The sequence below is a fragment of the Terribacillus sp. 7520-G genome, assembly GCF_002271665.1.
In the GTDB taxonomy this organism is placed as follows: domain Bacteria; phylum Bacillota; class Bacilli; order Bacillales; family Amphibacillaceae; genus Terribacillus.
The window spans coordinates 230685-280535 of sequence record NZ_NQFP01000001.1 but is presented as its reverse complement, the minus strand read 5'-3'; the positions used below and the strand labels follow the sequence as shown (position 1 = coordinate 280535).

General features: G+C 48.4%; 47 protein-coding genes and 1 riboswitch (1 of these 48 cut by a window edge). Of the genes, 28 read left to right on the top strand and 19 right to left on the bottom strand.

The features are described from left to right. On the bottom strand, positions 1-974 hold a 974-nt coding region (gene mtlA, locus CHH53_RS01315), incomplete at its 3' end, for a mannitol-specific PTS transporter subunit IIC (RefSeq protein ID WP_143594446.1). A 317-nt stretch (positions 975-1291) separates the two neighbouring features. On the opposite strand from mtlA, the gene motA reads away from it, so the two are divergent. From motA to CHH53_RS01300, 3 genes are all read left to right on the top strand, one after another. After that, the gene (motA, locus tag CHH53_RS01310; RefSeq protein WP_095214312.1) at positions 1292-2083 is read left to right on the top strand and encodes a flagellar motor stator protein MotA; all 792 of its coding nucleotides are present in this window, start codon (positions 1292-1294) and stop codon (positions 2081-2083) included. Continuing rightward, positions 2080-2883 (top strand): flagellar motor protein MotB, encoded by an 804-nt coding sequence (gene motB / locus CHH53_RS01305; RefSeq protein ID WP_095214311.1) that lies wholly within the window; start codon positions 2080-2082, stop codon positions 2881-2883. The genes motA and motB overlap by 4 nt, the downstream gene beginning before the upstream one ends. A 133-nt stretch (positions 2884-3016) precedes the next feature. Further along, positions 3017-3817 carry a hypothetical protein gene (locus CHH53_RS01300; RefSeq protein ID WP_095214310.1) on the top strand — a complete coding sequence of 267 codons (801 nt, stop codon included), beginning with the start codon at positions 3017-3019 and terminating at the stop codon, positions 3815-3817. Here CHH53_RS01300 and CHH53_RS01295 read toward each other — a convergent pair. After that, the gene (locus CHH53_RS01295) at positions 3814-4638 is read right to left on the bottom strand and encodes a histidinol-phosphatase HisJ family protein (RefSeq protein WP_340081488.1); all 825 of its coding nucleotides are present in this window, start codon (positions 4636-4638) and stop codon (positions 3814-3816) included. The genes CHH53_RS01300 and CHH53_RS01295 overlap by 4 nt on opposite strands. A gap of 91 nt (positions 4639-4729) precedes the next feature. Next, positions 4730-5662: a nucleoside hydrolase gene (locus CHH53_RS01290; protein ID WP_095214308.1), complete on the bottom strand. Its 933-nt coding sequence runs from the start codon at positions 5660-5662 to the stop codon at positions 4730-4732. 97 nt (positions 5663-5759) lie between these two features. Between CHH53_RS01290 and CHH53_RS01285 the strand changes: the two genes are divergently transcribed. Next, positions 5760-6704 carry a fumarylacetoacetate hydrolase family protein gene (locus tag CHH53_RS01285; protein WP_095214307.1) on the top strand — a complete coding sequence of 315 codons (945 nt, stop codon included), beginning with the start codon at positions 5760-5762 and terminating at the stop codon, positions 6702-6704. 44 nt (positions 6705-6748) lie between these two features. Here the strand turns inward: CHH53_RS01285 and CHH53_RS01280 are convergent, their stop codons facing one another. Continuing rightward, positions 6749-7003: an HPr family phosphocarrier protein gene (locus CHH53_RS01280; protein WP_038563758.1), complete on the bottom strand. Its 255-nt coding sequence runs from the start codon at positions 7001-7003 to the stop codon at positions 6749-6751. A 344-nt stretch (positions 7004-7347) separates the two neighbouring features. Between CHH53_RS01280 and argC the strand changes: the two genes are divergently transcribed. The 8 genes from argC to CHH53_RS01240 all read left to right on the top strand — a co-directional run bounded on the left by argC (position 7348) and on the right by CHH53_RS01240 (position 14710). Beyond that, the gene (gene argC / locus CHH53_RS01275) at positions 7348-8385 is read left to right on the top strand and encodes an N-acetyl-gamma-glutamyl-phosphate reductase (protein WP_095214306.1); all 1038 of its coding nucleotides are present in this window, start codon (positions 7348-7350) and stop codon (positions 8383-8385) included. A gap of 14 nt (positions 8386-8399) precedes the next feature. Further along, positions 8400-9623, top strand: a complete 1224-nt coding sequence (gene argJ / locus CHH53_RS01270) for a bifunctional glutamate N-acetyltransferase/amino-acid acetyltransferase ArgJ (protein ID WP_095214305.1) — start codon at positions 8400-8402, stop codon at positions 9621-9623. Between the two features lie 13 nt (positions 9624-9636). Next, on the top strand, positions 9637-10437 hold the full coding sequence (gene argB / locus CHH53_RS01265) for an acetylglutamate kinase (protein ID WP_095214304.1): 801 nt from the start codon (positions 9637-9639) through the stop codon (positions 10435-10437). Beyond that, complete coding sequence (locus CHH53_RS01260; RefSeq protein WP_095214303.1) at positions 10430-11608, top strand: acetylornithine transaminase; 1179 nt, start codon at positions 10430-10432, stop codon at positions 11606-11608. The genes argB and CHH53_RS01260 overlap by 8 nt, the downstream gene beginning before the upstream one ends. A 125-nt stretch (positions 11609-11733) precedes the next feature. After that, complete coding sequence (gene purU, locus CHH53_RS01255; RefSeq protein ID WP_095214302.1) at positions 11734-12633, top strand: formyltetrahydrofolate deformylase; 900 nt, start codon at positions 11734-11736, stop codon at positions 12631-12633. A gap of 14 nt (positions 12634-12647) precedes the next feature. Next, the gene (gene rbsK / locus CHH53_RS01250) at positions 12648-13532 is read left to right on the top strand and encodes a ribokinase (protein ID WP_095214301.1); all 885 of its coding nucleotides are present in this window, start codon (positions 12648-12650) and stop codon (positions 13530-13532) included. Positions 13533-13571: 39 nt separating this feature from the next. After that, entirely contained in the window at positions 13572-14069 is a 498-nt protein-coding gene (queF, locus tag CHH53_RS01245; protein WP_095214300.1) for a preQ(1) synthase, read from the top strand. A 254-nt stretch (positions 14070-14323) separates the two neighbouring features. Further along, positions 14324-14710, top strand: a complete 387-nt coding sequence (locus tag CHH53_RS01240) for a VOC family protein (protein ID WP_095214299.1) — start codon at positions 14324-14326, stop codon at positions 14708-14710. A gap of 41 nt (positions 14711-14751) precedes the next feature. Here CHH53_RS01240 and CHH53_RS01235 read toward each other — a convergent pair whose 3' ends face one another. Next, positions 14752-15759, bottom strand: coding sequence for an NADP-dependent oxidoreductase (locus tag CHH53_RS01235; protein WP_095214298.1), 1008 nt, complete (start codon positions 15757-15759; stop codon positions 14752-14754). Positions 15760-15896: 137 nt separating this feature from the next. On the opposite strand from CHH53_RS01235, the gene CHH53_RS01230 reads away from it, so the two are divergent. From CHH53_RS01230 to CHH53_RS01220, 3 genes are all read left to right on the top strand, one after another. Next, entirely contained in the window at positions 15897-16334 is a 438-nt protein-coding gene (locus CHH53_RS01230) for a DUF2188 domain-containing protein (RefSeq protein WP_095214297.1), read from the top strand. Positions 16335-16493: 159 nt separating this feature from the next. Next, a complete protein-coding gene (locus CHH53_RS01225; protein WP_095214296.1) occupies positions 16494-17405 on the top strand; it encodes a DUF1002 domain-containing protein in 912 nt (303 codons plus the stop codon). 15 nt (positions 17406-17420) lie between these two features. Then, positions 17421-17807 (top strand): RidA family protein, encoded by a 387-nt coding sequence (locus tag CHH53_RS01220; RefSeq protein WP_095214295.1) that lies wholly within the window; start codon positions 17421-17423, stop codon positions 17805-17807. Between the two features lie 33 nt (positions 17808-17840). On the opposite strand, the gene CHH53_RS01215 is transcribed toward CHH53_RS01220, so the two are convergent. Continuing rightward, positions 17841-19064: an MFS transporter gene (locus CHH53_RS01215; RefSeq protein WP_095214294.1), complete on the bottom strand. Its 1224-nt coding sequence runs from the start codon at positions 19062-19064 to the stop codon at positions 17841-17843. 239 nt (positions 19065-19303) lie between these two features. Between CHH53_RS01215 and helD the strand changes: the two genes are divergently transcribed. Further along, positions 19304-21616 (top strand): RNA polymerase recycling motor HelD, encoded by a 2313-nt coding sequence (gene helD / locus CHH53_RS01210; RefSeq protein WP_095214293.1) that lies wholly within the window; start codon positions 19304-19306, stop codon positions 21614-21616. A 33-nt stretch (positions 21617-21649) separates the two neighbouring features. On the opposite strand, the gene CHH53_RS01205 is transcribed toward helD, so the two are convergent. Both CHH53_RS01205 and CHH53_RS01200 read right to left on the bottom strand, forming a co-directional pair. After that, positions 21650-23083 (bottom strand): anion permease, encoded by a 1434-nt coding sequence (locus tag CHH53_RS01205; protein ID WP_095214292.1) that lies wholly within the window; start codon positions 23081-23083, stop codon positions 21650-21652. Between the two features lie 303 nt (positions 23084-23386). Next, on the bottom strand, positions 23387-24247 hold the full coding sequence (locus CHH53_RS01200) for an NAD(P)-dependent oxidoreductase (RefSeq protein WP_095214291.1): 861 nt from the start codon (positions 24245-24247) through the stop codon (positions 23387-23389). Between the two features lie 104 nt (positions 24248-24351). Here CHH53_RS01200 and CHH53_RS01195 point away from each other — a divergent pair, with 104 nt between their 5' ends. The 3 genes from CHH53_RS01195 to CHH53_RS01185 all read left to right on the top strand — a co-directional run bounded on the left by CHH53_RS01195 (position 24352) and on the right by CHH53_RS01185 (position 27304). Beyond that, the gene (locus CHH53_RS01195; RefSeq protein ID WP_095214290.1) at positions 24352-25359 is read left to right on the top strand and encodes an LLM class flavin-dependent oxidoreductase; all 1008 of its coding nucleotides are present in this window, start codon (positions 24352-24354) and stop codon (positions 25357-25359) included. A gap of 47 nt (positions 25360-25406) precedes the next feature. Continuing rightward, positions 25407-25518: riboswitch (SAM riboswitch) on the top strand. Positions 25519-25621: 103 nt separating this feature from the next. Beyond that, on the top strand, positions 25622-26641 hold the full coding sequence (locus tag CHH53_RS01190) for an LLM class flavin-dependent oxidoreductase (RefSeq protein ID WP_095214289.1): 1020 nt from the start codon (positions 25622-25624) through the stop codon (positions 26639-26641). Between the two features lie 72 nt (positions 26642-26713). Further along, a complete protein-coding gene (locus CHH53_RS01185) occupies positions 26714-27304 on the top strand; it encodes an NUDIX hydrolase (protein WP_158221446.1) in 591 nt (196 codons plus the stop codon). A gap of 38 nt (positions 27305-27342) precedes the next feature. On the opposite strand, the gene CHH53_RS01180 is transcribed toward CHH53_RS01185, so the two are convergent. Both CHH53_RS01180 and CHH53_RS01175 read right to left on the bottom strand, forming a co-directional pair. After that, a complete protein-coding gene (locus CHH53_RS01180) occupies positions 27343-28572 on the bottom strand; it encodes an aminopeptidase (protein WP_198946010.1) in 1230 nt (409 codons plus the stop codon). A gap of 52 nt (positions 28573-28624) precedes the next feature. Next, positions 28625-29131, bottom strand: a complete 507-nt coding sequence (locus CHH53_RS01175) for a C40 family peptidase (protein WP_095214286.1) — start codon at positions 29129-29131, stop codon at positions 28625-28627. 108 nt (positions 29132-29239) lie between these two features. Between CHH53_RS01175 and CHH53_RS01170 the strand changes: the two genes are divergently transcribed. Both CHH53_RS01170 and CHH53_RS01165 read left to right on the top strand, forming a co-directional pair. After that, positions 29240-29992, top strand: a complete 753-nt coding sequence (locus tag CHH53_RS01170) for a 2OG-Fe dioxygenase family protein (RefSeq protein ID WP_095214285.1) — start codon at positions 29240-29242, stop codon at positions 29990-29992. Between the two features lie 19 nt (positions 29993-30011). Further along, a complete protein-coding gene (locus CHH53_RS01165) occupies positions 30012-30521 on the top strand; it encodes a GNAT family N-acetyltransferase (RefSeq protein WP_095214284.1) in 510 nt (169 codons plus the stop codon). A 6-nt stretch (positions 30522-30527) separates the two neighbouring features. Here CHH53_RS01165 and CHH53_RS01160 read toward each other — a convergent pair whose 3' ends face one another. After that, positions 30528-31076 carry a histidine phosphatase family protein gene (locus CHH53_RS01160; protein WP_095214283.1) on the bottom strand — a complete coding sequence of 183 codons (549 nt, stop codon included), beginning with the start codon at positions 31074-31076 and terminating at the stop codon, positions 30528-30530. Between the two features lie 121 nt (positions 31077-31197). Here CHH53_RS01160 and CHH53_RS01155 point away from each other — a divergent pair, with 121 nt between their 5' ends. The 5 genes from CHH53_RS01155 (at position 31198) to CHH53_RS01135 (ending at position 40780) form a co-directional block, all read left to right on the top strand. Continuing rightward, entirely contained in the window at positions 31198-32163 is a 966-nt protein-coding gene (locus CHH53_RS01155) for a ring-cleaving dioxygenase (protein WP_095214325.1), read from the top strand. A 187-nt stretch (positions 32164-32350) separates the two neighbouring features. After that, complete coding sequence (gene ade, locus CHH53_RS01150) at positions 32351-34144, top strand: adenine deaminase (protein ID WP_233134739.1); 1794 nt, start codon at positions 32351-32353, stop codon at positions 34142-34144. A gap of 141 nt (positions 34145-34285) precedes the next feature. Beyond that, complete coding sequence (locus CHH53_RS01145) at positions 34286-35611, top strand: Na+/H+ antiporter family protein (RefSeq protein ID WP_095214281.1); 1326 nt, start codon at positions 34286-34288, stop codon at positions 35609-35611. A gap of 56 nt (positions 35612-35667) precedes the next feature. Next, positions 35668-37074 (top strand): amidase, encoded by a 1407-nt coding sequence (locus CHH53_RS01140; RefSeq protein ID WP_095214280.1) that lies wholly within the window; start codon positions 35668-35670, stop codon positions 37072-37074. Positions 37075-37252: 178 nt separating this feature from the next. Beyond that, the gene (locus CHH53_RS01135; protein ID WP_233134737.1) at positions 37253-40780 is read left to right on the top strand and encodes a 5'-nucleotidase C-terminal domain-containing protein; all 3528 of its coding nucleotides are present in this window, start codon (positions 37253-37255) and stop codon (positions 40778-40780) included. A gap of 42 nt (positions 40781-40822) precedes the next feature. Here the strand turns inward: CHH53_RS01135 and nhaC are convergent, their stop codons facing one another. From nhaC to CHH53_RS01120, 3 genes are all read right to left on the bottom strand, one after another. Then, positions 40823-42220 (bottom strand): Na+/H+ antiporter NhaC, encoded by a 1398-nt coding sequence (nhaC, locus tag CHH53_RS01130; protein WP_095214279.1) that lies wholly within the window; start codon positions 42218-42220, stop codon positions 40823-40825. A 105-nt stretch (positions 42221-42325) separates the two neighbouring features. Beyond that, positions 42326-43753, bottom strand: a complete 1428-nt coding sequence (aspA, locus tag CHH53_RS01125; protein WP_095214278.1) for an aspartate ammonia-lyase — start codon at positions 43751-43753, stop codon at positions 42326-42328. 26 nt (positions 43754-43779) lie between these two features. Continuing rightward, positions 43780-44775: an asparaginase gene (locus tag CHH53_RS01120; protein ID WP_095214277.1), complete on the bottom strand. Its 996-nt coding sequence runs from the start codon at positions 44773-44775 to the stop codon at positions 43780-43782. A 185-nt stretch (positions 44776-44960) separates the two neighbouring features. Here CHH53_RS01120 and CHH53_RS01115 point away from each other — a divergent pair, with 185 nt between their 5' ends. Continuing rightward, a complete protein-coding gene (locus CHH53_RS01115) occupies positions 44961-45287 on the top strand; it encodes a helix-turn-helix domain-containing protein (protein ID WP_095214276.1) in 327 nt (108 codons plus the stop codon). Positions 45288-45321: 34 nt separating this feature from the next. Here CHH53_RS01115 and CHH53_RS01110 read toward each other — a convergent pair whose 3' ends face one another. Then, positions 45322-46155 (bottom strand): ABC transporter ATP-binding protein, encoded by an 834-nt coding sequence (locus CHH53_RS01110; protein ID WP_095214275.1) that lies wholly within the window; start codon positions 46153-46155, stop codon positions 45322-45324. A gap of 225 nt (positions 46156-46380) precedes the next feature. On the opposite strand from CHH53_RS01110, the gene CHH53_RS01105 reads away from it, so the two are divergent. Beyond that, positions 46381-46947, top strand: coding sequence for a nitroreductase family protein (locus CHH53_RS01105; protein WP_095214274.1), 567 nt, complete (start codon positions 46381-46383; stop codon positions 46945-46947). Positions 46948-46986: 39 nt separating this feature from the next. On the opposite strand, the gene phnE (CHH53_RS01100) is transcribed toward CHH53_RS01105, so the two are convergent. The 4 genes from phnE (CHH53_RS01100) to CHH53_RS01085 all read right to left on the bottom strand — a co-directional run. Further along, positions 46987-47799 (bottom strand): phosphonate ABC transporter, permease protein PhnE, encoded by an 813-nt coding sequence (gene phnE / locus CHH53_RS01100; protein WP_095214273.1) that lies wholly within the window; start codon positions 47797-47799, stop codon positions 46987-46989. Next, on the bottom strand, positions 47796-48587 hold the full coding sequence (gene phnE / locus CHH53_RS01095; protein WP_095214272.1) for a phosphonate ABC transporter, permease protein PhnE: 792 nt from the start codon (positions 48585-48587) through the stop codon (positions 47796-47798). Before phnE (CHH53_RS01095) ends, phnE (CHH53_RS01100) begins: the two co-directional genes overlap by 4 nt. Beyond that, complete coding sequence (gene phnC, locus CHH53_RS01090) at positions 48584-49366, bottom strand: phosphonate ABC transporter ATP-binding protein (protein ID WP_095214271.1); 783 nt, start codon at positions 49364-49366, stop codon at positions 48584-48586. The genes phnE (CHH53_RS01095) and phnC overlap by 4 nt, the downstream gene beginning before the upstream one ends. Positions 49367-49510: 144 nt before the next feature. Beyond that, positions 49511-49851, bottom strand: the 3' end of a protein-coding gene (locus CHH53_RS01085) for a phosphate/phosphite/phosphonate ABC transporter substrate-binding protein (protein WP_095214270.1). It continues 592 nt past the right edge of the window; only the last 341 of its 933 coding nucleotides appear in the window; the start codon falls outside the window, past its right edge; its stop codon occupies positions 49511-49513.

The following is a 49851-nucleotide window of genomic DNA, read 5'->3' as shown; positions in this document are numbered from 1 at the left end:
CCAAGAATACCAAGTGCCAGGCCGAGATAGTCGCTTGGGTTGCCCATCAGGAAGATGGCGATGATACTGCCTGGTGAAGCCGCGGCGCGAAGGCCGACATCCATCAGGGAGAATATAAGCGTTCCGGTTACACCGCCGCCGATTGCCGCTACAATCAGGAATGGTTTCATCAGGATATACGGGAAGTAGATCTCATGGATCCCCCCGAAGAAATGGATGATAGCTGCACCTGGTGCTGATGCTCTTGCGCTTCCTTTTCCAAAAATGATGAATGCAAGCAGGATACCCAATCCTGGGCCTGGGTTGGCTTCCAATAGGAAAAGAATGGATTTGCCGACTTCTGCCGATTGCTCCAGGCCAAGCGGTGTGAAAATACTATGGTTGATTGCATTGTTAAGGAACAATACTTTTGCTGGTTCGATCAATATGTTGACAAGCGGGAGGAGACCCAGTCCTACAAGCCAGTCAACGCCGGCTGCCAATATATTTGTCAATCCTTCAAGCAGCGGACCTACAAAGTAGATAGCGCCGATTGCCAAAGCGCCGCCGATGATACCTGCAGAGAAGTTGTTGACCAGCATTTCAAAGCCGGAGCGCACTTTGGAACCGATATACTGGTCAAATAGCTTGATGGTATATCCGCCAAGCGGCCCCATTGCCATCGCTCCCAGGAACATCGGTGTATCCGGCGAGCCGACAATCGCCCCCATTGTGACGATGGCCCCGACGACACCGCCTCGAATATCATGGACGAGACGACCGCCGGTAAAACCGATCAGCAGCGGGAGCAAATACGTGATCGAAGGATCTACGATTGCTGCAATCGTTTCATTCGGGAAATACCCATCTGGTATGAATAATGCGGTAATAAGACCCCATGCGATAAATGCGCCGATGTTCGGCATGACCATGCTGCTCAAATAAGAACCGAACTTTTGAACTCGAGCGCGGACACTGGTTTTTTCCTGTGCCATGCTTTTTCCCCCTTTTATATGTGGACAAATGATGAATTATATAGTGCTTGTTTTTATCTTACTCGCTATGTAATCGATTACACAATACAAACAAACACTACCTTTGTCACTTGTCTTCCTGCCAATCGTGTCCATTCACTCTCAAGATAGCCTTAGGTAAAGCTGTAGAGTATATACGGATGAATCTAAATATGACACTTTTGTTACTGATTTCCTCTTAGGCTGGAAAAGAAACGTAAAGTTTATGAAAAAACATACAGATTTTATGAATGTATCCGATATTAAGAGTAATCAAAAATTTTTAGGAGAATGGAAATATGGATAAATCATCAATCATTGGTGTCATATTGGGCTTAGTTGCTGTCGGAGTCGGTATGGTATTGAAAGGCGTAAGTCCAACCGCTCTTATCAATCCTGCGGCCATACTGATCATCATAGTCGGTACAGCGGCCTCGGTTACTTTGGCATTTCCGGGAAATGAATTGAAACGATTCCCGAAACTGCTGGGCGTAGTTTTTAAGAATAAGCAGGAGTTCGACACAAAAGAGCTTGTACGTATGTTCTCGGAATGGTCGCAGATCAGTCGGAAGGAAGGACTGCTGGCACTGGAGAATAGCGCTCGTGATGTAGAAGATGACTTTTTGCGTAATGGACTGAGCATGGCTGTCGATGGAGAATCACCGGAATATATCCGCAATGTGCTGAATGAAGAAGTCGATGCGCTGGAGGAGCGGCATGCAATTGGTGCTGCTATCTTCACACAGGCCGGTACCTATGCACCTTCACTGGGGGTTTTGGGAGCCGTTATCGGTCTTATTGCGGCCCTTGGGGATATTTCGGATATCGATAAGCTGAGTCATGCAATTGCCGCTGCTTTTGTTGCGACCCTGATGGGGATTTTCACCGGATATGTCATCTGCCACCCGATCGCCAACAAACTGAAGCGCAAGACCCAGCAGGAAGTGCAGCATAAGCTGCTGATGATAGAAGGTATCCTCTCCATATTGGAAGGGGAGACGCCGCGCATGCTGGAACAAAAACTTCTGGCGTACTTGCCTGGCAAGGAAAAAGCTGAATTCGCCGAAGCCGAAGAGGAAGTGGCAGTATGAGCCGTAAGCGCAAGCGCAAAAAGCATGAAGAACATGTGGATGAATCCTGGCTGCTTCCGTATGCCGATCTTCTGACCCTGCTGCTGGCGCTGTTCATCGTCCTTTTTGCAAGCAGCTCGATTGATGCGCAGAAGTTCAATCAGATTTCTGATACTTTCAGCAGTATCGTTCATGGCGGTGAAGGGTTATTGGATTCCAATACGAACATGACACCGGAAAATGAAACGAGCTCTGCTGTGAGCGATCAAAATGATGAGGAAGAAAAGAAAGAAGCTGCGGAGGATACAGAAAAAGAGAAGGATAGCGAAGCTGACTTGGAAGCAGCGGAGAGGGAAGAACTGAAGAAAATCCAGAAGAAAATCGAGACCTATATCGAGGATAAGGATCTTAGTGATAAGTTCTCGACCGATTTGACGGACGAGGGCTTGCTGCTGACGATCAATGATAATGTCCTGTTCAACTCCGGAAGCAGTGAGGTCAGTGTCAAGGATGAGGAGATTGCAAAAGAGATTTCCGACTTACTTGTCATGGATCCGCCCCGGGAAGTGATCATCAGCGGACATACCGATAACGTACCGATCAGCACGTCATCGTATAACTCCAACTGGGAGCTCAGCGTGATGAGGTCTGTCAACTTCATGAAGCTGGTATTGGAGAATGATAAGCTTGATCCGCGCTGGTTCAGCGCCAAAGGGTACGGAGAGTACAAGCCGATAGCATCGAATGATACAGCAGAAGGCAGGGAGAAGAACCGCCGAGTCGAAGTCTTGATTCTGCCGAGAACTGCTAAAACCGAATGACAGCCCGTATAGGGCTGTCGTTTTTTATGGATGGAATGAAACTGCTTACAAAAGAATAGGGAAATAAGGTAGGATTGAGTTAGGGGAATTTGTGAAATACTAGCTATAAGCAGGAAAGAACGGAGGAAAAAGCATGATTACAAAAGAAACGCTACCAGAGCCGGTGGCTGCTGCATCCGAGCGCAGCCGCCAACAGGACGATGAACGGATTGACGTTTGTCCTGCAGTCTGCAAGGACAGCCAGATACCAATCCATTATTATTTCACGTTCATGCCAAGCAACGAGCATTTGCTTGTAGCAGAGGACGGCAGGATACCTGCACAGGACGAAGTGGAAGAACTGGCAGCCCGTTATTATCGGTATATGACCAGCGTCCAGATGATACGGAGACTGACTTCCGATAATGGCGTCAAATTGACGGATAATCGCTATCACTCTTTTCGTCAGCTGCTGGAGGCTGTTGAAAAGAACGTCATGCATCTGGCAACGGATATCATTCAGCAAGCATTTGCCAGATTCTTTGAGCTTCTGGATACGATTCGGCAGGAACAGCAGACCATATTGAAGCATACAGCCGAAGCGGAAAAACTGCTGGATGAGACGATCGGCAAGGGTACATTCACGACGGCAGAACAAGAATTGATGGAACAGCATCTAAACAAAGTCGTACAGGCGCAGTATGCGATTGCGCAGAAGAAAGAGGAGACGACAGCAAGCCAGGCAGAAGTATTTGAATTCTTCAAAGAAGAGATGTGGCTTGATCTCAAACTGATGTTTTATTATGTAAGGCTGCGGGTCCTGAAAAGGGAGCTATGGAGCGATGAAGAGGCGTACATGCAAAATCCTGGCCATGCGGCATTGCTGCCGGATGGCCAGGATGAGCAATTCAAGGCATTCATCAAACAAAAATTGCGTAATGAAAAGAAATATTAGCCTAGAGATACAGCTTTTGGCTCGCGTTTATCAAACTGATATATATGGGTGAAACCGCATTGCTTCGCTATTTGCTGTGCCTCTTTTATACCGGCGCCGACTGTCTCGGCCTTATGGGAATCGGAGCCAAGTGTCAGGATCTGTCCGCCTAAATCACGGTAAAGCGATACAATTTGCGGTGTCGGAAGAGCTTCTCCAAGGGTACTCCGGAGGCCCGATGTGTTGATTTCGATACCGATACCGCGCTGTATCGCTTTTTCCAATATAGCGGCAATCTGGTCCTTATACTGCTCAAATACATAAACCTCATGCCCTTCCTGGACAGCATACCGCTTCATCAAATCGATATGTGCGAGTACGTCGATATCCGCATCAGAAACAAGCTTGTACATTTCCGCGAAGTAGTCATCATAGAAGGTATCCCGATTCGCACGCAAATGCAGCCTCAGTTTTTGGTTGTTGATATTATGCACAGACCCCATGATGAAATCAAATGGAATGGGGCTAAGCTCTTTCTCGTATACATCCATCATCAAATGCGGCTCGCATAATTCAATCCCCATCTTGATGGTCAATTGATCACCGTAGGATTCCTGGGAATCCCTGATATCCTGCTGATATTTAGCGAAATCCATATGCCCGTAGGTCGGTGCATCCGGATTTACGGAAAAATGCTCGGTGAAACAAATTTCTTTGATTCCCTTGCTGATCGCCTGTTCGCACACATCCTGCATGACAGCTTTGGAATCGATTGAGTTATTCGTGTGATGATGGTAATCCATATACATATCTCTAATCTGCCTTCTTTCCGTTTCGAACATATTAGGTTATCCACATGTGGATAACAACCACGGAATAGTATAACAAATTTATTGTATATATGCGATACCAATTATATGAAACAAGGCTCGATTATGCTTTCATCAAGGAGAGGATATAAGAGAAGAAAGCATCATGATCCACATCATGCACCAATTGGATTTCCTTTCCGTTTTTATCTTCATATGTACGTCCCTGCGAAGGGCCGTTAGCCTCGACGCTTACTCGGACAGCCTTTTTCTGCACCAATGAACTGTTGCCTACAGAAGCTGTCGTAAGCACATCCCATAAATAATACGTCGAATTTGTCTCAAAGTGTACGAGCGGCGGTACGGCAGCATAGCTTTGACCGACGAAATCCACACCTTCATGCTTGCGGTTGCGTGCCCATTCTTCCCGGATATCCACAGTCAACGGTACTTGATTGGTGCTTTCCAGCGCTACCATGTCAATTAGTATGTCACTTTTCCAAACGATGTCCATCGCTTCCGGATCCCAAAAAGCATTCCATTCTGCTGTTCCATCATGCTCTGGCTCTTCGACGTTTCCTGTCGGAAGCAATGTGCCGCCCATCCATACAAGCTTCTCGATATGCTGCACGATGGAGGGATCGATTTCCAAAGCACGAGCCAAGTCAGTAAGCGGTCCGATGAAGATAAGGGTTGTTTTCTCTTCCTGGGCTTTCAATTTATCTATCATATCCAGATGGGCTGGTTTCTCGGCAACCTTTGTACGAACTGGCAGATGCTCGTTGAGAATCGGCAGGGCATCGACAAAAAAGGCGTGCATGCGCCAATCTTTCGGAAATGGGTTTTTGCCTCGTGAAGTAGATGCCGCAATCTCAAGTGTTTCGGCACTGCCAAAGCGATCATTGATTTTTCGGCTCGCCGACAGAGCAGGCTCCAAATAGCAGTCTGCCGGAATGACAGAACAGCCGATGAGGCGCACATTCTCCATTTTCAATAAAAGATATAGTGAAATCAGATCGTCTACTCCGCCATCGTGATTCAAATAAACGTTTTTCATTAGTATGACTCCCTTTCTTCTATGCTGTCTGACTTTCTTACTATATCATAGAAAGAGAGATTCAATTTTGAGTATTCGAAAAAAGGAGAGGATTTGGATGAGGCTGGTAGCTTATAAAGTTGGCAAAGATCTTAATCCGTATCGGATCGGCAGCAGGGCAGAAGGACGTATCATCGATTTACAAGAAGCATACCGTCAGTATCTCCTGGCAGAGCAGGAGGCGGATTTGGCGATGACGGTCGAGAGTCTGCTTCCTGCCGATCCGAACGCTTTCTACAGCATGGGTCCCCATGCAATGAAACGTGCTTTTCGGGCAGAAGCATTTGCATTGGCGGAAGGACTGGAGGAAGTGCAGTACAGAGCGGAAGAAGTCAAGCTCGGACCTCCTGTACCCAAGCCTGGCAAGATTGTCTGTGTCGGTTTGAATTATCGGGATCATATCGAGGAAATGGGGCGTGAGCTGCCGGAATATCCGGTACTTTTCGGAAAGTTCTCCAATGCCGTCTGTGCACATGAACAAGGTGTATATCATTCGAAGCTGACTGAAAAGCTTGACTATGAAGGGGAGCTTGCTGTCATCATCGGAAGAAGGGCGCAAGAAGTACCGGAAAGCGAGGCGCTGGACTACATAGCGGGATATACGGTTGCCAATGATGTATCGGCCCGGGACCTGCAGCGGCGCACTCCGCAATTCCTGCAAGGGAAAACACTGGATCGCAGTGCGCCGATGGGTCCGCATCTAGTCACTGCCGATGAAATAGAGGATGTATCCAGCCTCTCGATACGGACATTCGTCAATGGGGAAAAACGACAGGATTCCAATACGAAGCACCTCATCTTCCCGGTTCCGCACTTAGTGTCCTTTATCTCGGGCATCATGACATTGGAGCCTGGGGATGTAATCATGACAGGAACGCCGAATGGTGTCGGATTCGCCATGGACCCTCCGCAATTCTTAAAAGAGGGAGACGTTGTCGAAATCGAAATCGAGGGAATTGGTCAGCTGCGGAATACCATCATTCCGAAGCCTTCCCGGCCTTAATGAAAAAAGACAGCCCTGCATGCGGGAGCTGTCTTTTTTCGGTATTATTTATTACTGATTTCCACAGGCAGACCGTTACTTAAAAATACATCCCGCATCGCCTTTTTTGCCTCCTCGGCGTCTTCACCATATATCTCCAAGCGGAAGAAATCTGACGTCAGTACACTATTGGACAGCCCCAGCATACTTTTGGCATCTACCACTTTATTATCCATCACTAGTACAATGCTTGATTTAAACTGATTCGCAGTCTGATTGATATCTACTGCAGCATGGATGAGTGTTTTTTTCGATCGCATAGGCCCATTCTCCTTTATCTAGCAATTTGCCATACCAAATTTTACAGCAGCAGCAGAAAAGTGCAAGCGTTATATATGATAACGCTTACAATATTGCTTGGTAGCAGTATAACATATTGCATGGCAAGTGCAATGATTTTAAGGAGAAACTGCCCTTTCCATCAAAACTGAAATATCTTTTCCTCTGATGGAAACTACCAGATGGCTATGAGAACATCATTTGAAGTCTGGAAGGATTGCAGGAAGGGTGCACAGGTTAAATTTTCATCTTACCCATTGAATAAAAATGCACACTAAAGTATAATTACTAACTAATTCATACTTGTTCACAGGAGGTTACATTCGTGAAAGTCGCAATAATTGGCGGTACAGGTTATGGAGCGGTGGAATTGCTTCGGCTTTTACATATACATCCATATGCAGAAGTGAAGGCAATCATCTCCCATTCCAGTGCGGGTAAATCATTGACGGAATTGTATCCGCACACGGACGGTTTCATAAAAGGGAAAATGGAGGCATTTGATGTTGCAGCCCTGAAAGAGCAAGTGGACTTTGCATTCTTTGCGGCTCCGCCAGGGGTGAGCAGGGAGTTGCTCCCGCAGCTGGTCGAGGCGGGTATCCGCTGTGTGGATTTGGCGGGGGATTTCCGGTTGAAGGACCCTGCAGTTTACGAACAGTGGTATAAAGTGAAGCCAGCTTCACTGGCACTATTGGAAAAGGCCGTTTACGGATTGCCTGAATGGAATGAAAAAGAGATAGCGGAAGCGGACTTTGTAGCCAATCCTGGCTGTTATCCGACTGCGTCCTTGCTTGGTTTGTTGCCGGCTGTACATAATGGCCTGATCGATCCGGCATCTATCATCATCGATGCCAAGTCAGGTCTATCCGGAGCGGGAAAGTCCCCGAATGCCATCGCGCACTATAGTGAAATCAATGAAAATATGAAAGCTTATAAGCTAGGCGAGCATAAGCATATCCCTGAAATCGAACAGCTGTTGGCAGAAGCGGGTGGTTCGCAGCAGCCTGTCAGTTTTTCCACACAGCTGGTGCCGATGACCCGCGGAATCATGGCAACCATTTATGCCGATCTGCAAACGGAATCATCAGAGGAAGAATTATTGGAATCATATGAAATTTATTATGAAGCTCACCCATTTGTCCGAATCAGGCCTCAGGGCACATGGCCGGCGACTAAGGAAGTGGCAACAAGTAATTTCTGTGATATCGGGTTGCACTTGGATAAACGGACAAATAGGCTGACTATCGTTTCAGTCATCGACAATCTGGTAAAAGGAGCGGCAGGTCAGGCCATCCAGAACATGAATATCATGCAGGGCTGGGAGCAGACAACAGGTCTACGGATGCTGCCGGTTTATCCATAAAGGAGAGGGATCAAATGATAAAGACAGAACAGGCGGACTACACAGTTATAGAAAACGGAACGATCACAAGCCCGGCTGGCTTCCAGGCAGGTGGTGTCGCCATCGGCATCCGCAAGCATAACAAACTGGATCTGGGGTGGGTCTCTTCGGAATCTCCAGCAGCTGCTGCGGGAGTATATACGTTGAATGCTTTTCGGGCAGCTCCGCTTCTTGTGACGGAGGAAAGCATCGGTTTCGAGGGCAAACTGCAGGGGATTGTGGTCAATAGCGGGATTGCCAATGCTTGTACAGGAGAAGAAGGCTTGGCGAATGCTTATGCGATGCGTAAAGCTTTTGCTGAGAAGCTCGGGATTCAAACCCAGCATGCGGCGGTAGCATCGACTGGGTTGATTGGTGTCCAGCTGCCGATGGATAAAGTGATGTCGGGTATCCATGCGATAAAAGGGGCCGGCAAGGCAGATGAATTCGCCACAGCCATCCTGACGACGGATACATGCACAAAGCAGATTGCTGTCAGCGTGGAAATAGATGGCATGCCGATCACCATCGGCGGGGCTGCCAAAGGATCAGGCATGATTCATCCAAATATGGCGACGATGCTGGCGTTCGTGACGACGGATGCCGCTATTCCAAGTGATACGCTGGAACAGCTGCTGAAAAAAACGACGGATGGATCCTATAATATGATCACGGTTGATGGAGATACGAGCACGAACGATATGGTGCTTGCACTGGCAAACGGAAAAGCAGGCAATAAAGAGCTGACCCCGTCACATCCAGAATGGGAGAAATTTTCCGCGGCCTTCCAATATGTCTCGCAAGAATTAGCAAAGAAAATCGCTCGTGATGGAGAAGGAGCCACGAAGCTCGTCGAGGTTCGTGTACAGAATGCCAAATCCGAAGCAGAGGCGAGAAAGATAGGCAAGGCAGTCGTCGCCTCCAGCCTGGTGAAAGCAGCAGTATATGGAGCTGATCCGAATTGGGGCCGTATCATTACGGCAGCAGGATACAGCGGTGCCTCCTTCTCCCCTGATAAGATCTCGGTTTGGCTTGGAGATAGCGTGGTCGTCCAGAACGGCAGTCCCGTGGTGTTCGATGAAGCAGAAGCTAGCAAACACTTGAAACAGGAAACGGTCCTGATCACGATCGATCTGCAGGATGGAGATGGGGAAGCGACTGCCTGGGGCTGTGATTTGTCATACGATTATGTCAAAATCAATGCTTCCTATCGGACGTAAAGGGGGAGGCTGGATGAAATTCCTGGTTATAAAATGCGGCGGCAGCATCATCGATCAGCTGCCTGATAATTTCTATGATAATATCGCGGCTATTCAAAAGCAGGGTGATTGGAAGCCTGTCATTGTGCATGGAGGAGGGAAGCTGATCAATGACCTGCTGCAGCAGACAGGGGTAAAGACGGAATTCGTCGACGGTTTGCGGGTGACGACCGAAGAGGTGCTTGATGTGGTCGAGATGGCACTGAGCGGGGCGGTGAACAAGTATCTGGTACGAAAGCTGATGGCCAGGACCGATGCCTATGGCGTAAGCGGGCTGGACGGCAAGCTGCTGTATGCAGAACCTGTTGCGAATGCGGATAAGCTCGGCCTTGTCGGCACCGTGACAGAAGTGAATACGGCTTTGATCGAACAGATTGTTTCCCAGGGTAATATTCCGGTCATCTCACCGCTGGCTGGAGGGGAAGGCAATTCCCGCTTCAACATCAACGCCGACCTTGCGGCATCAGCCATCGCGCGGGCACTGCATGCAGAGCTATGCTTCATAAGCGACATTCCGGGAATTTATCGCCAGGAGCAAGGAAAGAAGCAAATGCTCACCGATGTAACGGACAGGGAATTGAAGCAGATGATCGATGATGGACTCATCAAAGACGGTATGATCCCGAAGGTGCGTGCAGCATTGGAAGCTTTGGTGCATGGGGCTGGGAAAGTCACCATCGTCAATGGCCTTGCAGCAGACAGTTTGTTGCAGCTGGTGGAAGGTAAAGTCGCAGGAACAACCATCACATTATCAGGGGAGGCCCATCATGTCTGAAACGAATACAGCTATTTCATCTGTCATGCCGACTTACAGCAGGTTTCCGATTTCCATTACAAAAGGGGCAGGGAGCTATGTCTGGGATGATAAAGGCAAACGATATCTTGATTACACTGCCGGAATCGCTACTTGCAATTTAGGGCATGCCCCGGCAGCCGTCAAAGAAGCTGTCAAGGAGCAGCTGGATACTCTTTGGCATTGTTCCAACCTTTATCATATCCCGATTCAGGAACAGCTGGCAGAACAGCTGGCGAGCTGTACATTTGCCGATCAAGTATTTTTTGGCAATAGTGGTGCAGAGGCGAATGAAGCAGCAATCAAGCTGGCACGCAGCTATGCCCAGAAGGTAAAGGGAACCAAGGCTTTCGAGGTCGTCACGTTCAGCCGATCATTCCACGGCCGGACGCTCGCGACACTGGCAGCAACGGGGCAGGAAAAGATCCAAAAAAACTTCGCCCCGCTGGCACAGGGCTTCCGATATCTTCCTTATAATGATGTAGAAGCCCTGGATGAGCTGATCGGACCTGATACATGCGGCGTTTTATTGGAGCTCGTCCAAGGGGAAGGCGGCGTGATCCCTGCCGATCCTGCATGGGTGAAGGAAGTGGAACGGATTTGTAAGGAAAACGATGTCCTGTTCATGCTGGATGAAGTGCAAACTGGCGTCGGGCGTACTGGTACGCTTTATGCCTATGAGCAATATGAGGTGGAGCCGGATGTGCTGACTACCGCGAAAGGGCTGGCTTCGGGCATCCCGATCGGAGCTATGCTTGCTTCGGGGAAAGCGGCGCAAGCATTTGAAGCCGGCAGCCACGGCAGCACTTTCGGAGGTAATCCTGTGGCGGCTGCAGCTGGGAAGGCCACCTTGGAAGTGATCACAAATCCTGCATTTTTGAGGGAAGTGCAAGAGACCGCGGATTACTTCCGGGGTAAGCTGGAAACGATCGCTGCCGAGTCCGGTGCGTTCACGGATGTGCGCGGGAAGGGCTTGCTGCTTGGCCTTGGTACGACAGGGAAAGCGATCGAGCTTGTGCATCAGGCCCGGGAGCTCGGGTTGCTTGTTCTGGTAGCTGGTGAGCAGGTGCTGCGGATCCTGCCGCCGCTTAATACAACCAGGGCGGAAGTGGATTTCTGTATCGAGGCCTTGAAGCAGATCGCAGATGTATAAAGAGACGCATCCCCCATACAATACATACGATTCCAGACTAGTTGGGATCGTATTTTTTTGTCATGATTTTCTGTTGTCGAAATAAGTTACAATCGTTAAGATAGAAGAATATTAGGAGGTTAGCCATGTCCGCACATTATCTAGAAAAAATCAAAGCTTTCCAGCAGCAGAATGAAAACAGATATCGGATCGTCATTTCCTGTCCTGATCAGCCGGGAATTGTCGCAGCAGTTTCCGAGTTCCTTTATAAACAGCAAGCAAATATCATGGAATCCAATCAATATACAACCGATCCGGATGGAGGGGAGTTCTTCCTTCGGATTGAATTCGAATGCCGACAGGACGGCGATACGCAGCAGATGCTGGAGCAAGGCTTCCGGCAGATAGCGGAGCATTTCCGGATGGAGTGGCAGCTTGTGCGTGTACGCGACCTGAAAAAACTGGCTCTGTTCGTATCGAAGGAATTGCATTGCCTGCAGGAGATTCTTTGGGAGTATCAAAGCGGCAACCTCATGGCCGACCTTGCAGTGATCGTCAGCAATCATGAGGATGCGCGTGAACTGGCGGAAGCCCATGATATCCCCTTCCACCATATCCCTGCCAATAAGGATATCCGTCAGCAAGCAGAGCGTCAGCAGCTTGAGCTGTTGGCGCAATATGATATCGACACCGTCATTCTCGCGAGGTATATGCAGATCCTGACACCTGCATTCCTGGAGAATTATAAAAATAAAATCATCAATATCCATCATAGCTTCCTTCCAGCCTTCATCGGCGCCAAACCATATGAGCGTGCCTTTGAACGGGGGGTGAAGCTGATCGGGGCAACAAGCCATTACGTGACATCGGATCTGGATGAAGGTCCGATCATCGAGCAGGATATCCATCGGGTCAATCATAAGGATAAAGCGGAAGATCTGAAGCGTGTCGGACGTCTTGTCGAACGCAGTGTACTCATGCGTGCAATCAAATGGCATGTGGATGATCGCGTGATTGTATTCGGCAATAAAACGATCGTATTTTAAAAGGAGGACTGGGCATGGTACCGAAGATAACGGTAATCGGCAGTCTGAATATGGATTTGACTGCCACCTCAGCTAAACGTCCTGCAGCTGGTGAAACAATACTGGGGGAGCGCTTTGAAACTTTCCCTGGCGGTAAAGGTGCCAATCAAGCTGTCGCTGCCGCCAGGCTAGGGGCGGATGTCGCCATGATCGGTATGGTCGGTCGGGATCCTTTCGGGGATGAGCTCACGCAGGTTCTCCGCCGGGAAGGGGTCCGGACGGAGCATATTGGCAGAGCGGGCACTTCTTCGGGTGTTGCCGTCATCCAGGTGGTGGATGGAGATAACAGCATCACTGTCATCCCGGGAGCCAATTTTCAGCTCACACCGGATTATATCGGAACGAAACGGAGTGTCATCGCAGAAAGCGACATGGTCCTGATTCAATTGGAGATTCCGCTCGAGTCAGTGGCAGCTGCAGCCAAATGCTGTCAGGAGGCGGATGTACCATACATACTGAATCCTGCACCAGCACAGCTGCTTTCCCGCGAGGTCATCGATCAGGCAGCGTACATCACGCCGAATGAATCAGAGGCTGCCATTCTTTTTGACGATATACAAAAGGCATTAAAGGAATATACCGATAAGCTTGTCATCACAAAAGGGGAAGAGGGCATTGTGTATAGCGGCGGGCGTGTACCGGCTTTTTCCGTCGAGCCAGTTGACACGACCGGAGCCGGAGACACATTCAACGCTGCACTTGCACTTAAGCTGGCAAGCGGCAGTCCGCTGGATGAAGCTTGCCGCTATGCCAACGCAGCAGCAGCCTTGCAGATAGGCTTCCCAGGTGCACAAGCCGGCATGCCGACAAATGATGAAGTCATCAGCTTCATGAGACAAAATGGACAAAATCCTTTATAATAAGGAGCGCTTGTTAAAAAGCAGCAAGGAGGAATACAAATGGCAGGAAGAAAGCCAGAAGAAATGGAAGACATAACATTGCTTGGCAACAAAAACAATGTCTACGATTTCGATTACAAACCTGAGGTTCTCGAAACCTTTGATAATAAACACACGTACCGTGATTACTTCGTGAAATTCAATTGCCCGGAATTCACGACACTATGCCCGATCACGAATCAGCCGGACTTCGGTACGGTGTACATCAGCTACATCCCGGATGAGAAGATGGTGGAAAGCAAATCGCTGAAGCTGTACCTATTCAGCTTCCGCAACCATGGTGATTTCCACGAAGACTGCATGAACATCATCCTGAACGACCTGAAGGAACTGATGAACCCGCGCTACATCGAAGTATGGGGCAAGTTCACACCACGCGGTGGAATAAGCATCGATCCATACGTCAACTACGGCCGCCCAGGCACGAAGTATGAGCAGATGGCAGATCATCGCATGATGAATCATGATATGTATCCGGAGAAAGTGGATAATAGATAAGCAGTGATAAATTGTATAATCATAGGAAGAATAAATCATTATGATTAAAAGAGTTTAGGAAAAGGCATCCCTGAAGTGGGGTGCCTTTTTTAGTGCATGCTATTAATGGAATTAGTGGAAATGGTGAAGGAGTATATTGTTCGGGTGGTATAATTTATAGTGATTAGAATCATCAGAGTGAAGATAGAATGAATGGTATTACCGACGGATCTCAGCATGTTAGCAAGGTGTCAATACAAAGGAGGCAAAACAATTTGAAAATCATTGTTACGAGTATATTTGTAGAAGATCAAGACAAAGCATTGGAATTTTATACGGGAACACTCGGGTTTGTAAAAAAGCATGACGAGCCAGCTGGAGAATTCAGATGGATAACTCTAGTTTCTCCTGATGAGCAAGAAGGTACTGAACTTTTATTGGAACCGAATAATAATCCGATAGCCAAGGAGTATCAAGAAAAGTTGTTTATGCAAGGCATCCCAGTAACTATGTTTGGTGTTTCAGATATTGAATCAGAGTATAGACGGTTATTGGACCAAGGTGTGAAGTTTACAATAGAACCAACCAAAATGGGACAAGTCACATTGGCTGTCTTTGACGATACATGCGGCAACCTTATCCAAATAGTAGAGAACGATTAAAGAAAAAAGCCTGACAGTGTACAAGCTGTCAGGCTTTTGCATCATTCCTCTTCTGCCACTTTCACTAATTGTTTCCCTAAATTCTCTCCCTTGAACAATCCAAGGAAAGCATCGGGCACATTCTCAAAGCCTTCCACGACATTTTCTTCGAATGTAAGCTTGTCCTGCTTGAACCATTCGGACAGCTGTTTCTTTCCTTCGGCGAAGCGATCGCCATAGTCGCCGACGATGAAGCCTTGCATTTTGGCTTTCGATTTGACGAGGTAGCCGTGGACGCGTGGTCCTTGATCTTCTTTTTTGTTGTAAGAAGAAATGCTGCCGCAAAGCGGAATGCGGGCATGTGCATTAAGCAATGGATAGACTGCGTCTGACACTGGGCCGCCGACGTTGTCGAAATAGACATCCACGCCGTCAGGGCAGGCTTTCTCAAGAGCTTTCGCTACATCGTCTTCTTTATAATTGATGACTTCATCGGCGCCAAGTGTATGTTTGACATAGTCGAGTTTTTTGGGGGATCCGGCGATGCCGACGACGCGGGCACCGATGATTTTGGCAATCTGGACGACGGTGGATCCGACTGCGCCAGCTGCTCCGGAAACGACGACCGTTTCACCGGCTTTTGGTTCGCCGATATCCATCAAACCGAAGTACGCAGTGAGACCCGGCATGCCCAGTACACCTAATGCCGTAGAGATTGGGCCGAGATCGGGATCGACCTTTTGCAGGTTATTCGGATCCGCTGCGTTATAACGGGCCCAAGGCAAATTGCCGAGTACAAAATCGCCTTTTTGGAACTTATCCGATGTGGATTCGGTAACTTGACCGACAATACCGCCAGCAATCGGTGCATCCAGCTCATACGGAGGCACGTAGGATTTCGTATCATTCATCCGGCCGCGCATATATGGATCGACACTGATATAGATGCTTTTGATGAGCACTTGTCCTTCCTCGAGTGCTGGGATTTCTGTTTCGACAAAACGAAAAGTATCTTTCGTCGGCATGCCTTCCGGACGTTCTGCCAATTGGATTTCTTCATTTTTCGCCATGGGGCATCATCTCCTTTTGATAATACGATAATTGTAAGACGGCGGCAGGAACTTACACAACTCATTTGCTTTTCGCGTTTCATGGTCACAGGGAGGGGAATAGGGACTATATAAACAATCGCAAAGGAGTTTTTAGCATGCCATGGACGATGGACGACTATCCTGCTTCGCTGAAAAATTTGGACAAACCAGTCAAAAAGAAAGTTATTGAGATTGCCAATGCGATGGTGGATGAAGGCTATGATGAAAGCAGGGCCATTCCGATTGCGACCAGTCAGGCGAAAGAGTGGCATGAGAATGCCTCCGAAAGCGAAGTGAGGGACTTCATGGAAAATGATGATCCGACAGAACGTGATTCTGATGGATCTGGCAGTAATCCGGATTTGATAGACAATGCGGAGGAGGTCGTGCCTCATGATGATGGCTGGGCAGTTCAAGCCAAGGGCTCGAAACGGCCGTCCCAGGTATTTGATAAAAAACAGGACGCTGTGAAGCGGGCCAAGGAGATTGCAAAAAATAAAGGAACAGAGACGATCATCCACAAGAAGGATGGTTCTGTTCAGAAACGTGCTTAATGAAAGGGCTGCATCGGTCAAGGATGCGGCCTTTTTGCTTGTCTGTGCTTTTTGGGGATATACGACCAGGGACGCAGGACAAGTTAAGACTTTATTTATTTCCATAAAAGCTTATAATGAGGAAAGCAAGACCATTTTGAAGAAAAGGTGGATCATTCCATGAGAAGGTTAACCAAAAGCATGATGGCATGTGCAGCATTGGTCCTGATGCTCAGCTTTGCCTTTTCCGATGTTGTATCCGCAAATACAGGAAAGAACACGGATAGTATCAATGAGAAATTCGGCTTGCCGATTGTCGTAGTTGGAGATTCGTTATCAGAAGCACAAAAAGAACAGGTCAGGGAAGACCTTGGTGTTACAAATACAGATAATGTAGAGGAAATTCCGGTTACTGCCGAGGATATCGTGAAGTACATAGATGGGGATGCCAATTCCAGGATGTATTCCTCGGCAATGATCACAAGGGAAGATGAAGGCCACGGACTGGATGTCCAGATTGTCACGCCTGACAATATCACGCAGGTGACAGTCGATATGTATAAGAACGCATTGCTTACTGCTGGTATCGAGGATGCTACAGTGGAAGTCGCTTCCCCGGTGAAAGTCAGCGGTCATTCCGCTTTGACCGGTATTTATAAAGCCTATGATACAGCAGATGGCAACCTGGATCCGGAACGGACGGAAGTTGCCAATGATGAGCTCGATCTGGCGACGGATTTGGCGCAGAAGGAAGGGCTGGATAACGAGAAAGTCACGCAGCTTTTAACGGATATCAAACAGGAAATTGCGGAGCAGAACCCTGCCACGCGCGAAGATGTCGAGCAGATCGTTTCCGACCAGCTGAGCAAGCTGGAAATCAGCTTAAGCGATGAAGATCGTCAGCTGCTTATCGATCTTTTCGATAAGATGCGCCAGCTGGATATCGATTTCGAAGGTGTGAAATCACAGCTGGATGATATTGCCGGGACGATCCAGGACAAGATAGATGAAGTAGCTGGAAATGAAGGCTTCTGGCAAAGTGTGAAGGATTTCTTCAAGTCGATTGGTGACTTCTTCAAAAATCTATTTTAAATAGGGGAGATACGTATGCGTAATATCATTCAAACCGACAAAGCACCACAAGCGATCGGTCCATATTCCCAGGCAGTGGAAACAGCCGGGACAGTTTATATTTCAGGGCAGATCCCGCTGGATCCGGCTACAGGGGAGATGGCAGACAGTATCGAGGAACAGACGGATCAAGTGATGAAGAATCTGTCTGCTATTTTGGAGGAAGCGAATTTGTCATTCGATCAAGTTGTCAAGACAACGATATTCCTTACCTCGTTGGATGATTTTGCAGCCGTGAATGAAGTGTATGGACGCCATTTGTCCGAGCCATATCCGGCACGTGCGACCGTGGAGGTTTCCAAACTGCCAAAAGGGGCGAAAGTGGAGATCGAAGCGATTGCTGTCCGCAGCTTCAATATGTAAAAAAAAAGGATTGCCGATGTTCGGCAATCCTTTTTAAATGGAAGAAGTCTCCGCCCGTGAGCGGCCATTTTTAATATGAGCAGTAAGCAATGTGATACCGCAAATGATAAGCAGGGCGCTTGTCATATAGAAAACGGCCGAGAAGCCGAAATAACCAGCCATCATACCGCCCAATATCGGACCGATGAAGTTCCCGAGGAACCGAAGGCTGTTATTATATCCGAGTACTTCTCCTTGCATGGTAAGCGGAGCGGCATGCCGGATGTAAGCGACTCGCAGCGGGATGATACCGCCGATGGCCATGCCCAGAAGCAGGCGGATGATTGCTAGTTCCCAGACCGAGCCGACCATTGCACCGGGTATATAAACGATACCTGCGGCAATGATGAGTCCTATCAGGATCTTGACATATCCGATGCGGTCGCCAAGCTTTCCCCAAGTCCTTGTCATGAGCAGATTTCCCAGTCCGGCTGCCGAAAAGGCAATACCGGAGTAGAATGCTAGATTCTCAGGCCCATGCAGTTCCCGGACATATAAAGATAGGATTGGCTGGACGCTGAAATTGGCAATCTGGATCAATGAGCTTAAAAGGAGTACGACTAGTAAAATCGGATCCTTCAGGATATGTGTGAGCACTTCCTTGGAAGTATAATGTGATTTCTCCCCTTTTTGAACCTTCACTGGGTATTCCTTCGTTCCGAACGTGACGAGTACGGCAGAGATGAAGACGCTTATCGATACAAGCAGGAATGTTCCATGAAAGCCGATGCTGTCGGCCAGGATGCCGCCGATCATCGGACCGAAGAGCATACCAGTGATGCTGCCGGTCTGTAAGGTGCCGAGCACGCGTCCGGCAATGTGACTGGGAGTCTGTGTCGAAATGAACGCTTGGGATATTCCGATGAATCCGGTGAAGATTCCCATGAATACACGGAGCATGAATAACTGCCACACATTTTCGGTGAATCCGAGCAGGAGAATGGAAACCCCCATGCCGAAGGAAGATATGATCAAAATAAGCTTCCGTCCGTATCGGTCGCCGATTTTCCCCCAGAATGGCGAGCATATGAATGCGGTAACAAAAGTCACCCCGAAAATGATGCCTGACCAGCTTTGGACCTCCCGATCGGATAATGTACCGAATGATGAAATATATAAGGAGAGGAATGGCATGATCATACTCAAGCTCGCCGAGATGAAGAAATTGGCGAACCACATGATAAACAGGTTGCGTTTTGCGAGCTGTTCGTCCGTCATTATGTGAAAAACACTTCTTTCGCATTAATATTTCGTTTCCCTAACTAATTATACACACGAATGGAAGGGATATGCAAAGGGGTGGCTTGTAAATGGCAGGAAGGATAGAGAAAAATTGCAGGGGAACAATGAACATGATAAAATAGAGGATGTTCTGCTAATATAACATAATTTAGCAAACCATATAAAATTATACTTTATTTCAATATAAATGTCAAATGTTTTGGAGGGACGCCGGTATGACTGAAGAGGAGAAGGATTTAAAGGACGAACAAGCCCGCGTGGCCCGGGTCCAGGAAACGATCGAAAAGAAACGGGAAAAAACCGCAGGAATGATTCAAGGGCTCCGGGAGAAAGTGATCGATTTGCGCAAGAATTTCTGGGAGGATGTAACTGTCAACCTGGATGAGCCGGATGATGTGAATGAAACGCAGGCCAGCCTGAAGCAGCAGGCTGAGCTTCTTGGTGAACGGGAGCGGACCCATCAGCAGATCCATAATGAAGTGAAAACATTGGACCGCTTGCAGCGCAACCCTTATTTCGGCCGTATCGATTTCCGGGAAACGGGTGCTGATCATGAGGAGGAAATCTATGTCGGGCTGGCGAGTCTGATGGATGAGAAGGAAGAGGATTTCCTCATCTATGATTGGCGGGCGCCGATCTCCAGCATGTATTATGATTTTTCACCTGGAGAGGCTTCCTACGAAACGATCGAAGGCAGGATACAAGGGGAAATGACGCTGAAACGCCAGTTCATCATCCGTAATGGGAAGCTGGTTGCTTTGTTTGATACAGGGGTGACGATCGGTGACAGTCTCCTGCAGTATGTACTTGGCGGGAATGCGAGTACCGAGATGAAAAGCATCGTTGCGACCATCCAGAAAGAGCAGAATCAAATCATCCGTAACGAATCTGCCGCTAATTTGATTGTACAAGGTGCAGCGGGGAGCGGCAAAACATCGGCGGCGCTGCAGCGGGTGGCATACTTGCTGTATCACTATCGCGATCGCATCTCGGCTGAGAATATCGTGCTGCTGTCCCCGAACCCGCTGTTCAACAGCTATGTATCCAATGTCTTGCCGGAGCTTGGGGAAGATAATATGAAGCAGGCTACTTTCTATGCCCATATGGATGCCCAGCTGGAGGGCAGGGAGACGATCGAGACGCCATTTGAACAAATGGAATATATGCTGCTTGCTTCCGGGGAGGAAAAGGAGCGGAGGCTTGCTGGTATCCAGTATAAAGCAAGCTTGGATTTCAAGCATTACATCGATGACAAGCTGGACGAATTCAAGCGTGCCGGCCTCATTTTCAAGGATGTCAGCTTCCGTAAGCAGCGCATCGTGAGCAAGCAGGAAATCCAGTCTTATTTTTACAGCCTGTCCAATACTTTGCCGATTTCCAACCGGGCCGAGCTGACTGCGGCTTGGATCGTCGAAAAACTCCAGCTGTGGGGTGAATGGGAAACACGGAAGGATTGGGTTCGGGAAGAAGTCGAGCTGATGGAAAAAGAGGACTATGTCGAAGCATTTGCCGAGCTCCAGAAGAAAGAACGCTCAGAAACGGACGATTTTGAGGAGAACAAACAGGAAGAAGAAATTCTCCGGAAATGGGTTGTCGAACGGAAGCTTCGTCCCTTGATCAAGAAAGTCCGTAAGCATGCCTTCATCAATGTCAAAAAGTCATACTTGCGTATGCTGGCAGCCGAAAGACGGCCGGAAATGCCAGCTTCGTGGCCAGAGCTATATGAAACGACGAAGCAGAATCTCATGCGGAAATATATGAGCTGGGAAGATGTGACGCCATTCGTATATTTCCGTGATAAGGTGCTGGGGGATCGCTCGGATAAGTCCATCCGTTATGTGCTCATCGATGAAGCGCAGGATTATTCGGCGTTCCAGTTCGCCTATTTGCAGCAGGCTTTCCCGAATGCGAGGATGACATTGCTTGGTGATATCAATCAGGCGATTCAGGCGCATGCTTTGACAGGGGAGAATGTGCTCTCTGGCAATACAGCCGACAGTCATCGAATCGAGCTGTGGCGCAGCTATCGTTCGACAAGGCAGATAGTCGACTTCACGAAGGAGCTCTTGGATAACGCCAAGGATATACAGCCTTTCAACCGCGATGGTGATTTGCCGACAGTGATAAAAGCAGCTGACGAGCAGGAAAGGCGCCGGCTGATTCTGGAGAAGATCCGATCTTTGCAGGAAGCTGGTTACGAAACGATTGCAGTGATTGGCAAGACCAGCAAGGAGAGCAAAGAAGCGCATGATTGGATCAAGGAAGAAATGGAAGCAGATCTGATTACCGAAACGACTTCCCAATACAAAAAAGGTTTATCGGTGATCCCGGCATATCTGGCCAAGGGTATCGAATTCGATGCTGTCCTATTGTATGATGTCTCGGATGAGTCGTACGGCCATGAATCGGAGCGTACCTTGCTTTACACAGCATGTACAAGAGCGATGCATGAATTGCATATGTATACTGTCAGGAACTTGAGTCCATTTATCAAAGCGGCAGCTGCCGAAACGTATGCAGTCAAATAAAAAACAGGAATCCGTGAAGGATTCCTGTTTTTTTTACCATAGACCGATCAGTTTCCACCACAGTCCGCCAATTCCGATCCAGACGATAAGGTGGATGATGGAGATGAGGAAACCAAGCCCCCACCATTTTTGCTGGGAAACGAAGCCTGCGCCGAAGAATACCGGGGCAGGGCCGCTGCCATAGTGTGTCAGACAGCCGAACAAGTTGCTGAAGAAAGCCAGCAATAACGCTGATAATAATGGCGGCGCGCCAGCTGCCACAACGACGGAAAGGAAGGCGGCATACATCGCGCTGACGTGGGCTGTGTTACTCGCAAAGAAGTAATGGGAGTAGAAATACACGACAGCCAAAATCAGCAATGCAACCGGCCAGGATAGTGTGCTTACGACATCACTCATGATATCGCTGAACCAAGGTACAAGACCAAGTTCATTCAGGTAATTCGCCATCATGACAAGCACGGCGAACCAAACGAGTGTATCCCATGCACCTTGTTCCTGCTTGATATCGGACCAAGTCAATACTTCCGTAAGCAATAGCACGACAAGACCGATGAAAGCGGCAGTCGTAGAACCGATACCGAAGTTTTCGCCGAAAATCCATAATACAAGCAGCAATAGGAAAACAGCGATCATATACCATTCGGAACGCTTCAGCTTGCCCATGCTCTGCAGTTTCACGGTTGCCATTTCAGTCGCCTTCGGTGTCTCCTTGATTTCAGGAGGATACAGCTTGAAGATGACGAATGGAATGACGATCAAACTGATGATACCAGGGACGATGGAAGCAAGGATCCAGCTTCCCCATGAGATCGATTGACCAGTGACGCTTTCCGCAGCGCTGGCTGCCAATGGGTTTGCTGCCATTGCTGTCAGGAACATGGCGGAAGTGATGCCGTTTCCTTGATAGGACGTGAAAGTCAGGAAGGAACCGATTTTCCGCTCCGTGCCATCTCCGCTCCTGGATCCATAGGAATTGGACAATGACTGGATGATCGGGAAGATGATACCGCCGGCACGTGCTGTATTGGACGGCATAGCCGGTGACAGGATCAAATCACTTCCGATCAAGGAATAAGACAAGCCCAATGTCTTTTTACCAAACAGGCGGACGAATAAATAAGCAATCCTTGATCCGAGTCCTGTTTTGATAAAGCCTCTGGAAATGAAGAAGGCAATGACGATGAGCCAGATCGTGCTGTTCTGGAATCCGCTCAGTGCTTCCTCCAGACCAAGTGTTTTTGTCAGCACAATCGCTGTCAAAGATAGGATGGCGACGCTTCCCATCGGCATTGGTTTAATGATCAAACCGATGATCGTCGCGACGAAGATGGCGAACAGATGCCATGCTTCGGCTTTTACACCATCTGGTGAAGGGATGAACCAAAGGATTACGCCGATCAATATGGTGATCAGAAGTGGAATCCATTTGACTTCCCGTTTTGATTTGCTTGATGAATCAGCCATGATGAAGACCCCTTTAGAAAGTTATTAAATTAAGAAAACAATAATTATATTAGCACAAAAATATTGATATGAAAGTATTCAGTATAAGCAAAATTACATTTTATCTGATTTAAAAAATTTAATAAATCATTCAGATTAAAATGATTATAATGTAATGGAAATAAGCGAAAAAATGGTTCACACAGATTAAGTAACCTCCCGCTTCGTATCCTGCACCTTGTTAATATGCCAATGTTAATTAAAAAAAATAAATGAGAATAAAAAAAGAATCCGAAAAAATTCGGATTCCGTGTCATTTTTGGGTCAATCCCTTGCCAAAAGTGCATAAACGGCGGCGACATCTTGCTTGCCATAGCCGTTCTTTTTCGCCAATGCGTACAGTTCCTTGACGCTGTTGGTCATCGGGAGGGGAGCACCTGCTTCATAGGCTGTTTCTGAAATCTGCTGTAAGTCCTTGTATGCATGTTCCAAAGGGAATTGGGGGTCGAAATCTTGATTGAGAATCGTATCCCGCTTACCGGCTTGGATATCACTCGTCACTGGCAAGGCAAGCAGGACATCCATCAAATGCTCCCGATCCAGACCGACTGCTTCACCGAAGCTGACAGCTTCAGATAAACCGGTCAAGGATTGGACGAGCAGCATATTGACTGCCAATTTGGTAGCTGAACCATTGCCATTTCCACCCATGTATTGGATGCTTTGTCCCATTTTCTCAAGCAGTGGGGTGATTTCTTTTACATCCTTTTCATCACCGCCGACAAGGAAGTGCAGCTTTCCTTGCTGAGCCGGTGCCTTGGATCCGGAAACGGGTGCATCGACAAAGCGGATATCATGAGCTCGAGCTGCTTTTGCCATCTCCTTCGTGAAAGCGGGCTTGACAGTGCTCGCATCGACCCATAAGCCATTCTTTTTCATGCCGCTGAAAAGTCCGTCTTCACCAAAGATGACAGCTTGGACTGCTCCTGGATCTGTCAGCATCGTAAATACGATATCAGCTTGCTCCCCGACTTCACGAGGCGAGTCAGCCCAGACAGCACCTTTGTCCATCAACGCGTGTGCTTTCTCTTTTGTACGGTTGAAAACGACTAATCGCTCTCCCTTTTCCAGCAGATTGGCAGCCATGTTTTCTCCCATTATTCCTAGTCCGATAAATCCGATCATATAAGCACCATCCTTTATATTGGAGTCTTTTCTAGCATACAGAAAAACGGATTGTTTTTAAAAGTCTTTCGCACAGGATATGATACAAAGAAGGAGTGAAGAAAATGAAGCTTAGTATATTGGATCAATCCCGGATCAAAGAAGATGGCAGTGCGGCAGAAGCACTGGAGGAAACGGTGCGGCTGGCTGAGCTGGCGGATCAGCTTGGCTATACACGATTCTGGGTTTCCGAGCATCACAGCGGCAGCCTGGCGCATAGCAGTCCAGAGCTTATGATGGGTCATCTGGCTGCACGGACGAGCCGCATCCGTATCGGTTCAGGCGGTGTCATGCTGCCTCATTATAGTGCGTATAAAGTGGCAGAAAATGCAAGATTGCTTGAAGCGCTCCATCCAGGAAGAATCGATCTTGGCATCGGAAGGGCGCCTGGTGGTATGCCGGCTGCGAAAAGAGCATTGCAGGAGCATAAATCTGTGCCGGAGGATTGGTATGATCAGCAGATACGGGACCTGCTTCATTACCTGGATATAAGAAAAGAAGACAAGCATCGGTTCGGCGACTTGCGGGCGATGCCTGAAATCGGCACCGCCCCATCTGTATGGCTGCTCGGCGGCAGTGCCGGAAGTGCAGGGCTTGCTGCGTATCATGGAATCGGATTCGCCTATGCGCAATTCATCCGTGGGGAAAAGGATGCAGCGGTGCTGGATGTATATCGAAAATCCTTCCGGAAGAATGAACAGGAGCCGCAAATGATGGTCAGTCTCTTCCTTTTCTGTGCAGAAACGACGGAAGCTGCAGAAGCCTTGGCCAAAAGTCATGAGGTTGCCTCGCTTTTGCAGGAGCAGGGAAGACCAGTGAAAGGGATGCTCCGCCCGGATACAGCGTCAGCCTATAAGCTGTCTCCTTATGAAAAGGAGCGCCTGGAAGACAACCGCCCGACCATGGTGATCGGGACACCTGATGAAGTACTTCAGCAATTGGATGAGCTGGAGAACTATTACGGAGCGGAGGTCGAGTTCATGCTGACCAGCCCCGTTTATGAAGAGAAAGCAAGACAAAATGGGTTCCGCCTGTTGATGGAGGCCCATCGGCGCCGCAGTTATTCTGTTTGAATCGGACACCGCTATTCTGGTATAGTAAGAGTGATAATTCATAAGAAATCTTATAACGAGTGGCGGAGGGAAAGGCCCGATGAAGCCCGGCAACCCACTGCAGGAGGGCAGTCCTGCAGGAAGGTGCTACGACCTGCAGCAAAAGCTGCGTGATAAGATGACGACGGCTGCAAACAATGGCTTCTTCTCATCGAAGAAGCTTTTTTAGTAGATTTGATGTGTCGTTCGGTAGGATTTCCTATGTGCAAAAGGAGTAATAACAATGAAATATGCATACTGGCAGCCAGTTTCAAACAGCTGGCTGCGTCATGTGGAGGATGGGGGGCCGCTGCGTTTGACGTGTGTCCAAGAAATAGCGCATATGGCGGAAACCTTGGGGTTCGATGCCGTATTCCTTCCAGATACTTACCTATACCAAGGGAAAAATGCCGATCAGAAGCTGGACTTTTGGGAAACGGCTGGAGCGATAGCAGAAGCAACCGATAAATTGCATATCATGGCAGCGGTCCGGCCCAGTATCGATCAGCCGGCAGAAGCTGCCAAGCAGGCGGTGAAGATCGACGGAATCAGCAATAGCCGCTTTTCCCTGGCAGTCGTTTCATTTCTGCGTGAAGAGGAAAGAAAGCGTCAAGCTGGCGATATAGAAGGAACGGAGGAATTCTATCTCCAGACAGAAGAATTCTTCGAAGTACTGCGGGGAGTCTGGACTGCCGGCAGCTACACATACGATGGACTGTACTATCAAGTGGAGCATGTCGATCATTTGCCTGCCGGAAAGAAAAAAGAGATTTCCCCTTTATATGCAGGCGGGGAAAGCGACTACTTACGCCAGACAATTGCCGAGACATGTGATGCGTATGTCATGAAGGGCGGCACAGTGCAGGAAGTGGCCAGTATGATTGCCGATATGCAGATTCGCCGGGAAGCATCTGGCAAGTCCGCGTTCACGGAGTTTGGCATGACAGCTTATGTCATATGCCGTGACTCAGAGGAAGAAGCCATCCAGGAATGGGAAAGGATTACCAGTTCCGACTATGAAGCATATGTAACGGAGGAGGAGCTGGCGCAGAAAAGCAGGATAAGTGACGATGCTGTTTCTGCCAGAGGACTGCGGCCAAACTTTGTCGGGACACCGATGCAGATTGCACAGCGGATACTGGCTTATGAGCACGCAGGTGTCAGCCTATTGCTGCTTCAGTTTTCCCCGCAAAAACGAGAGATGGAGCGTTTCGCCAAAGAAGTCATCCCATTGGTGGAGGAAATGCGGGAAGATTCCATTTAATTGGGAATGAGCGGTGGACAATCTTATTTTTATCGCGTACATTAGAAAAAAAGAGTGAGTATGGGGGAAACTATGGAGCTATTGACGATTTTCGATGGGCAGCACCGGGAAATAGGAGTGAAAGAAAGACAGGCAGTCCATCGCGATGGGGACTGGCATGAGACTTTCCACTGCTGGTTCGTGGAGCATGATGGTACAGAACCATACATTTATCTACAGCAGCGTTCTGCTAATAAAAGCGAATTTCCCGGGAAATACGACATTACTGCAGCTGGTCATCTGGGAAGCGGCGAAACGCCCGTAATAGGCGGCTTACGTGAGATACAGGAAGAATTGGGTGTCACGCTTCAGGAAAGTGATCTATTTTATAAAGGTATCATCCAAGAGGAATTATTCGCCAAGGATCTGATCGATCGGGAGTTCTGTCATCAATTTTTCTATTACTTGGAAGAATTGCCGGAGATCTTGCTGAATGAAGAAGTGATACAGATTGTCAGGATGAAGGTGAATGACTTGGAAAGACTCGTGGAAGGCAAAGCGAAAAGCGTGGAAGCGGAAATCGTTGCGGGAGCTCCCTGTCAGCGAATCGAGATTACACATGAAGAACTTTGCCCTCATCAGCTTGATTATTATCGGGAAGTCATCATGATCTGCCATACATAAAAAAGGAACAGCAATGCCGCTGTTCCTTTTTTATTTCATCAGAAAGCCCAATTCCCTTTTTCGAAGATGGGTTCGATTGTGCCATCCGGCGTTTCGCCTGTGATGGATAATTCCCCGGATCCGACCATGAAATCAACATGTGCCAGACTGTAGTTGAATCCGATCGACTCCAATTCCTCTTTCGATTTGCTGCGGGCATCCTTCACGCACATGCCGATTGCTTGTCCAAGTGCCAAATGGCAGGAAGCATTCTCATCGAATAATGTGTTGTTGAAGACGATGCCGGATTGGGAAATCGGTGATTGATGCGGCACGAGCGCAACCTCCCCAAGGAAGCGTGCGCCTTCATCGGTATCCAGCAGATTCTTGAGCGTGTCATAGCCTTTTTCTGCTGAGAAATCGACGACTTTGCCATTTTCGAAAGTTAGTGAAAAGTTCTCAAGCAAAGTGCCGGCATAATTCAAAGGTTTCGTACTGCTGACTGTCCCATTTACTCCATTTTTTACTGGGATAGTAAAAACTTCTTCTGTTGGAAGGTTTGGTATATATGTAGAGCCATCTTCTTTCATGAATTCTGCACAAGTCCAGAAGGATTCCGGATGCAGTTCAATCGTCAAATCGGTTCCAGGACCGGTATAATGCAGCTTGCGATAGTCGCGTGCATTCAAATGATCAGCGTTTTTCTTCATTGCCGCGACATGCTGTTCCCATAGCTCGACCGTATTTTCCTGATCGGAGCGGGTAGTGAAGAAGATTGCATCCCATAGCTTATCGACTGCTGCTTGTCCTTTCCGATCAGGGAAGACCGATTCAGCCCATTCGACAGTCGGAACGGAAGCGATGAGCCAGTTGACGCGTCCATTCGTCTTGTGAGCTTGATAGCCTTGTCTGGCTGCGCCCATTGCTTTCGTATAGCGGGCGACCCTTTCCGGATCGATACCATCAAAAAGAGATGGATTCGGCGTCTTCAGCTCCAGGAAGGCAGTATCGGCTGCTGCCAATTCTTCATAGACACGGCCGCGGAAAGGTGTGAAGTAATCCAAGTCCTCTTTCCGGGCATGCTTCACTTTTGCTTTCGTGATGTTATCATCCTGATAATCGACGATGACATCCCGCAAGCCAGCTTCATAGGCTTTCTCGGCAACGATCTTTGTAAATGGCGCAGCTGCCAAATCTGCAACTATCATCAGATCCTGCCCTTGCTTTACATTCAAGCCGATGTGCAGTAAAAGCTCGGCGTACTTTGCTAATTTTTGTTCGAATTGCATGAGAATCCCCCTTTAATCAACCTATCTTCATCATTTTACCAGAAAATTATGACTAGAGGCGGAACTCCAGGGAGAATTTTGCAATCGGATCAAAATGGGACGAGTGTTTGATATGACGCGGGAAGATCCAGCGCCGGGAAAGCTGTTTTGCCGCACTGGTCAAATCGGTGCCGGAACCGCTCCAAAAGGCCTGCCAGACGAACTTTGTGCAATAATTCCAATCTGTATCCTCCAGGGTGCGGCTGAATCTGTATCCTTTCATCAAGCTGATGGATTTCTCCGCCCATGCAGCTGCTCCTGTTGGATCCTTTTTTGGCCGGAGCAGGGTGATCGTTCCGCCATAGCGGTGGCGAGACAGGTAAGCGGCCAGAGATTCGGTGATCCCGCCGGATGGATGTGCATGAAAAATGCGACCATCAGGACCGGCAATGCCGGCATGGCTGAAGAAAAAGGTGGAGGGGCCAATCGAGCTGTAGAGTACATCTCCGGTCTGAAGCATCGTCTGTATGCTGTCAGCGGTTTGGTATAGCTTTTCCATTTCTGCTTTGGATTTCCTCATCGGGGTCACTCCTTGTTCAAATGTCACAAAATCTCAATCGAAAGCATGTTCCTTTAACCCTGCATGTATTATGATAGAGAAAGATTCTAGATTTGTGGAGGTTTAAGCATGCATGCATTAAAGAAACAAGGATACAGCATATATGATTTACAAAAGGATCTCGCGTATGACGGGATGGAGAAGGATTTAGCCGAGATACAGGCTGTTTTTGATACATTGCCTGCCGACAGCTATGCACCGGAACTGAACCGTTACCGCCGTTACTCCCGGGCAATCATCTTCGATAAAGACAATCGATTGGAATGGCTGCCGGGGATCGAACGGGAGAATGGAAGCATGGCGCAGTATTTCCAGGGCCGCTTCAATCCGGAATATGTCGATTCATATCGGGAATTCCCATCACTTCCCGACCATATCCTGGAAAATGAACTGTTGCAGAAAATCATCATGCATGATTATCACGAAACATTCTGGCGTAAAGAGGATCTGATCCTGCCGGTTCATGCTGGTGTTCATTTTGTCAAACTTGAGGTGACGGAGGATGGACAAGAGGGTGTATCCTCCCCGAACTTGATCCATCAGGACGGTGAGCCATTCACATTCGCCCATCTTATCAAACGCGACAATGTGGTTGGGGGCCTTAATATCATTGCGACTCCTGAATGTGCTGGCAAGCTGCCGGAAGATGCAGATTCCAGTCAATTCCACGAGAGCTTCGAGATTCATCGGCCGCTGGAGTCCTACGGGGTACATGACGAGGCAGTCAGTCACTACGTGAGCCCGATCAGAAAAGGGGACGCAAACCGCCCGGGTGTCCGTGCTGTCCTCTTGATCGATTTCCAGCCGACTGTACTGGCCTGAGCCCAGAAAGGGGATAGGGATGACAGCAACCATACGTGAAGCGAAGATGGCTGATTGTGGAAGGATCGGGGAAATCAGTACAAAAAGCTGGCGATTTGCTTATCAAAATATCTTGCCGGCTGACTATTTGGCTGCCATTCGTCCGGAAGATAGAGCAGCGCGCTTTGAAAAAGTACTTGCATCCGGCTCCCTTATGCTGGTTGCGGAAGTGGACGGAAGGATTGTCGGATTCCTCAGCGGGGGAAGATCCCGGGAAGATTTGCATCCGGATTATGCCGGTGAAGTATATGCCATATATCTTGATCCCGATCAAACGCAGCGCGGAATCGGCAAGATGCTTATACAATCTTTGGAGAAGCGGCTTGCTGCTGAAGGGATTCAGGGGATATTTGCTTGGATGCTTGCCGGTAATGATGCCCGGTACTTCTATGAAGCCCTTGGCGGAAAGAAGATCGCCGAGGGAAAGCTTGAGATAGAAGGTATCTCTTATCCCGAAATTGCATATGGATGGAAAATAGCGGACAGATGATGTCCGCTATTTTTTTAGGCGCAGGGACTCTGCCTGTATGTATCGCCGGCCATCAAAGGTGAGTTTCCAGATGGCTGGCATCGGCAGCTGCTTCCAGAAGGCATAATCAAATCTATCATCGTAATGGCCCAAGGCAAGCACCATCAGATTTCCATGCGTCCCGATGGCAATCCGTTTACCGGGATGAGCAGCAAGTATATCCTCCAATGCATCCACAACCCTCCGCCTTGCCGTCATATTCGATTCACCGCCAGGAAATTGGTACTCCTCATCAGACCATAAACGGTCCATGGCTCCCTGGAAGTCTTTTACCGGAGCGGGCGCAATCTGTCTTTCACGGAGCCGCTCATCCAGAGCAGCAGCGGATGGATCAGTTACGATTGTTTCCCATGCCCTCCGGTAAGGGCTGGAGATATATGTATCCACCTGTTCTGCTGCCAATAGTTTCCGGACTATCTTTGCGTCTGCATAACCTTGCTCGGATAATGTCCGGTTCCGTTCATCCGGCGTATAGATCGTGTGTGCGTGGCGTACAAGATACATCATTGTCAGCATAGCAATCCTCCCTTATGTATCATTCTATCAAATATAAAGGAAGGTATTTGCAATTTCATATGATCTAAGTTACATTTTGTAAGTAACTGATAAATCGTTCGTTTAGGAGGCGGAGCAGATGATGGAGCTTCACGGTATTCACCATGTGTCAGCCATAACAGCAAATGCGGCAAATAACTATGATTTTTATACAAGAGTGATGGGGATGCGCTTGGTCAAAAAGACTGTCAATCAAGACGACCCGTCCATGTATCATCTATTCTATGCTGACAAGCTTGGCAGTCCAGGAACGGATCTGACTTTTTTTGAGATTCACCGGGCGGGCAGGACATACATAGGCAACAATAGTATCTCCCTGACTTCCCTGCGTGTGGCATCGGATGAAGCAATCCGATATTGGGCCGGCAGATTGCAGGAATATGATATCCAGACCGAAGAGGCGGATCTGCAGGGCCGCAAAGTTCTCTTCTTTGAGGATCCGGAAAAGCAAAGGCTTATGCTTGTGTCCGATGAACGGAATGAAGGCGAAGCACCGGGCGTTCCCTGGGATGGAGCGGATGTACCGGCTGCGTTTGCCATTATCGGTCTTGGACCGGTGAAGCTGACTGTTCCCGAGCTTGAGCCGACAGAGCGTGTCTTACTGGAATTGATGGGATTCCGTAAAAAAGCAGAAGAGCAGCTTGCCGACGGGACCAACCTGCATATTTACGAAGTGGGGGCAGGCGGCACTGGAGCCGAGGTAATGGTAGAGGTCGTCCCTGGATTGCAGCGGGAGCGTCCTGGACGCGGAAGCGTGCATCATGTAGCTTTCCGGGTGAAAGACAGGGAAGAGCTGGAGCGCGCAAAGAAAATACTCTATGCTGCGCATCTGCCGAATTCGGGACTGATAGATAGATATTACTTTCAATCGCTTTATTTCAAGGAACCAAATGGTATTTTGTTCGAGCTTGCGACAGATGGTCCTGGCTTTGCTGCCGATGAAGATCCGGATGCATTGGGAGAGACTTTGGCACTGCCGCCGTTTCTCGAACAACAGCGGGATACGATTGAAGCGAGATTGACCCCGCTTGATACAAAAAGGAAATGACTTCTGCGAAACCGCCTCCTGCTGGCGGTTTTTTTGCAGGCGGGGTTGACGCATAAAGCGGATATATGATTTTATAGATAGAAATATATATACATATTGCTAAGGCTCTCCCGGGCAGCGTTCATGGCACGGGAATTTTTTGCACGTTTATGGGCATAACGTATAAGGATAATAGGAGTTGAAGACAGTGGGAAAAAGAACGAAATTATTTGAAGCGGCAAAGCGTTTGGGTGAGGTTGCATTGGGAAAGCGTCCCGCTGATTTAATTATCCGAGATGGTGTGCTGGTCAACGTATTTACAGGAGAACTGCTGGAGCATACAGATGTCGTCATTTCAGGCGATCGGATAGCATTGGTCGGAAAAGCTTTGCCGGAGCATGAAGGACCGGAGACCAAAGTCATTACCGCAAATGGTCGCTATCTTGTACCAGGTCTGATCGATGGCCATATGCATGTGGAGAGCACGATGCTTTCGGTAACGGAATTTTCCAAGGCGGCTCTTGCCAAAGGGACAACGACTGTTTTCATGGATCCGCATGAGATTGCGAATGTATTCGGTATCAAAGGTGTACGCTATATGCATGAGGAAGGGCAGCAGCTGCCGCTGAAAGTATATACGACATTCCCATCCTGTGTGCCGGCAACCGATGATTTGGAGGATGCCGGAGCCAGTCTGAGTGTAGCCGATATACAGGAAGGGCTGAGCTGGGAAAATGTCCAAGGACTGGGTGAAGTGATGAATTTCCCTGGTGTGGTTCATGGGGATGGCAAGATGCTTGGCGAGATTGGCGAAACAATCAAAGCGGATAAGGTCGTAACGGGGCATTTCCCGTCAGAGGATCCTTACGCGCTGCAAGCATATATCGCCGCAGGTGTTACATCCGACCATGAAACGATTGCCAAGGAAGATGCATTGGCGAAACTGCGTGCCGGCCTTCATGTACAGATTCGAGAGGGGTCGGCATGGCGCGATGTGAAGGAAGTAATCAAAGTCATCACGGAATATAAAGTGGATACACGCAATATCTCCTTGGTGACAGATGATGTTTATCCAGAGACATTGATCACGAAGGGACATATGAATCATGTTGTCCGTCGGGCGATCGAGGAAGGGCTTGATCCAGTAACGGCGATTCAGCTGGCAACGATCAATTCTGCCCGGTATTTCCATATGGAAAATGATATCGGCAGTATCAGTGCCGGTAAATTTGCGGACTTGCTGCTGATCGAGGATTTGCAGCAGATGGAGGCTTCCATCGTCATTGCGGACGGCAGTATACAGTTCGAAAATGGTGAACTGCAGCAAGCATTCCCGACGTATACGTATCCGGAAGCTGTACGCAGCTCAGTGCACCTGGCCGGCGAAATGAAAGCCGATGATTTTCTTTATCGGACGGATCGTCCGGACGGGGAAGTCAGGGTGAATGTAGTAGGTGCGATCGAGGGAAGTGCACGGACAGAGAAGAAAACGGCTGTCCTGCAAGTCAAGGATGGAGTGATCCAGATCGATAAGGATCAGGATATCATCCATTTGTCTTGTATCGAACGGCATAAAGGAACCGGACAAATATCCAATGTCTTTGTCAGCGGCTTCCAGTTCCAGCGCGGAGCAGTTGCTTCGACTGTGGCGCATGACAGTCATAATTTGCTCGTGATGGGCGTCGACAGGGAAGATATGGCTATTGCTGCTAATCGGCTGGCGGAAATCGGCGGAGGTCTCGTGGCTGTTTTGAACGGTGAGATTTTGGCTGAATTGCCGATGCCGATTGCCGGATTGATGTCCGATCAGCCTTTGGAAACAGTTGCCGGACAAGTCGGGGAGCTGGTTAAAGCATGGGAGAAGCTGGGATGCAGCATAACGGATCCAATCATGACATTTTCATTGATAGCTCTGCCGGTGATCCCGGAAATCCGTGTGACGAACCGCGGCCTTGCCGATGTCACGACATTCAAGCTCATTGATGTGATCATAGCCGAATAGGGAGAGGGGGAACCAGCAGGAATGCTGGTTTTTCTTATGTATGGAATTTTACGATAACTTCGATTTTCATTGACAAAAAGCTGGATCATCTGTTATTGTACTTTAATACTTTACCATAATAAAGTGATGGAGGAATTTGAAGTGAACGCAGTCGTTATAGCAGTTCTTGCAGTTTTGATTCTCAGCTTGCTGCGGATCAATGTCGTTTTTTCATTGATATTGGGCTCCCTCATCGGCGGTTTGGTCGGAGGGCTTGGAATAGATGGAACGCTCAGCGCGTTCACGGATGGAGTGGGAGGAGGAGCGAATGTTGCGCTTAGCTATGCGATGCTCGGCGGATTCGCTGTTGCGATTGCCAGCACAGGTCTGCCAGAAGCGATGGTGAGAGGGATCATTTCCCTCAGCGGGAAGAAGGACACAGCCTATGCTAAAAAGCGTACACGCGCACTCATCCTCATCTTGATTTTGATCATGGCTTGCTTTTCTCAGAATGTGATTCCAGTGCATATTGCTTTTATACCTTTATTGATTCCTCCGCTTTTGAAAATCATGTCTGAATTACAGATTGATCGACGTCTGACAGCGACGATCCTGACATTCGGTTTGGTTACACCGTATATGCTGCTGCCGGCAGGATACGGACAAATATTTCATGATATCATAGCAACGAATATGACGTCGAGCGGTTTGGAAGTCAATCCAGATCAAGTGACAAATGCGATGATGATACCGTCGCTTGGCATGGTCGTGGGTCTGATCATTGCTTTATTTTCTTATCGGAAGCCAAGAATATACAAGGACATTGATTTACCTGTCCCGGATGAAGTAAAAGAAGAAAATGGTACGTTGAAGCCTGCCGCCTTGATCTTTTCGATTGCTGCGATCGTTGCAGCATTGGCTGTACAGATCTGGACCGATTCGATGGTGTTCGGTGCGCTGGCTGGTATCATCGTGCTTTATATTACGAGAACAGTCAAATGGAAAGAAGCAGATACCATTCTTACCAACGGGATGCGTCTGATGGCCTTCATCGGATTCGTCATGATTGCAGCTTCCGGCTTCTCCAGTGTCATCAATGCCACCGGAGAGGTGGAGTCCCTTGTCCAGGATGCGGCGGCTGCCATTAATGGCAGTCAGGCACTGGGAGCTTTGCTGATGCTTATTGTCGGCTTGCTCGTGACGATGGGGATTGGGTCTTCATTCTCCACGGTACCAGTAATCGCGACGATTTTTGTTCCCTTGGCCATCGAACTGGGCTTCAGCCCAATGGCCATCGTCGCGCTTGTCGGTACAGCAGGCGCCCTTGGCGATGCGGGATCGCCTGCCTCCGACTCCACACTCGGACCGACATCCGGCTTGAATGCGGACGGCCAGCATGACCATATGTGGGATACAGTCGTTCCGACATTCCTCCATTACACTTTGCCTGTCATCGTCTTTGGCTGGATTGCCGCGATGATCCTCTGATGGTTGAACGAAGGACACGCTAGCGTTATGATACGTACAGAGGATGAAAAGGGGCGATGACAGTGAAAGGCAAAACAGTACGCGAACTAGTGACGGATATCAAGAATAAGGAAATCTCACCTGTTGAGGTGGCCTCCTATTATCTGGAGCAAACGGAGAAGTCCAATGGTGATATCAATGCTTTCGTCACGATGAATGAAAACTTGATTGCTGACGCCAAGGAAGCGGAAGCAGCAGTGATGCGCGGTGAAAAAACAGGATTGCTGCATGGTATACCGATCGGCATCAAGGACTTGACACCGGTGAAAGGGATGCGGACGACTTTCGGTTCGCCTGCTTTCAAGGACAATATTGCAGATCGGGATGCGACCATCGTCACGCGGCTCCGCCAAGCGGGTGCTCTGATCATGGGCAAGACGAATACGCCTGAATTCGGTCATAAAGGTACTACTGACAATCTTGTTTTCGGGGCGACCGTAAACCCTTGGGACCATACGAAAACCGCAGGCGGATCAAGCGGCGGTGCAGCTGCTGCAGTGGCTGCCGGCATGGTGCCGCTGGCAGAAGGAAGCGATGGCGGAGGCTCCATCCGCATTCCGGCCAGCCTATGCGGCGTTTTCGGCTTCAAGCCGACATATGGGCGGATCCCGATGGATAATAATCTGGGGAATGTCTTCGGATCCAGCTCCCCGTTCGTCAACCATGGACCGTTGTCGAACAATCCGGATGACAGTGCGCTATTCCTGGAAGCTGTACAGGGACCTTCCACGACCGATCCATTCAGCCTCCCGCTTTTGGACAGCCAAATCGGCTCTTCCTATCTGGAGGAACAGGCGCAGGGTCTTCGGATTGCTTATACACCGGATTTCGGAATGTATGCCGTCGATCCGGAAGTACGCCAGGTTGTGGAGGCGACATTTGATAATTGGCGCGCACTCGGCATGTCTGTGGAAACAGTGGAACTGGATTTCGATATGGATCGGCGCGAGTTCAATGGATTCTTCACAAGCATGTGGTATGCTTCATCGGCGGCTGGCAGCGCCAAGCTGCTTGAAAGCAATCCGGAATGGGTGTCCGATTCCTATCGCGATATGATCGAAAAGGGCAAAATCTTGATGGCCTCTGATTATCGTGCTTATGAACGGAATCGTACGACGGTCTGGAACAGGCTGCAGACGGTGCTGCAGGATTATGATTTGGTATTGTCACCGACATTGGCAGTTCCAGCCTTCGACCATCACTTATTGGGACCTTCAGTCATAGACGGGCAGCAAGTGAAGGAAGATGCAGACTGGATGATGACACATGCTTATAATGTGACAGGTCTTCCGGCAGCATCACTTCCGGCCGGCCTTTCACAAGGAAGGCTGCCGATCGGCATGCAGCTTGCCGCCAATCGCTTCGAGGACGCCCGTGTCCTTCGTGCAGCCAAAGCTTATATGGATGCCTATCCGTTACGTTGAAAAGCAGCTTCGGCTGCTTTTTTTCTTTTGTCCAGGAAATCCCGGTTATTTTACATAAAATTAACCAGAATCATGCCTATCCTCCTATTTCGGGAAGGGGAGGTTCCCGCTAGTATGGTAGATGACGGAGTTCGCCGCTATTTGCCGAACTTACTATTATTTTGGGGGAATCATGTTAATGGGCAAAAGAGCAGTATCTGTTTTTGCAATAGTCGCACTTATCTGTTCCGGTATCATGCCGGGCTTCGCCTCTGTATCACAGGCGGCGGAGCATATCGCGGCGCCGATTCTATCGGAGTATGCAGAAGGAAGCTCCTATGATAAGGCAATTGAGCTTTATAATCCGACAGATGAACCAATCGATCTCAGTCAATTCGAGCTGGCAGGATATTTCAATGGCAATACAAAAGCAACCGCTTCGTTTACCTTGTCGGGTACATTGGCGCCGGCTGATACATATGTCATTGTGAATCCGCGTGCAAGCGAAGCCCTGCTGGCCAAAGCGGATCAGACAAACGGGAGTGTCATCAATTTCAATGGGAATGATGCAGTAGCCCTGCAGAAGGATGGAGCGATCCTTGATGTCGTAGGTGAAATCGGAAACGATCAGGACACGGCCAAGGATATCGGCCTCATCCGGTCTGCTGACGTGACCGAGGGCAGCCCGGCCTTTGTTTCGGAGCAGTGGGAAGAGACAGCGAAGGATGCCTTTGAAACGATCGGATCCCATGGACAGGAGCCTCCTGCGGATGAGCCGGGGGAAGAGCCTGAACCAGGCGAAGTCCAGTCGATTGCCGATATAAAGAGCGAGACAGGAGAAACGGTGACTGTGGAAGGGATAGCAACCGCAGATAATGGAAGTATCGGCGGAGGCAAGCTATCTGTCTACATCCAAGATGACACAGCTGGAATCAATATCTATCATGCTGATGAAGCCGCCTTTCCGGAGGTGAAAGAAGGGGATCTTATCCGTGTGACAGGAGAAATCACTAATTATCGAGGTTTGACAGAGATTGCACCTGAAGCGGATGGTATGACTGTCATTTCCCAAGATAATGAGCTTCCCCTTCCAAAAGAGCTGACAATCAGTCAGCTCCAGGCTGAGGAAACAGCTGAACCGGCAGAAGGGAAGCTGGTCCGGGTGTCCGGCTACATCAAAGATATCCCGGAAAGCCCAGCTGGCGGCGGTTACAATATCCAGTTCATCAACGAAAACTATGAATCTGTCACATTGCGGATCATGGAATCTGCCATGGACATGTCAGCTGTCGAAGAAGGAAAGTGGTATACCGTTACCGGCATCCTGAGCCAATACGACAGCTATCAAATCCTCCCTCGTAAACAAGAGGATATGCAGGCGGCACAGGAACAGCCGGAGCCTCCGAAGGCAGAGGGAGAGTACACGGCGATTGTGGAATCTGTAACGGATGGTGATACGATTCGCTTGCAGGAACCTGTTTTAGGCTCGGATCGGGTCCGCTTTGTAAATGCGGATACGCCAGAGACATTCCACAGTGTCAAAAATGAATTGGACCAAAACCAGATGGATCACGGCAAAGCAGCCTCTGACTATTTGAAATCCAAGCTGTCCGAAGGTGACGAAATCACAGTGAAAGTAGGAGAAGAGCCGACGGATGATTACGGTCGACTGCTGGCGCAGGTGATTACTGCCGATGGCGAAAATTTGAATCTTGAACTGGTGAGGGAAGGTTTGGCCGTTACTTACTTCATCGCACCGATTGGGAATGAGGGAGAGTACGAGACCTATCAGCGAGCAGTGGCAGAAGCAAAAAGTCAGCAAAAAGGAATCTGGAGGCCAGACTCTCCATTGGAGGAGCTGCCATTTGAATTCCGTGCTCGTTATGATGGCGGCGGACTGGATAAATATGTCGGGAATTCGGATACAAAGCAATATGTCGTTCCTGATCAGTGGGAGTCCATTCCGGTCGACAAGCGTATTTTCTTCTGGACAGAACAGGATGCAATCGAGGCGGGCTATGAAACCGCTGGTGAAATGCAGCCACCTGCCCAGGAAGATACCCTCTCTGTGCAGCTTCTGGGCATGAACGATCTTCACGGCAAGATCGATCAGCAATATGAATTGGATACAGACGGAGATGGCACGGCAGATGGCACTTTCGGACGTATGGATTACACAGCGGCAGCCATTAAACAGCGGGAAGCTGAAAATCCGAATAGCCTGCTTGTGCATGCAGGGGACATGATCGGCGGCAGCTCTCCTGTTTCGGCATTGCTGCAGGATGAGCCTACAATCGAAATCATGGAAGCGATGGGCTTCGACGTGGGTACGATCGGCAATCATGAACTGGATGAAGGTATAGAGGAGCTGCTGCGTATCGTACATGGAGGGGAGCATCCGAATGGTACTCCGGGCTATGATGGAATGGACTTTCCGACATTATGTGCCAACTGCGTGTATAAAGACAGCGGCGAAACGATTTTGCCTCCTTACAGCATCGAGGAAGTCGATGGAGAGAAAATTGGTTTTATCGGTGTGAATACAACCGCATCGCTTGGGATGGTCATGCCGGAAGGAATTCAGGATATCACCATCACCGATGAGGTGGAAGCAGTCAATAAAGCAGCGGCTGAATTGAAGGAAAAAGGCATCAAGGCAATTGTCGTCCTGTCCCATATGCCAGCTGAGCAAAGCGGGGATGGCGCGACGGGTGATGCAGCGGAGATGGCCAATGCTGTGGATGATGAAGTGGATATCATCTTCGCTGCCCATAACCATGCTGTTGTGAATGCAATGGTGGATGATAAACTGATCGTTCAGGCATCGGAATACGGAAAAGCTTTTTCGGATGTGGATGTCGAAATCGATCGCGAGACAGGCGACATTGTTTCCAAGCAAGCAGAAATAGTCTGGGCAGATCAGGCAGTCCTTACGCCTGATCCGACAGTCGGGGCAATCTTGGCTGGATATGCCGAAGAAGTGGCACCAATCATGGATGAAGTCGTTGGTATCGCAGCCAATACCATGACTGGCGGTTATGCTGTAAAAGGAGAAGCAGGGGACAATGCCCTTGGGAATTTGATCGCTGATGGCATGAGGGAGGCAATGGATAGTGATTTTGCCATGATGAACGGCGGAGGGATCAGGGATGATTTGCTGGAAGGCGATATTACTTGGGGTGAACTCTTCAATATCCAGCCATTCAATAATACGCTCATGACATTCGAGATTGACGGGGCGGATCTGGAGGAAATCCTGAATGCGCAGATCACTTCCTATGGTCCTGATTACAGCATCAGCGGTTTTACGTATACATGGAATGGGGAAACCAATCAGGTTATGGATATCAAGCTTCCCGATGGTTCTTCGATTGCGGAGGATAAAGTATATACGCTGACTGTGAATAACTTCATGGGTACCTCGCAAGGAGATAAGTATCGCCCGATCAGTGAGCTGGGCCGCAACCCTGTCATGGGGCCGGAGGATTTGGAAGCAACCGTTGCATTTGTAAGGGGCTTCGAAATGGAGCCGATCGCTTATGAAGCAGAGGGACGCATTTCAGAAGTAAGCGGGGATGCACCAGTGGATCCTCCGTCCGGTCCCGAGGAGCCGCCGGCAGATCCGGAGGAACCACCAGCAGATCCGGATCATCCGATTGCAGATTTCGTAAAAGGTATCATCGGTACGGTATGGAATTGGGTGAAGCAGCTGTTCTGGCGCTGGTAATGAAAAGAACCTTCAAGCAATCATTTGCTTGAAGGTTCTTTTTTAGCTTTCGACTGGGCTTTTATCTTTGTTATACCAGATGAACTTTCCAGTGTACCCGTAGATGATGGCAAGTCCGAGAGCTACAAAGCTCAGCCACATGAATGGCAGATAGGAGAAGGTCGAAACACCAAGAATGCCAGCCATGTAAATACCATTGTCCGACCAAGGCACCATACCGGAAGTCAAAGTGCCCCCGACTTCTGTGTTACGGGAAAGGACGCGTCGGTCAAGCTGCTGCTTGTCATACGTTTTTTCCATCATTTTAGGTGTCAGAATCAAGGCAACATACATGGCACAGCCGAGGACATTGCCCAGGAAAGCCACGATGAGTGTGGCGACTGTCGTATTGCCCGCGGAGACAAGCTTCTTCTCGAAAGTGGAAACGATGACCTGCAGGACACCAAGTTTCTCCAGCAATCCGCCGAAACCAAGGCCGAAAATGATGACCATCAACGTATCGAGCATGCCCATCACGCCGCCTCGGTTGAGAATGCCATCGATGAAATTCACACCTGTATCAATCGAAAATCCATTATAAGCAGTACCGAGTGCTTCTGCGAAATTCATTCCCTGGAATGCGGATGCCCAGATGGCACCAAGCAGCGCACCTATCACGATCACCGGCATGGAAGGTTTCTTCATGGCCAGCAAAACAAGGACGACCAGCGCAGGAACCAGCATGAGGATGCCGATATCAAAATTATCCATCAATGCTGTTTTGAGTGAATCAACCCTTGCTTGGTCGATATCATCTCCAGCGTAGAGGAAGCCAGCCCCAGTAAAAAGAATAGCCGTGATAACGAACGCCGGGATGGATAGGAACAGCATTGCCCGGACATGCTCCAAGACATCCACTTTGGAGAGGGAGGACGCGAGTACGGTACTATCAGACAGCGGAGAAAGCTTGTCCCCAAAATAGGCCCCTGATAGGACAGCCCCGGCCACTAACGGCAGCGGCATGCCCAATCCCTCGCCGATTGCCATCATGGCGATGCCAGCCGTACCTGCGGTTCCCCACGATGTACCAGTAGCAACGGACATGATGGCGCAGATGATCAAGGTTGCAAGCAGGAATATGCTCGGATGGATGAACTCCAGACCATAGTAAATCAATGTCGGTACGACCCCGCCTGCAATCCATGTTCCGATCAGTGCACCTACGGCGACGAGGATCAAGATTGCCTCGAGCCCGTTCGAGATGCCATTCATGATGGATTTCTGTAAATCCTGATAGGCGTATCCGAGGCGTATGCCAAGTATGATGACGACAAACCATGATATGAAGAGCGCCAGCTGAATCGGCAAGTCAAGGTAGACTGTGAAGGATAATACAAGCGCTAGAAAGACCCCTAATATGATGATGATCTCTGTGATTGTTGGTAATCTTGCTTCTTTCAAATCCAGTCCTCCTAAAAAATAGTGAACCCGCTTACAAATGGAAACGGTTAAAGATGTGCAAAGGATTCCGCTTTTTAAAAAACGGAACACATGCACATCTTCCTATTATCTATCAAAAAGCTCCTCGCCGGCAATACCCGGTTTCGTCATTTCGTAAGGATTCAAGATGATATCCAATTCTTCTTCGGTCAAGACATCGTACTGGAGGCATAGCTCACGGATTGATTTCCCGGTAAGGATCGCTTCACGGGCGATTCGCGCAGCTACTTCATATCCCAAATGCGGATTGACTGCTGTCAGCAACCCGACACTCTTGTCAACATATTCCTTGAGCAAGGCTTCGTTTGCTTCGATACCAATCAGACAGTTATCGGTGAAGGAGCGGAAGCCATTGTTCATGATGCTGATGGACTGCAGCAGGTTGAACACCAGTACAGGCTCCATGACGTTCAGTTCAAGCTGTCCGGCTTCGGAGGCCAGGCAGATTGTATTATCATTGCCGATCACTTGGAAGGCGATCTGGTTGATCATCTCTGCCATGACCGGATTCACCTTACCCGGCATGATGGAGGACCCTGGCTGACGTGCAGGCAAGTTGATCTCATTCAGCCCTGCTCTCGGACCGGAAGCCATCAGGCGAAGGTCGTTGGCAATCTTGGACATGTTCATCATACAAACCTTCAGGCTTGCGGAAACCTCGGTATATGCATCCGTGTTTTGTGTGGCATCCACTAGGTTCTCTGCTGTTACAAGCGGTAGCCCGCTGTTGTCAGCCAAATGTTTGACAACACACTCGATATATTTCGGATTTGCATTCAACCCGGTACCGACTGCTGTCGCCCCCATATTGACTTCATACAAATGCTGACGGGATTGCTTGATCCGCTTGATATCCCTTTCCAGCACGCGGCTGTAGGCTTCAAATTCCTGACCAAGACGAATCGGCACCGCATCCTGCAGATGTGTGCGTCCCATTTTGATGACAGAATCGAATTGTTTTGCTTTTTTCTTGAATTCACCTTGCATATATTCCATCGTTTCGAGCAGTCTTTCGAGCATGTTCAATGTGGAAATATGGATTGCTGTCGGGAATACATCATTCGTCGATTGCGACATATTCACGTGCGTATTAGGGCTTAACTGCTGATAATCGCCTTTTTCATGACCGAGGATTTCCAATGCCCGATTAGCGATGACTTCATTGGCGTTCATATTGATGGAGGTGCCGGCACCGCCTTGGATCGGATCCACAATGAACTGTTCATGCCATTTTCCATCTATTATTTCCTCGGATGCTTGAACGATTGCATTACCGAGTCCCTCATACAGGCGTTTTACATCCATATTCGCGAGTGCGGCCGATTTTTTCACGATACCCAGTGCCTTGATCATCTCTTCATGGATGCGATATCCAGTAATCGGGAAATTCTCTGATGCTCGCAGTGTCTGAATACCGTAATAAGCATCTTTGTTGATTTGCTTCTCTCCCAGAAAGTCTTTTTCAATCCGATAATTCTCCTGTAAGTCTGCCATGACTTGAACCTTCCTTTTTCACTTTTTTAAGATGGCCATATAGTAATATCTTCAGCGATCGGTGTTTCCATCATGCGTTTTACTTCCTTTGGATCAGTGGATCGGCCAAGTGCCCACATGAGCTTCGGTACAATCGCTTCTGTGTTCATATTGCTTGAACGAGTCACCAGCTCCTGATCGATGCGCCGGCCGACTTCATAAATGCTCATGTCTTCGCCTTCTTCCAGACATTGGGTGGTGATGACGACCACGATGCCTTTTTCCACCAACTCATTGATCTTTTGCAGAAGATCACGCCCTTCGAATGGAATGCCGCCGCTGCCATAGCTTTCGATTACAACACCTTTATACATGCTTGCTATAGTATCAAGCATTTCAGGCTTGAGTCCCGGATACAGCCTTAATAAGAGTACATCAGTACAAAGGGAAGTATCAACGGTAAATGGCAGATTTTCTCCTTGTATCTGCTTGTTATACTCGATGGTATCATCATGGATGAAGGCGATATATGGATAATTGATGCTTTCAAATGCATCATAGCTTTTTGTCCGCAGCTTTATTGCCCTTGTTCCTTGAATGACCCGGCCATCAAATACCACGTAGACACCGCCTACCTCTTCACAAGCAAAGCGGATAGCATCCTTGATATTCTTTTTCGCATCTGTTTTCTGGAAAGTGATCGGTATCTGGGAGCCGGTGATGACAATTGGCTTACTGGCATTTTGAAGCATATACGATAATGCTGCTGCAGTATAAGCCATCGTATCGGTTCCATGGGTGATGACAAAGCCATCATAGTCCTGATAATGATCCCGCACGGCTTCAGCCATCGTCACCCAGTCTTCCGGCTGCATATTCGTGCTATCGAGATTCATAAGCGATATCGTCTCCATGGTGTATTCGTTGTCCATGTCGGAAACATAACTTAACAGTTCATTCGCATCCACAGCCGGAGCCAGACCATTTTCCCCTTCGACTGATGCGATGGTGCCGCCGGTGGTAAGTAATAATAGCTTCTTCATTCCTGCACCTCTTCTATCTATCGTTACATATCATGACATATCATGATATATTCGCTAATTGCGTACTTTTAAATTAATTATAGAGAAGTGATCCGTTATTAGCAAGAATCTATTATTCGAATCGCGTACGAAACGATGAAAAATATGCTATAATAAATGGAAGGAAAAAGAGCGGGGGAAGTAAGATGAATCTGGATCGCTTATCAGAATTGAGGAAAAAGAAGAATTGGTCGCTGCAAGACACCGCAGACCGTCTGGGAATTGCCAAAAGTACATATGCAGGATATGAATCGGGATATCGCCGTCCCTCGTTCGAGGCATTGATCATGCTGGCAGACTTGTTCGACACAAGCTGTGACGATTTGCTTGGACGGCATTTCGAGAAGCCTATTGAATTGACCGATAGGAAAAAGGCAGAGCTTTCGATAGATCAAAGAAAGCTGACGGAGAAGGAGATCATCGGGATGATCGCTTTCATCAGGGCCACAAGGGAAATGGAAGGACAGGAATGAAAAAACGCTTTGCAGGGATCTGCAAAGCGTTTTATTATGCCAGTGTTTTCTCCATGACACGTTCCGGCTCCATAGGAGATGCACTCCCGAGTATATTATATGGTAAACAAAGCGGCACTCCTGAGCGGGGATCGATGATGACATCTGCTTCGATATGGAAGACTTCCCGCAGGTTCTCTGCAGTCACCGTCTCTTGAGGCGAACCTTCGCAAACCACCTGACCTTGCTTGATTGCGATCATATGATCAGCATAACGGGTAGCGTGATTGAGATCGTGCACGACCATGACAATCGTCCGCTTTTCCTCGCGGTTCAGTTTATGCAGCAGCATAAGCACTTCCAGCTGATGTGCCATATCCAGGAATGTGGTCGGCTCATCGAGGAAAAGGGTTTCCGTTTCCTGCGCCAATGCCATCGCAATCCAAGCGCGCTGACGCTGTCCGCCGGAAAGCTGGTCGACTGCGCGTTGGGCGAAATCCGTCATGCCGGTTACATCGATTGCCCATTCAATCACTTCTTTATCATAAGGCGTGAGTGTGCCAAATCCTTTTTGATGCGGATAGCGGCCATATGCCACAAGCTCCGATACGGTCAGGCCCTCTGGGGCAACAGGGTTTTGGGGCAGGATGGCGAGCTGCTTCGCGACTGCTTTCGTTGATTGTTTATGGATGCTTTTACCGTCCAATAGCACGGTGCCGTTTTTGGGCTTCATGACACGTGCCATCGTCTTAAGTATAGTGGACTTGCCTGAGCCATTTGCTCCGACAAGTGCTGTAATCTTCCCTTTGGGAATTTCTATAGTCAAATCTTTTACAATTGATTTATCTCCATAGGCTACTTCAAGTAATTTCGTCTGTAAACGTCCCATTACTGGTACCCCTTTCGGCTTCTCCGTATTGTGAGAATGAGATTCGTTATCATTTATATTGTCACAAAATAAGAGGCTATTCAAGCTTTATCCGGCAAATTTCATAAAAAAGTAAGATTTCTGCCAGCTGACCTCAGATTGACATTGTATGGAATATTCAGATATGATGATGATAATGATTTTCAATTGAACGATAGTCTGGGGAAGAGGAAGGGGAGCGCGTCCATGATGCAATTGGAGCAGCTGATCAAGGAAAGAAGATCGATTTCGAATTACGATACAAGTAAGCCAGTCTCTTATGAAGAGATTCAAGAATTGCTTGACATAGCGGTATGGGTACCGAACCACAAAATGACGCAGCCCTGGAGATTCATCCTGATTGATGGAAAGACGAAGGAGCAGCTGGGCAATATCAATGCCAAGCAAGGAGCAAAGGGTGCTGCAACTGCTGAAGAAAAAGAGAAAAAAGCAGAGGCACTGAAAAAGAAGATTATCGACGTACCGCTATGGATAGCGGTTGTACTGGAGGAAAACGCGAATTTGAAACTCCGGGAAGAGGATTACGCATCTGCCAGTATGCTGATCCAGAATTTCAGCTTGCTTGCCTGGGAAAAAGGTATCGGAACAATCTGGAAGACGAATGCACTGCTGGAGAACCCGGAGGCCAGGGAATTGCTGCAAATCAAACCAGGGGAGCGTAATATCGGGCTGCTTCAAGTCGGGCATATCGGAAAGGAACCAAAAGCAAAGCCAAGGGTGCCGGCAAGTCACCGGACAACCGTATTAAACTGAAAACGGCGATTCTGCTTAAGCAGAATCGCCGTTTTACTTTTATACAATCTTTTTCCGTAAATAACCCGAAATCAAGTCGATCAGCGATACGAGTATAATGACACCCAGCAGAATGATGCCAACCCGCGGCCAGTTACGTGATTGCAAGGCAAAGATAAGCGGAGCCCCGATACCGCCAGCCCCAATGATACCAAGGATGGATGCTCCCCGGACATTCAGTTCGAAACGATACAGTGTGTAGGAAATGAAGCCAGGCAGCACCTGTGGCAATACGGAGTAAACCAGTACCTGGATCCGGTTCGCCCCGGTAGCGATAAGTGCTTCGCGAGGACCATGATCGATTGCATCGATTTCTTCAGCAAATAATTTGCCCAGCATACCGATGGAGTGGAGGCCTAATGCCAGCACCCCGGCATAGGAACCTGGACCAACTGCCTTGATGAAGATGATGGCCAATACAACCTCCGGAAATACCCGGATATAACTAAGGATGAATCGTCCTACTCCTGTGACGAAGAATCCTCCTTTACTCCGGCGCCTTGCAGCCCAAAAGCCAAATGGCACGGTAAGGATCGCTGAAATGAATGTACCGAGGATCGAAATCGCCAAGGTGTCGATCAACCCGTAAATTAAACCTTCCTCATCATTAATGAAGTCCCAATCCGGATGAATGATCCCTTCAAAGATAGCCTTGGAAATCTGGCCGGCTGTATCCTTGATTTGAAACTCCTCAACACCAGAGAATGCCCAAACATAGACTGCAGCCAGTATGACCAGAATCAGCACACGGTTGAATACCTTTTTACCGCGGCCTTTTGGTTTGTCGACGGTTTGTGTGGATAGTTGGCTCATAGTAATTTCTCCCGAAGTTTATTGCTGATAAAATCGATGATCACTACAACGATCAGAGTTGCGAAAACCAATGTATTGACATTCGGATAGTTGAAGAATCCAAGGTTGCTGTCGAATAATAGACCGATACCCCCGGCACCGACTAGTCCGAGAATAGCCGCGGCACGGATATTCACCTCAAATGTATAAAGCACATAAGATACGAAATATGCAGCAGCCTGCGGAATGATGGAGAAGGTGATCCATTGCGCTTTATTCGCACCAACTGCAGTCATCGCTTCCATTGGTCCTTTATCGATGCCTTCGATTGACTCATAAGTCAATTTGGCGATGATTCCGACAGAAAAAATCGTCAAAGCAAAGATACCAGGAATCATACCGAGTCCGAAAATAGCAACAAAAACAGCCGCAAGCAGGAGCTCTGGTACAGTACGGATCAAGTTGAGCACAAAACGCGCTGGATAAGAGATCCAAGGAATAGGGTTAACATTATTCGCACATAGCAGGATAATGGGAACAGCTATGATCGCACCGAATGTCGTGCCGATTACAGCCATACGGATCGTTTCCAGCATGGGATCGATTATTTCAAGGAAATAGCCCCAGTCTGGCGGGAACATTTCAATCAAAATGGATGCCATTTGTTCACGATTGGTAAACAGATCTACGATGCTGGCTTCAGAACGCCAGTAGCTCCAGACAAGCAATGCAAGAACAATGATGCCTGTGAGATAATGCTTGAGTTTTGACGGGGCTTTCGGAACTATCTTTTTTGACGGCTGACTCATTCGACCCCAGCTCCAATCGGCCCCCGCTGCTGTTCTTTTTCCAGCTGCTGTCCGTAGATTTCCTGAAACTTCTCATCGGTCGCTTCTTCCACTGGACCATCGAATACGACTTCCCCGGCATTCAGACCAATGATGCGCGTGGCATATTGGCGGGCGATATCGATGAAGTGAAGGTTGACGACTGTCGTAATGCCAAGCTCCTGATTGATGTTTTTCAAATCATCCATCACTTGTTTCGTTGTGAGTGGATCCAAGGAAGCAACCGGTTCATCAGCGAGGATGATTTTCGCTTCCTGAGCCAATGCCCTTGCGATCGAGACACGCTGCTGCTGACCGCCGGAAAGCTGATCGGAACGTGTGTATGCCTTATCTATGATATTCACCCGATCCAATGCGTTAAGAGCCAAGTTGACATCCTCTTTCGGGAATAACCCGAATATGGTCCGCAGCGTAGAGTGATAAGCAACACGACCGGAAAGGACATTGCGCAGTACAGAAGAACGTTTGACAAGATTGAAGTTTTGGAAAATCATGCCGATATCACGGCGGATCATACGCAAATTCTTTCCTTTTGCAGCAGTGATCGACTGATTATCAATCAGGATTTCCCCTTCAGAGATTTCATGCAATCTATTAATCGAGCGCAGCAATGTGGACTTACCAGCTCCGGAAAGACCGACAATGACAATGAACTCGCCTTTTTCGATAGTCAAGTTGATGTTTTTCAAACCTTTGACGCCATTGGGATATGTTTTCGAAACATTGCGAAATTCTATCACTTTCTATACCAACCTTTTTATGTAATTTAATAGTAAAGATGAAACGTACCATCCTGAAAAGATATACATACAGACAAAAGCCCAGCCAGTCCAAGGATATCTCAGGCTGGCTGGATGTATAGGGAAATTATAAAAGGAGCTTGATTATTCTAAACCGTATTTATCAGCGTACTCACGTACGACCTCGAAGTTGCTGTCATCGGATTTCACATAACCTTCATGTGTGTAAACGTCGCGGATGATCTCCAAACCTTCTGGATCTTTACCGATGTTGATGAAAGCATCTGTGATTTTTTCTTTCCATTCGTCATTGATATCAGGAGTGATTGCAATTGTATCGTTCGGGATTTTTTCTGTCGTTGCGATTACTTTCGTATCTTCAAATACAGTCGGGTAGTCGCCTTTTACAGTATTACGTGCATCCTGGAACGTAACAGCGGCATCCGTATCGCCGTTCAATACGCTGATGATACCTGCATCATGAC

Bases quoted from the DNA above. Each gene is read 5' to 3' on its own strand.
- motA (WP_095214312.1), top strand. From the start codon at position 1,292: ATGGATAAATCATCAATCATTGGTGTCATATTGGGCTTAGTTGCTGTC.
- motB (WP_095214311.1), top strand. From the start codon at position 2,080: ATGAGCCGTAAGCGCAAGCGCAAAAAGCATGAAGAACATGTGGATGAA.
- CHH53_RS01300 (WP_095214310.1), top strand. From the start codon at position 3,017: ATGATTACAAAAGAAACGCTACCAGAGCCGGTGGCTGCTGCATCCGAG.
- CHH53_RS01295 (WP_340081488.1), bottom strand. From the start codon at position 4,638: ATGTTCGAAACGGAAAGAAGGCAGATTAGAGATATGTATATGGATTAC.
- CHH53_RS01290 (WP_095214308.1), bottom strand. From the start codon at position 5,662: ATGAAAAACGTTTATTTGAATCACGATGGCGGAGTAGACGATCTGATT.
- CHH53_RS01285 (WP_095214307.1), top strand. From the start codon at position 5,760: ATGAGGCTGGTAGCTTATAAAGTTGGCAAAGATCTTAATCCGTATCGG.
- CHH53_RS01280 (WP_038563758.1), bottom strand. From the start codon at position 7,003: ATGCGATCGAAAAAAACACTCATCCATGCTGCAGTAGATATCAATCAG.
- argJ (WP_095214305.1), top strand. From the start codon at position 8,400: ATGATAAAGACAGAACAGGCGGACTACACAGTTATAGAAAACGGAACG.
- argB (WP_095214304.1), top strand. From the start codon at position 9,637: ATGAAATTCCTGGTTATAAAATGCGGCGGCAGCATCATCGATCAGCTG.
- CHH53_RS01260 (WP_095214303.1), top strand. From the start codon at position 10,430: ATGTCTGAAACGAATACAGCTATTTCATCTGTCATGCCGACTTACAGC.
- purU (WP_095214302.1), top strand. From the start codon at position 11,734: ATGTCCGCACATTATCTAGAAAAAATCAAAGCTTTCCAGCAGCAGAAT.
- rbsK (WP_095214301.1), top strand. From the start codon at position 12,648: ATGGTACCGAAGATAACGGTAATCGGCAGTCTGAATATGGATTTGACT.
- queF (WP_095214300.1), top strand. From the start codon at position 13,572: ATGGCAGGAAGAAAGCCAGAAGAAATGGAAGACATAACATTGCTTGGC.
- CHH53_RS01235 (WP_095214298.1), bottom strand. From the start codon at position 15,759: ATGGCGAAAAATGAAGAAATCCAATTGGCAGAACGTCCGGAAGGCATG.
- CHH53_RS01230 (WP_095214297.1), top strand. From the start codon at position 15,897: ATGCCATGGACGATGGACGACTATCCTGCTTCGCTGAAAAATTTGGAC.
- CHH53_RS01225 (WP_095214296.1), top strand. From the start codon at position 16,494: ATGAGAAGGTTAACCAAAAGCATGATGGCATGTGCAGCATTGGTCCTG.
- CHH53_RS01220 (WP_095214295.1), top strand. From the start codon at position 17,421: ATGCGTAATATCATTCAAACCGACAAAGCACCACAAGCGATCGGTCCA.
- CHH53_RS01215 (WP_095214294.1), bottom strand. From the start codon at position 19,064: ATGACGGACGAACAGCTCGCAAAACGCAACCTGTTTATCATGTGGTTC.
- helD (WP_095214293.1), top strand. From the start codon at position 19,304: ATGACTGAAGAGGAGAAGGATTTAAAGGACGAACAAGCCCGCGTGGCC.
- CHH53_RS01205 (WP_095214292.1), bottom strand. From the start codon at position 23,083: ATGGCTGATTCATCAAGCAAATCAAAACGGGAAGTCAAATGGATTCCA.
- CHH53_RS01200 (WP_095214291.1), bottom strand. From the start codon at position 24,247: ATGATCGGATTTATCGGACTAGGAATAATGGGAGAAAACATGGCTGCC.
- CHH53_RS01195 (WP_095214290.1), top strand. From the start codon at position 24,352: ATGAAGCTTAGTATATTGGATCAATCCCGGATCAAAGAAGATGGCAGT.
- CHH53_RS01190 (WP_095214289.1), top strand. From the start codon at position 25,622: ATGAAATATGCATACTGGCAGCCAGTTTCAAACAGCTGGCTGCGTCAT.
- CHH53_RS01185 (WP_158221446.1), top strand. From the start codon at position 26,714: ATGGAGCTATTGACGATTTTCGATGGGCAGCACCGGGAAATAGGAGTG.
- CHH53_RS01180 (WP_198946010.1), bottom strand. From the start codon at position 28,572: ATGCAATTCGAACAAAAATTAGCAAAGTACGCCGAGCTTTTACTGCAC.
- CHH53_RS01175 (WP_095214286.1), bottom strand. From the start codon at position 29,131: ATGAGGAAATCCAAAGCAGAAATGGAAAAGCTATACCAAACCGCTGAC.
- CHH53_RS01170 (WP_095214285.1), top strand. From the start codon at position 29,240: ATGCATGCATTAAAGAAACAAGGATACAGCATATATGATTTACAAAAG.
- CHH53_RS01165 (WP_095214284.1), top strand. From the start codon at position 30,012: ATGACAGCAACCATACGTGAAGCGAAGATGGCTGATTGTGGAAGGATC.
- CHH53_RS01160 (WP_095214283.1), bottom strand. From the start codon at position 31,076: ATGCTGACAATGATGTATCTTGTACGCCACGCACACACGATCTATACG.
- CHH53_RS01155 (WP_095214325.1), top strand. From the start codon at position 31,198: ATGGAGCTTCACGGTATTCACCATGTGTCAGCCATAACAGCAAATGCG.
- CHH53_RS01140 (WP_095214280.1), top strand. From the start codon at position 35,668: ATGACAGTGAAAGGCAAAACAGTACGCGAACTAGTGACGGATATCAAG.
- CHH53_RS01135 (WP_233134737.1), top strand. From the start codon at position 37,253: ATGGGCAAAAGAGCAGTATCTGTTTTTGCAATAGTCGCACTTATCTGT.
- aspA (WP_095214278.1), bottom strand. From the start codon at position 43,753: ATGGCAGACTTACAGGAGAATTATCGGATTGAAAAAGACTTTCTGGGA.
- CHH53_RS01120 (WP_095214277.1), bottom strand. From the start codon at position 44,775: ATGAAGAAGCTATTATTACTTACCACCGGCGGCACCATCGCATCAGTC.
- CHH53_RS01115 (WP_095214276.1), top strand. From the start codon at position 44,961: ATGAATCTGGATCGCTTATCAGAATTGAGGAAAAAGAAGAATTGGTCG.
- CHH53_RS01110 (WP_095214275.1), bottom strand. From the start codon at position 46,155: ATGGGACGTTTACAGACGAAATTACTTGAAGTAGCCTATGGAGATAAA.
- CHH53_RS01105 (WP_095214274.1), top strand. From the start codon at position 46,381: ATGATGCAATTGGAGCAGCTGATCAAGGAAAGAAGATCGATTTCGAAT.
- phnE (WP_095214273.1), bottom strand. From the start codon at position 47,799: ATGAGCCAACTATCCACACAAACCGTCGACAAACCAAAAGGCCGCGGT.
- phnE (WP_095214272.1), bottom strand. From the start codon at position 48,587: ATGAGTCAGCCGTCAAAAAAGATAGTTCCGAAAGCCCCGTCAAAACTC.